The organism is Geodermatophilus sp. SYSU D00663 (genome assembly GCF_054050655.1).
The window spans coordinates 1-56,629 of record NZ_JBJGZT010000022.1; the positions used below are offsets into that span (position 1 = coordinate 1).

Genomic DNA, 56,629 nt, shown 5'->3' on the forward strand with positions numbered 1-56,629 from the left:
CTCCGCGAGGACCGACCCGTCGTGGTCGGGCAGCACGGAGAAGCCGTCGGCCGTGGGGCCCCGCCCCCCCCCGCCCGCGGCCCCCCCCCCCCCCCCCCCCCCGTGCGGGGCCGGCGGGGGCCGGCCCCGCCCCCGCGCCCCGGGCCGGCGCCGCGACCGACGGGTCCGGCGAGGGCGCGGCTAGGCCGCGCCGCCGTCGCCGCCGCGGCGGCCGGGGTCGCTCCGGCGCCTCCGCGGCCTCCGGCGCCGAGGGCCAGGACGGCGACGGCGGCGACTCCGAGTCCGCCGCGTAAGACGCCGCGTGGCGCTGCGTCCCCCGCCGCTGCGGGTGTGGGTCTGGACGGCGGCCGCGCTCGCGCTGGCCGTCGTCGCCACCCTGCTGTGGCGGGGGTCGAGCGTCGCCGCGACCGACAGCACCACCGCCGGCGAGCCGCCGGTCCCCTCGACCGCGCCGGCCGGTGAGCTCGCGCCCGCCTGGTCGGCCGACGTCGACGTCCCGCTGCCGGACGCCGTCGTCGAGGGCGGGCGGGTGGTCGTGCCCGTCGCCGACGGCGTCACGGCGCTGGACCCGGCCATGGGCGAGGAGGCCTGGCACTACCGGCGCACCGACGCCGCGCTGTGCGGGCTCTCCGCCGGCGACGGGCTGGTCGTCGCCGTCTTCCGCACCGCGGACCGCTGCGACGAGGCGCTGGCGCTCACCGCGGCCACCGGCGTGCGCGCCTGGACCCGCAACCTGAGCCTGCGCGGCGACGCCACCGTCACCGGCGCCGACCAGGTGGTCCTCGCCAGCAGCGACACCGGCGTCGTCGTCCTCGACCCGGTCGGGGACAACGTCCGCTGGCGGGCGGGCGCGGAGTCCGGCTGCACCCTGCTCGACACCGCCGCGGGCAGCGCCGGCGTCGCGGTGCTGCAGCGCTGCACCGGCTCGGCCGCCGTCCAGCTGCGGCTGTTCGACTCCTTCTCCGGCGAGGCCCGCTGGACCCGCGACCTGGCCGCCACGGGCGGCGCCGACGTGCGGCTGGCCGGCGTGGACCGGCTGGTCGCCGTCGTCACCGGCGACGCCCTGCTGGTCCACCGCCCCGACGACGGCACGCAGCTGCAGGAGCTCGCGCTCCCGGCCGCGACCGACGGCGGCGCGGAGGGCGATCCCGTGCTGCAGTCCGGGACCGGCGACGTCGCGCTGGTGTGGGCGCGCGGCACCGTCCGGGCGCTGGACGGCACGAGCGGCGCCACCCTGTGGTCGCTGCCCGCCCTCGGCCTGCCCACCGCCTCCGCCGCCGGCAAGGGCGAGGCCGGGCAGGCCGGCGTCTGGGTGCCCGAGCCCGACGGCCTCGTCCTGCGCGACCCGGCCACCGGCGCCGAGCTCTCCCGCGTGGCACTGCAGGACCCGCCGGCGCCCGGCGGGCGCGCCGCCGTCGCCGGGCCGGTGCTCGTCTACGCCCTCCCCGACCGGGTGCTCGGGTACGCATAGTCCCCGCGTAGCCGCCGCGCGGCCCCCGCGCGGCGGCGCGGCCGCCGACGGCGGGGTTCACTGGGGACCATGGTCCTGCCCGGCACCTCGCACAGCCCCGACCTCGCCATCGCCGCCGACGACCTGCGCCAGCTCGCCGACCACGACGCGACGGCGCGCACCCTCCCCGGGCGGGCCGGGCCCCTGGCCGCGCTGGACACCGGCGGCGACGGGCCCAGCGGCACGGTGCTGCTGGTCGCCGGGTACACCGGCAGCAAGGAGGACTTCGCCCCGCTGCTCGCGCCGCTGGCTGCCGACGGCTACCGGGTGGTGGCGATCGACCAGCGCGGGCAGTACGAGTCCCCCGGCCCCGACGACCCCGCCGCCTACTCGGTCGCCGAGCTCGCCGCCGACGTCGTCGTCGTGGCCTCCCTGCTGCGCGAGGAGACCGGCACCCCGCACCTGCTCGGGCACAGCTTCGGCGGGCTGGTCGGCCGCGGCGCCGTCCTCGCCGACCCCGCCGCCTTCCGCTCGCTGACCCTGCTCGGGTCGGGCCCCGCCCGGCTGGGCGGCCGGCGCGCCGAGCTGCTCGAGCACCTCGGCCCGCTGCTGGACTCCGGCGGCGTCCCCGCCGTGCACGCCACGCTCGAGCAGCTGGCGATGACCGACGAGCGCGCCCAGGCGGTGCCCGCCCCCACCCGCGCGTTCTACGCCCGCCGGTTCCTCCGCAACACCGCGGCGGGGCTGCGCGGCATGGCCGACGCGATGACCACCGAGCCCGACCGCGTGGCCGAGCTGGCCGCCACCGGCGTGCCGGTGCTGGTCGCCCACGGCGTGGCCGACGACGCCTGGCCGCCGGACGTCCAGGCGGACATGGCCCGCCGGCTGGGCGCCCGGCACGAGGTCATCGACGGCGCGATCCACTCCCCCGCCGTCGAGAACCCGCGCCGCACGCTCGAGGTGCTCGAGGCGTTCTGGTCCTCGGTGCCGGAGGGGACCCGGTGAGCGCCGCCCGGCCCTCGGCGCGCGACTGGACGGCGGAGGAGGACCTGCTCGGGTTCTTCGGGCCCGACAGCGTCACCTGGCGGGTGCACGCCGACCCGGTCTACAGCGTCGGCGGGCTGCGCGCGCTGCTGCTGCAGGCGCTGCACCCGGTCGCGATGGACGGCGTGGCCCGCAACTCGGTCTTCCGCGCGTCGCCGTGGCAGCGGCTGGTGCGCACCGCCGAGTACGTCGACACGCTGACCTTCGGCACCCGCCGTGAGGCGATCCGCGCGGTGCGGCGGGTCCGCGGCGTGCACCGGCGCCTGAGCGGCACCGAGGAGACCACCGGCCGCACCTACCGCGTCGACGACCCCGACCTGCTGCTGTGGGTGCACAACTGCGAGGTCGACTCGCTGCTCGACGTCGCCCGCCGCGTCGGCGTCGTCACCCCCGCGGAGGCCGACCGCTACGTGGCCGAGCAGGTGACCGCCGCCGAGCTCATCGGGATCGACCGCGCCGACGTCCCCGACTCGGTGGCCGCGCTCGCCGGCTACTTCGAGCGGCTCCGGCCCGAGCTCACGCTCACCGCGGCCGGGCGGGAGGCGTGGCGCTTCCTCGTCGTCCCGCCGATGCCGCGCTGGGTGCAGTTCCTGACCCCGGCCCGGCCGGCCTGGGGGTCGCTGGCGTCGCTGGCAGTGGCCACCCTGCCGCCGTGGGCCCGCCGGATGGCCTCGCTGCCCGGGCTGACGCTGACCGACACGGCGGCGACGGCGGCGCTGCGGGCGTTCCGCACCGGGATGCTCGCGCTGCCCGAGCGGGCCCGGCACTCCCCGATCCGGCGCGCCGCCTTCGAGCGGACGGCGGGCGCGGTCGAGGTCGGCGCCTAGACCTCCACTCCCCGACCTCCACTCCCCGACCTCCACTCCCCGACCTCCACTCCCCGACCTCCACTCCCCGACCTCCGGTCCCCGACCTCCGGTCCCGGACCCCCGGTCCTAGGCCCCCGCCGCGTCCCCGTCGGCGGGCAGGAAGCTCCAGGTCTCCCGCGGCGGCGTCGCCGCCTGCCCCACCGGGCAGCTGGGCCGGAAGTCGCACCAGCCGCACTGCCGGCCGGGGACGGCGGGGAACGCCTCGTCCGGCGGCACGCCGTCCTCCACCCGCCGGGTGGCGACGGCGATGTCCTCCGCGACGTCCTCGGCCCGGCGCACGTGGTTGGCCAGCGACCGCTCGGTGTGCTCGAAGGAGGCGACCGTCCCGCTGGGCAGGTGGTGCAGCTCGACCCGGCTGCACGGCCGGCGCAGCGTGCGCCGCACGCCGAGCACGTAGGCCGCCAGCGCGGCCGACCCGCGCGCCTCGTCGTCGGTGCTGGGCACCCGGCCGGTCTTGTAGTCGACGACGACCAGCTCGTCGCCGCGCTGGTCGATGCGGTCGACCCGCCCGGTCAGCGCCAGCCGCTCGGTGGTGCACGAGACCTGCCGCTCCAGCCCGACCGGCTCCTCGGCGGGGTCCAGCGCCTCGACGTAGCCGGTGACCCAGCCGGCCGCGGTGGCGCGCCAGCGGGCGGCCTGCTCGTCGTCGCGGAAGCCGTTGGCCGACCAGACGCCGTAGAGCAGCTGCCGGGCGGCGACGCCGGTGCGGCGGGCCCGCGGCAGGTCCCACCACGAGCGCAGCGCGGCGTGGACGGCGGAGCCGACCGTGTTGTGCGCCCACGGCGGGCCCTTGGGCGGCGTCGGCCGGTCGACGTAGGCGAAGCGGTAGCGGCGTGGGCAGTCGGCGAAGGTGGCCAGCTTGCTCGGCGTCGCGGGGAACAGCCGGCGCGGCATGCCGGGCATCTCGAGCTGTGCGCCGTCGGACTGCCTCACCCGGCCACGCTAACCGGCGACGGCGCCCCTGTCGGCCAGGGGCACGCTGCCGGTGGACGCGGCCACCAGCGCCTCGTACTGCTCCGGGTCGGTGGTGCACGCGCCGAGCGGCGTCGCCTTGTTCGCGCCGTGGTGGTCGCTGGACCCGGTCACCAGCAGCCCGAGGTCGGCGGCCAGGCCGCGCAGGTGCTCGCGCTGGGCCGGGTCGTGGTCGGGGTGGTCGACCTCCAGGCCGACCAGCCCGGCGTCGGCCATCGCGGCGATCGCGGCGTCGTCGACCACCCGGCCGCGCCGGGTCGCCAGGCCGTGGGCGAACACCGGCACGCCGCCGGCCGCCCGGACCAGCCGGATGCCCTCGAGCACGTCGGTGTCGGCCTTGGTCACGTGGTACGGGCCGCCCTGGTGCAGCAGCGTGGTGAAGGCCTGCTCGACCGACGCGACGACGCCCGCCTCGACCAGCGCCCGGGCCACGTGCGGGCGGCCCACCACCGCGCCGCCGCTGGAGTCCAGGACCCGCTGCCACTCCACCGGGTAGCCGGCCGCGGCGAGCGCGGCGACCATCCGCTGGCCGCGGGTCAGCCGCTCCTCGCGCAGCCGCCGCAGCTCGCCGGCCAGCTCCGGGTGGTCCGGGTCGAACAGGTAGGCCAGCAGGTGCACGCTGACCGGCCGCCCCTCGGCGGGGAACCAGCGCGCGGACAGCTCCAGGCCCGGGACGACGGTCAGCCCCTCCGGCCGGGCCGCGGCGGCCGCCGCCCACCCGTCGGTCGTGTCGTGGTCGGTGAGCGCGACGACGTCGAGGCCGGCGGCGCGGGCAGCGGCCAGGAGCCGGGCCGGGGTGTCGGTGCCGTCGGAGACCGACGAGTGGGTGTGCAGGTCGATGCGCATCGGCGTCCAGCCTCCCCCAGGCGGGCGCGCGCTGCTCAGGCCCCCGGCAGGCGCGGGATCGGCTGGGTGTCGTGCCGGGGCGGCGCCGCGGCGGGGCGCCCGTTGTCGTCCGGGTTGCCCTCGTCGTCGCCGGCCGCGGCGCCGCCCCCGTCACTGCCGAACAGCAGCTCGCTCACCTCGCGGTAGAGCAGGTCCGCGCGCGGCAGGTGGGTGATCTGCGACAGCGCCTGCTGCGAGCCGGCCGACTCGAACCGGAAGGTGCCGTAGCCGAGCAGCTGGCCGGGGACGGTCTCCTTCCAGGTCAGGTCGGTGATCCGGCGCAGGGGCAGCAGGCTGACCGTGCGGGCGACGATCCCCGAGGTCAGCAGCACGCGGCGGCGGGTGACGATGAAGTGCCGCATCCACCACTCGCCGGCCCGCAGCGCGAACCAGCCGAGGGCGCCGAGGACGACGAGCAGCCCGACGCTCGCGCTGACCCGGTTGCCGGGGTCGAGGGTGAGCACCCACAGCCCGGCGAGCAGGACGGCGACCGCCTTCGCGCCCGGCCAGAGCAGCACCGCCCAGTGCCGGCGGGTCGCCACGACCGCCTGCTCACCGGGGAGCAGGTACTTGGCGGCGTCCTTGGCCCACCGCGGCGGGCGGCCGCCGGCCGGGCCGCTCACGGCGGGGTCAGACGAGCGAGCCGACGAAGGCCGCGATCGACGACGCGGCGCTGCCGAGCGCCTCCCCGGCGCCGCGCACCACGTCGGCCGAGGCCTCGGGGCGCTGGATGACGTAGAACACGACGAAGGCCACCGCCAGCCAGACGAGCACCTTCTTCAGGTTCACCGCCACCCCCGGGGGATCCGCTCGGACCGGCGGACGACGTGCCCGCGCGGGTCGGCCCGGAGGCCGGCCCCATGGGTAACACAGGCCCCAGTGCCCTCCGCCGGGACACGCCGGGCGGCGGACGGACGGGTCAGTCCCCCGGCAGCAGGTGCTCGCTGGGCGGGCCGAGCGGGAGGTCCGGATAGAGCCGTTCGCGGAGGTCGAGCAGGCGCATCTCCTCCGCCAGCAGCCAGGCCGCCGACATCGGCCACATCACCAACCACAGCCACACGCCGAACGCCTCGCCGACGAAGGCGGCCCGGTCGTCGGAGGTGGGCACCGCCCACAGCGGCGCGTGCTGGCCGGCGGCCTCCACCGACGCCGACGAGGGGCCGGTGATGACGTCGCCGGGGTCCAGGCCCGGCAGGCCGGCGTAGCCGCAGCCCACGCCCATGCCCGGCTCCTCGGCGACCAGCACCAGCTCCGCCGACCCGCCCAGCGGCGCCGGGCCGGCGCAGCCGACGACGATCGCCCGCGCCCCGGGTTCCCCGCCCCAGGCCAGGCCGGTCACCGACCAGCCCGGCGGCACCGGGTCGGGCACCCACGCCGGCACCCGGGCGTCGGCGGTCACCGCCGCGATCGCGTCGTGGGCGATGAGCGTGGTGTGGTGCAGCGGGGTGACCGCGCCGTGCACGTGGCACCAGGCCACCGCCGAGTCCCCGGGGCGCACCACCAGTGGTTCGCCACAGCGGGGACAGACCGGGGAGGCGCTCATCGCAAGACACCGTCCTGTCACTCGGGGCTGACGTCAAGCGCTGGCGGACGGCGCCGTGCCGCCCGGCCGGGCCGTCCCGCCGCGGGCCCGGCCGTAGCCTGCCGTCGTGGCTCCCGACTCCCCCGGCGACCGGCTGCCGGTGCAGGCCTGCGTCGGCGCCGTGGTCCTCGACGGGGAGGGCCGGCTGCTGCTGGTCCGCCGGCGCAACGCCCCCGGTCGGGGGCTGTGGTCGGTGCCCGGCGGGCGGGTGGAGCCGGGTGAGACGCTGCCCGCGGCGGTCGCCCGCGAGGTGCGCGAGGAGACCGGGCTGGCGGTCCGGGTCGGCGCGGAGGTCGGCCGGGTGACCGTCCCCGGCGACGGCGTCGTCTACGACGTCGTGGACTTCGCCTGCACCCTCGAGGCCCCGGCCGCGACGCCGGTCCCGGGCGACGACGCCGACGCGGTCACCTGGGCCGGCGCCGCCGACCTCGGCCGGCTGGCCTGCACGCCGGGACTGGTCGCGACGCTGCGCGGCTGGGGTGCGCTGCCGTCCTGACCGGTCCGGCAGCGCACCCGCTCCTCAGGAGCGCGGCTTCGGCTCCGGGCGGCCGGGCTGCTCGCCGCCGCGGGCCTCGCCGTAGGAGCGCTTGGGCACCATGACCTTGCGCCGGAAGACGCAGACGACGGTGCCGTCCTGCTTGTAGCCGATCGTCTCGACGTACACGACGCCGCGGTCGTCCTTCGACTTCGACTCCGTCTTGTCCAGGACGGTGGTCTCGCCGTAGACGGTGTCGCCGTGGAAGGTCGGCGCCACGTGCCGCAGCGACTCGATCTCCAGGTTGGCGATGGCCTTGCCCGACACGTCGGGCACGCTCATGCCGAGCAGCAGCGAGTAGACGTAGTTGCCGACGACGACGTTCCTGCCGAAGTCCGTGGTCTCCGCCGCGTAGTGGGTGTCCAGGTGCAGCGGGTGGTGGTTCATCGTGATGAGGCAGAACAGGTGGTCGTCGTACTCGGTGACGGTCTTCCCGGGCCAGTGCTTGTAGACCGCCCCGACCTCGAACTCCTCGTAGTACCGACCGAACTGCATGTGCGCTCCTCCGACGTCGTCGTGCGGTGGACGGTGCCGACGTCGTGCGCGGGCGCAGGGGCCGTCCCGGGCCGGGCAGGCCAGTTGCCCACCACGCGGCGTCGGTGACCCATCTGGACGGGCGCCGATCCTACGATGCCCGGGTGGTCCAGCCGTCCCGCGCCGGCGACCCCGCGGAGGCGGACGTCGTCAGGCTCTCCACCGGCGGGCGCCGCGTCCGCCTCGCTGCCTCCCTGGCCGTCCTCGCGCTGCTGCTGGCCGGGACGGTCTGGGGCACCGACGCCTCGTTCCCGTTCGGCCCGTTCAAGATGTACTCGACCCGCGCCGAGGTGAACGCGCCGGTGGTCTCCACCCGCGTGGTCGGCCTGACCGGCGAGGGCGAGGAGGTGCGCCTGTCCGGCGGCGAGGTGGGGCTGCGCCGGGCCGAGTTCGAGGGGCAGCTCCCGCGGCTGGTCGACGACCCCGCGCTGCTGGTCACGCTGGCCGAGACCTACGCGCGCCGGCACCCGGACGCCCCCGACCTCGTCGAGGTGCAGGTGGTGCAGCGTCACTTCGAGCTCGCCGACGGGCAGCCGACCGGCGCGTGGACCGACCGCGTCCTCGTCGAGCAGGACCTGGGGGCCGGCGCGTGAGCTCCTCACCGGTCACCTCCCTCGTCTCCGCGGTCCGCGGCCTGCGCGGCTTCTGGACCCGCCCGGTCCCGCTGGCCCGCATCGCGGTGTTCCGCACCATCGCCTACCTGTTCGTGCCGGTCGACGTCTTCCTCACCACCGCCTGGGTGCGCGCGCACGCCGAGGTGCCGACCGTCTGGTACCAGCCCCTCGAGATCGCCCGCGTGCTGCACCTGCCCACGCCGACGTCGACCGTCGTCCACGTCGTGCAGTGGGCGCTGGTCCTCACCGCCCTCGCCGCGGCCACCGGCCGCGCCCCCCGTCTGCTCGGCACGGCCGTGTTCGTGCTGTACCTCGAGTGGATGGTCATCGCGATGAGCTACGGCAAGGTCGACCACGACCGCATCGCCTACCTCTTCGCGCTCGCCGTGCTGCCCACCATCGGCCGGGTCCGCTGGCGCGACCGCCGCCGGTCCGAGGCCGCCGGATGGGCGATGGCCGCCGTGATGGTGACGGTGATGCTCACCTACTTCCTCGCGGCCTGGGCGAAGATGCGCTTCGGCGGCTGGGACTGGGCGACCGGCTCGACCATCACCCGCGCGGTGATCCGCCGGGGCACCGCCCTGTCGGACTGGACGCTCGACGTCCCCGGCCTGCTGGTGACCGTGCAGTGGGTGATGCTCGTGTTCGAGTTCGCCGCGCCGCTGATGCTGCTCGTCCGGTCCGACCGGGCCCGCGTCGCCCTCGTCGTGTTCCTGCTGGGCTTCCACCTCATGGTGTTCGGCGGGCTGCGGATCATCTTCCTGCCGCACTGCGTGGCGATCCTGTCGATCCTGCCGTGGGAGCGGGCACCCGAGGCCGTCGCCGCGGTGCGCCGGCGCCTGCAGCCCGGGCGGGCCGCCACGCTGTCCGCCGCGGCACCACCCGGCTGACCCGGCGTCAGATCAGCGCACCGATGCGGGCGGCCACGTCCGCCTCGTGCTGCTGGTAGGACGCGGCGACCGCGGTGAGCAGCCCGCCCATGCCGGTGAGCGCGTCGCTCACCCCCTGGGCCGAGACCCGCCACTGCTCGTAGAGCGCGCTGAACTGCACCGCGGCCTGGCTGTCGGTCCAGCCGTCGAGCACCGAGCTCGTGACCGTGCTCGACAGCGTCGCGTGCCGCGCGGCGGTCTCGGCCGCCTCCGCCTGGCACCGCCCGGCCATCGACTGCAGCGTCCCGATGTCGACCCTCATGGCTCCTCCTGTCCGTCCCGGGTCCCTCCCGGGTGGCTGCGGACGCTAGGCCGCACCCGTCCCGGAGGCGCCGACGCCGTCCACAGCCCCGGCCCCGTCCACAACCCCGGCCGGCGGGCACCGCGGCCGGCCCGCGGCCGGGAGCGTCGCGCCCGTGTCCGCTCCCCTCCCCGCCGGCGCCGAGGCCCGCTGCTGGACGGTGGTCGGCCCCGACGGCGCCGTCGACGTCGAGGTCCGCGCCTCCGACGACGCCCGGCTCGACACCGTGCTGGTCCCGCTGGCCGCCGCCCTCGGCACCGCGGCGGCGGGGCTGTGGTCCGGCAGCACCCGGCTGCCCGGGGAGCTCCTCCTCAGCGACGACCGCCTGGTCCACGGCGCGGTCCTGGGCCTGGGCCGCCCGGTCCCCCCGTCCGGCGAGCCGGCCGCCAGCCCCCTGGAGCTGCACGTGGTCGGCGGGCCCGCCGCGGGCACCGCCGTCCCGCTGGCCACCGGCCGGCACGTGCTCGGCCGCGGCGCCGGCGCCACGCTGTCCCTCCCCGATCCCGGGGTCTCCCGCCGGCACGTCGCGCTGGACGTCGGCGCCGGCGGCATCACCGTGACCGACCTCGGCTCGACCAACGGCAGCCGGCTTGACGACGCCGACCTCGACGGCGCGGCGCACCCGTGGCGCCCCGGGGCGGTGCTGCGGCTGGGCGCGAGCTCGGTGACCGTCACCGGACCACGGGACGGGCGCGCGGCGCTGCGGCCCGGGCCGGGCGGCCGCCGGCTCGTCCGCCCGGGCGTCCCGCCGCCCGCGCACCGCCCGGAGGTGGAGGTGGCGTGGCCGGACCCGCCCGCTGCCGCACCACGGCGCCGGTTGGGCTGGGTGGCCGTCGTGCTGCCGGCGGTCGCCGGGGTCGCGCTCGCGCTGGTGCTGTCGGCACCGACCTTCCTGTTCTTCGCACTGCTCGGCCCGCTGGTGGCGGTGGGCAGCTGGGCGTCGGACCGGTGGAGCGGGTCGCGCACCGGCCGGCGGGCGGCCGCGGCGCACGCCGGGGAGGTGCAGGAGACCCGCGCCCGGCTGGCCGAGGCGGTCCGGGCCGACGTCCGGGCGGCGCGGGCGGCCGCTCCCGACCTGGCGGCGCTGACCGCCGCGGCGCGCCGGCGGACCACCCTGCTGTGGTCCCGCCGCCCCGGGGACGCGGCGGCGCTGACCGTGCGGGTGGGGACCGGCGCGGGCCCCACCCGGGTGGTCCGCGTCGAGGCGGGCCGGCGGCTGCCCGAGGCGGCGGCCGACCTGCCGGTGACCGTCGACCTGCGCCGGACCGGGGGCCTGGCCGTGACCGGCCCGCGGGAGCCCGCGCTGGGGGTGGTGCGGGGGCTGCTGGCGCAGCTGGTCGCCCTGTCCGCACCCGGCGACGTCGACGTCGCGGTCCTCGCCTCCGCCGGGCGTGCGGCCGACTGGTCCTGGGCGCGGTGGCTGCCGCACCTGCCGGCGGGCGCGGTCTCGGTCCACCTCCCGGGGCCCGGAGCCGACCCGGCGCTGCCCTCGTGGCTGACCGGCCTGGCCGACGGGTGCGGGGACGCCGAGGGGACGCCGGTCCTCGTCGTCGACCGGCCGGTCGACCCGGCGCTCGCGGAGCTCCTGCGCCGGTGCCGCGAGCGGGGCGCGGTGCTGCTGGCACTCGCCCGCCGCGGCGAGGACCTCGGCGGCTGCGTCCCGGCCGTCCTCGAGGTCGGGGGCGAGACCGGCGACACCGGGCGGCTCGGCCTCGGCGACGGTGCCCTTTCCGCCGAGGTCGTCGTCGACCGCCTGCCCCTCGCCGCCGCGGCACGGCTCGCCCGCGCCCTGGCTCCCCTGGCGCCCGCCCGGCAGGCCGCGGGGCTGCCGCGCACCGTGCGCCTGCTCGACCTGCTCGCGGACGGCCGGGACCTGCCCGCCGGGGAGGTGCCGGTCACGTGGTCGGCCACGCGGTCGTCGCTCACCGCCCGGCTGGGCGTGACCGCGGACGGCGCAGCCGAGGTCGACCTCGTGCGGGACGGGCCGCACGCCCTGGTGGCGGGGACGACCGGATCGGGGAAGTCCGAGCTGCTGCAGACGCTGGTCGCCGGGCTCGCGCTGGCGCACCCGCCCGACCGGTGCTCGTTCCTGCTGGTCGACTACAAGGGCGGCGCCGCCTTCGCCGAGGCCGTCGCGCTGCCGCACACCGTCGGCCTGGTGACCGACCTGGACGGCGCGGCCACCGCCCGGGCGCTGCGGTCGCTGACCGCGGAGCTCTCCCGCCGCGAGGCGCTGCTGGCCGCGGCGCGGGTCCCCGACCTCGCGGCGCTCCCGCCGGAGGTGGAGCTGGCGCGGCTGGTGATCGTCGTCGACGAGTTCGCGGGCCTGGCCGAGGAGCTGCCGGAGTTCGTCGCCGGCCTGGTCGGCATCGCCCAGCGGGGCCGCTCCCTCGGCGTGCACCTGGTGCTCGCGACCCAGCGCCCCGGCGGCGTGGTGTCCCCCGAGATCCGGGCCAACTGCTCGCTGCGGCTGTGCCTGCGCACCACCGACGAGGCCGACTCGCGCGACGTGCTCGGCAGCGGGATCGCCGCGACGGTGCCGGCCGACCGTCCCGGCCGCGGGTACCTGCGCACCGGCAGCGGCCGCCCGGTCCCGTTCCAGGCGGCACGGGTGTCGCTCGGCCCCGCGGCGGCTGCCGGCCCGACGGTGACCCGCTGGTCCTGGCCGGCACCCCCGGCGGGGACCGCGCCCGGGAGGCCCGCCGGCCCGACCGACCTCGCCCGGGTCACCGCGGCGACCACCGGCCACGCCGCGGCGTCGGGCGCGCGGCGGCCGCACCGGCCCTGGCAGCCGGCGCTCCCGGAGGAGCTGAGGACGACCGACCTCCCCGTCGCGGGCGGCCCTCCGACGCGGCTGGTGGTGGGGCTCGTCGACCGCCCCGACCGGCAGGCGCGGGAGCCGCTGCTGCTCGACCTCGACCGCGGCGGCGGCTGGCTGGCCGTGGGCGGTCCACGCAGCGGCCGCACCACCCTGCTCCGCACGGTGCTCGCCGAGGCCGTGGAGCGGCTGTCCCCCGGCCGCCTGCACGTGCACGTCCTCGACCACGCCGGTGGCGCGCTGGCCGCCGAGGCCGCCGGCCTGCGGCACAGCGGGACGGTGGTCGGCGGCGGCGACGCGCTGCGTACCGTCCGGCTGGTGTCCCGGCTGGCCGCGGAGGTCGCCGGGCGGCGGGCCGGAGGAGGTGCGGACTCCCCGGCGGTCCTGCTCCTGGTCGACGGGGTGGACGCACTGCTGGCGCAGCTGGACGAGGCGGTCCCGGGGCAGGGCGCGGCCGAGTTCCTCCGGCTGGTCCGCGACGGCGGCGCCGCCGCGCTGACCTGCGTCCTGACCGCCGACCGCGCCGTGCCCGGGGGCCGGCTGGCCGCGGCCGCGGGGACCCGTCTGGTCCTCCCCCTGCCCGACCGCGCCGACTACGCCGTGGCCGGCGTGCCGGTCCGCGCGGTCCCCGGCGCGCGCCCGCCGGGCCGGGCGCTGCTGGGCGAGGAGGCGCTCGAGTGCCAGCTCGCGCTGCCCCGGCCGCTGTGCCGCACTGCGCCGGCCGCCCCACCGGGCGCCGGGCCGCTGGTCGTCCCCGAGCTGCCGCCGGACCCGCCGCCGGTGCAGCCGCCTCCCGGGGAGGGCACCGACCTGCTCCGCCGCGTGCCGCTGGGTCCCGGCGGCGACGAGGGCGAGCTGCTCACCGTCGACCTGCTGCGCACCGGCGGGCTGCTCGTCGTCGGCCCGCCCGGCAGCGGCCGCACCAGCACCCTGGCGGCGCTGGGAACGACGCTGACGGCGGTCGGCGTCCCCGTCGTGCGGGTGGCCCGGGGCGGCCGGTCCGCGCCGGACGGGCTGCCGGTGCTCCCCGCCGACGACGTCGCCGGCTGGCGGGCGTGGTGCGCGGGCCTGGCCGGGCGCCCGGGCGCGGTGCTGCTGGACGACGCCGGGACGCTCGCCGACTCACCCGTGGGCACCGCCCTCACCGGCGGCGACCGCACCGACGGCGACCGCACCGACGGCGAGGTGCTCGTGCTCGCCGCCGGGACGGCCGGGGAGCTCTCCCCCGCCTTCCGCGGCCCGGTCGCCGAGCTGCGCCGCGGCCGCAGCGGCCTGCTGCTGTGCCCGGGCCCCGGCGACGCGGACCTGCTGGGCACCCGCCTGCCCCGGACGCCGGTGCCGGTCCGGCCGGGGTCGGGCTGGCTGGTCACCGCCGGGAGCCCGCAGCGGGTCCAGGTCGCCCGCGCGCGGCGGGCGGGCCCGTGACCGGCCGGTCAGAGCAGGTCGAGCGCCGGGCCGATCTCCTGCGTGGCGTACCAGGCCAGCTCGTGCCCCTCGGCCTGGTCGACGACGAACTGCGCCTCCTCGCTGCCGAGGTCGGCCTCGAGCACCACGGCGACCGCGGCGCGCACGTCCTCCTCGGCCTCCGCGCCGTCGACGTGCGCGCTGGCCACGTCGGCGAGCGCGACGTCTGCGGTGACCCGCACGGCGCCGGGGTCGGTGTCCGGGTCGTCGATCTCGGTGACCGCGCCGTCGGGGACGTCGGCGGCGAGCACCACGCGGCGGCGGGCGGCCGTGGGGTCGACGTCGACCAGCCGCAGGCTGGCCCGGGCGGCGGCGAGCAGCGCCGCGTACTCCAGCTCCTCGACGTCGGCCGCGGCGTCGCTGAGCGCGTAGTGGTCGCGCAGCCGCGGGGTGACCGCGAAGCCGGTGTGCGGCCCGCTCAGCCGGCCCTCGTCCACGAGCGTGCGGAGGACGCTTGTGGTCGCCGGCAGGTAGATCCGCACCCGGCCGCTCCTCTCCTGTCGGGGAAGGCGACCGTATCCCGCACCCCCCGGCGCGGGTCCGCCGCCGGGTCAGCGCACGGAGTCGGCGAGCGCCCCGACCTCCTGCTCGACGAGGTCGGCCAGCACGTCCACGTCCACGACGCCGTCCCGGTCGGCGTTGAGCCCGACGTAGACGTGCCCGTCGTAGCTGGTCATGCCGACCGCCAGGCCCTGCCCGCCGACGAGCGGGACCACGGGGAACACCTCGAGCATCCGGCTGCCGGCGGCGTACAGCGGCACCTGCGGGCCCGGGACGTTGGTGACGACGAGGTTGAACATCCGCCGCGACAGCCCCCGGGCCGCGCGCGCACCGAGCGCGTGCAGCGTCGGCGGGGCGAAACCGGTCAGCGCGACGAGCGTGTCGGCGCGGACCGAGCGGCCCGAGCCGGTCACCCCGCGCATCGCGTAGCTGAGGCGGGCCAGCCGCACCCACGGGTTGGGCTCCCCGACCGGCAGGTCGACCAGGTAGGCCGCCACGCTGCTGCCCGGCGCGTCCTGCTCCTCGCCCTGCACCGACACCGGCACCAGCGCGCGGACGGCGGTCGAGCCGAGCACCGGCTCGCCGCGGGACAGCAGCCAGTCGCGCAGGGCGCCGCTGAGCACGGTCAGCAGGACGTCGTTGATCGTGCCGCCGTGCGCCTTGCGGATCGCCTTGAGGTCCTCGAGGTCGGCGCGCGCGACGGCGACCCGCCGCTGGTTGCCCAGCGTGCGGGCCAGCGGGCCGTGCGGTGCCGGGACGACCGCCGAGCGGGCCGCCCGCACCAGCCCTCCGGCCACGCCCCGCACCCGCGCCGCGGTGGAGCGCAGGTCACCGACCGCCGACCGTGCGGTCTCGAGCACCGCCGTCGGGCGCTGCACGTAGTCCCCGAGCGCGTCGCGGACCAGCTCGACCGGGCCGGGCACCCGCCGCGGCGCCCAGTCGTCGGCCGACGGGACCGGCGCGTCCGGCGAGGGGTCGAGCAGGACCTGCGCGATGTCCACGGCGCCCAGGCCGTCGACCAGCGCGGGGTGGGTCTTGGTGACCACCGCGACCCGGCCGCCGGACAGGCCCTCGACCAGGTAGACCTCCCACAGCGGCCGGCCGCGGTCCAGCGGGCGCGAGGTCACCCGGGAGACCAGGTCGAGCAGCTGCGCCTCGGTGCCCGGGCGCGGCACCGCCGACCGCCGGACGTGGTAGGCGACGTCGAAGTCGGGGTCGTCGGCCCACACCGGGTTGGCCAGGTGGCCCGGCACCGGCACGATCCGCTGCCGGTAGCGCGGCACCAGCGGCAGCCGCGCCTCGACCAGCTCGGCGAGGGTGTCGAGACCGCCCTCGACCGGCTCCAGGACCAGGACTCCGGCGACGTGGATCGGCACCCCGTCGTCCTCCAGGTAGAGGAACGACGCGTCCAGGGTGCTCAGCCGCTCGGCCATCGTCCTCCTCCGGATCGGGAGCCCACCGTACGTCGCGGGCGGAGGCCGGCACACCTGCAGGACGGGGAGGCGCCGGGCCGGGACGGCGGCGTCACCCGGCCCTCCGGCGGAGGCGGCCGCGCCGGCCCGCGGAGGGCTCGGGCACCCGTGCGAGCCCGGCGGCGAGCGACCGCAGGGCGGCGCGCAGCGGGGAGCCGGGGGCCACCTCGGCGAGCGTCCGGCCGGAGGCGAGGGCGGCGTCGGTGGCGCGGCGGTCGGCCGGCAGGAACGCGCGGACCCCGCGGCCGGCGAAGCGCTCGAGGGCGCCCGCGATCTCCTCGCGCGGGTCCCCGGGGACCGGCCCGCGGCGCACCTGGTTGACCACGACCGCCGGCTCCACCTCCGGCAGCAGGTCGCGCAGCTGGCCGAGGGCGCGGACGGTGCGCTGCAGCGCCACCGGGTCGGCGCCGCTGACGCAGAGGACGTCGTCGGCGGACTCGAGCACGGTCACCGTGGCGCCGTTGCGCCGGGGCGCGGCGGTGTCGAAGGACAGCTCCTCGTCCTCCTCGAGGTTGAACGCGCAGTCCACGACGACGAGGTCGGCCGCCCGCCGCGCCTCCGTGAGCACCGCGGCGACCGCGGCGGGCCGCAGCTCGGGCCAGCGGTCGGCGCGCGCCAGCCCGGTCAGCACGGCCAGGTGCGGGCGGACCGACCAGGCCAGCCGGGTGAGCGCGGCGCCGTCGAGCGTGCCGGCCGCCGCCTGCCGCGCCGCCCCGGCCAGCCCCGGCGACTCGTCGAGCAGCCCGAGCACCTGGGCGACCACGCCGCCGTAGACGTCGGCGTCGACCAGCAGCGTGGGGACGCCGAGGCGGGCGGCCTCGTCGGCGACACCGACCGCGACGGTGGTCCGGCCGGGCGCGCCGGTCGGGCCCCACACCGCCACGACCCGGCCGCGCGGGGGCCGCTGCTCCTCCGGCTCCGGCCCGGACAGCGCCGCGGCGGGCAGCGCCGCGCGCGGGTCGGCGACGTCGTGCCCGGCCGCCGGCCCGCCCGCGACGGCGTCCCGCAGCGCGCGCACGACGTCCTCGGCCGGGGCGTCGGCCGGCAGCACCGTCCCCACGCCGAGGGCGCGCAGCCGGTCGCCGGCGCGCTCGTCCCCGGGATCGGCCAGCCCGACGACGGCCACCCCCGCGGCGGCCAGCCGGGCGACCGCGTCGCCGTCGAGCCGGTGCAGGTCGGCCGACAGCAGGGCGGCCTGGGCGGTGCCGGTGGCCGCGGTGGCCAGCAGGTCCGAGGCGTCGACGCAGCGCCGCACGACGGTGACGCCGTGGTCGGCGCGGTCGAGCGCACCGACCAGCGCCGCCTCCCACGGCGCGCCGGTGACCGCGGTGACGACCTGCAGCGCCATCAGGCGGCGGGCGCGGCGGGGGCACCGGCCGCGGGGTCGACGGCCACCGGCGGGGCCACGGGCGCCACCGGCGCGGGCGCGGGCTGCACCGGCGGGACGGGCACGGGAGCCGGACTCGGGCCCGGCGTCGGGGTCGCAGGCGGCGACGAGGAGGTCGGCACCGACGACGAGGTGGCAGCCGACGACGAGGTGGCGGCCGACGACGAGGTGGCGGCCGGGGACCGGGGGACCGCGGGCGCACGGGTGTCGTCGACGGACCCGTGCACCACGACCACCAGCGGCCGGCCGCCGATCGCGGCCAGCACGTCGGGCGCCTCGTCGGCGGCCACGCCGACCACCACCTGCACGGTCGTGGTCGTCGTCGAGAGGACGCCCTCCGCCCGGCCGCTGACCGCCTGCACCGGTGCCGAGCCGACCACGAGCACGACGCCCTCCCCCGTCGCGGTGCCCGCCGGGTCGGTGACGCCGTAGACGTCGACGACCGAGCCGCGGACCAGGCCCGGCGGCACGTAGCCGGCCTGCACCGGCAGCGCGACCTGCACGAGGTCCTCCGGCTCCTCCAGCACGGTCCGGGGCAGCAGCTCGCCGGTCCGGACCGCCCGGGCCAGGGTCCGGCCCGCGGGGTCGGTGTCGGTGGACAGGTAGGCCCCGGCGGCGTCGCCGAGCCGGACGTCGACGGCGGCCAGGTCCTCGGGGCCGAGCACGGTGCCGGCGGCGAGGTCGGCGGTCACCGACCACACGGGCACTGTGGCGTCGGCGGCGGTGAGCACGCGGGCTCCCAGCAGCACCGAGCCCAGGACGAGCAGCACGCCGAGCACCAGGCGCAGGTCCAGCCAGCGGGGCGGGCGCACGCGGCGCGGCACCGGCCCGGCCGGCGTCTCCGCGGCGGGGCCCGCCGGCACCGTGCGCGTCGCAGCGCTCACCGGGCGCTCCTCCCTCCGCTGGCCGGGCATCCCCCGGCGGCCCGCCGACCGGCGGGCGTCCGTCCCGACCGGCACGGCAAGGCTCGGTCGGACGCAGATGATGCGGTACGGATGCGGATGCGTGCACCGGTTGTCCACACGTTCGGGTGTGGACGGGAAGCGTGCGGGTGAGTGCGTTCCTGACAGACTGGCGGGGACCGGACGGAGAGCCCCATGCCCACACCGCGCTTCCTGACCCTCGACGACGTCGCCGAGACGCTCAACGTCTCGTGGTCGCAGGCCTACGCCCTCGTGCGGCGGCGGGAGCTGATCGCCATCCAGATCGGCGGCCGCGGCCAGTGGCGGGTCGAGGTCGACGAGCTGGAGCGCTTCATCCAGCAGAAGTACGCCGAGGCCCGCGCCGGCGCGGTGCCCCCCGCCGACGAGGTCGCGGCCGACGGCGCGGAGGCCACCGGGGACGAGGTCCCGGCCGGCGAGGCGCCCGCCCGGGGACGGCGCCGCACCCGCTGAGGTCAGGCGGCGCCGGGCGCGAGCGTCCGCACCACGGCGACCGCCGCGAGCACCACCGCCCGCACGCCGCGCACCGCGCCGGCCCGGCGGAAGTCGTCGGCCGCGTGCTCGGCGAGCTCCACGAAGTCGGCTCCCACCCGGTCCACCGTCCCGGTCAGCACCCCGCCGTCGTCGAGGACGACGGCCACGGTGCTGCGGTCGCGCGCCAGCCCGCGCAGCGCCCGGCGCAGGTCCATCGCGGCCCGGACGGCCGACGGCGGCGCGGCGGCGGCCGTGGTCCGCACCAGCCCGGACACCGCGACGACGGCCGGCAGCGCCACCAGCACCTCGCGCCCGCAACCGTCGTCGAGCAGCGCCCAGTCCGGCCCCAGCCCGGTGAGCAGGCCGGCCACCTCCCCGGCGCCGCGGCAGCGCAGCGACACGTGTCCGCCCACGGCCCCGCCGAGCCGGTCCGCCAGCCGCAGCGCCCCGACCTCCGCGCGGGACCGGGACGGGAGCTCGGCCCGCTCCTCGGCCACCGCGGCCGCCTCGAACTCCGCCTGCAGGTCGGCGAACAGCTGCTGCCAGCGCACGTCGCCGAGCCTAGATCCACAAGGACTCTTGCGTTTGATCGCATTTGCTTGCTTCAGTACGCCGACGTCAACGCAAGGAGGGCTCGTGTCGGCACGTCGACTCGTCATCACGACGGCGGTCATGGCCGCGCTGGCCGCCGGGCTGCGTGCGCTCACCCCGGACCTCGCCGCTCTCCTGCGCAGCGGCGGCGACCCGCAGGCCCTCGTCGACACCGCCGGCCCCGAGGCGTTGCTGCTCGACGCGGTCGCGGCCGCCGCCTGGGCCGTCTGGGCCTGGGGCGCGCTGGGGCTGGTGCTCACCGCGCTGTCGGCGCTGCCCGGCCTGGCCGGAGCCGCCGCCGGCGTCCTCCTGCGGCGGGTGGTCCCGGCGTCCGGCCGGCGGGCCGCCGCGCTCGTCCTCGGCGTCGGCCTGGTCACGGCGCCGGTGCTGACCGGGTGCGCGACCGCGGGGCCCGTCGTCGTCGCGACCACCGGCGCGCCGGCCCCGCTGGCCGTCCCCGACTGGCCGGCGCCCGTCCCCGCCCCCGCGGCGCCCGTCCCCGCTCCCGCGGTGCCCGACTGGCCGATGCCTGCCCCCGGCGAGCACGTCGTGCTGCGCGGCGAGTGCCTGTGGACCATCGCCGCCGCCGACCTGCGCGCCCGCACCGGCGTCGATCCCCCCGACTCCGCGACCGCCGCCGCCGTCGGCCGCTGGTGGACGGCGAACGCGGCCGTCATCGGCCCCGACCCCGACCTGCTGCTGCCCGGTCAGGTGCTGCGCCCGCCGCCGTGAGGGCCGCACCCCGCCGAACCCGTCCGGCCGCTCCCCCGGCCCCGTCGCCCCCACCCCGACCCGACCCCGGGAGCTCCCGTGACCGCGTCCACCCAGCCCGTCCCGCCGACCGCCGCGCCGCTGCGGACCCTGCGGCTGAGCCTCGTCCCGCCGCTGCACCCGCCGCTGACCGGACCGGCCGTCGCCCTGGTCGACCCCACCACGCCGCCGCCCCGTCCGCCGCACCGGCCCGGTCCGCGGCCGGCGCCGGAGGGACCCCGCCGCCGCAGGCCGGACCTCTTCGGCCCGGCCTGGTCGGTACGGGCCGACCTCCCCGACCCCCGCGCCACCGGGCGGCTGCTGTTCACGACCGTGCTCGAGGCGCTGGCCGGCCGCCGGCCGCTGGCCCAGGTGCAGCGGCTCGCCTCCCCCGGCGTGCACGCCGCGCTCGTCGCCGGACGGCGACCGGTCTGGTGCGCCGCCGGCACCGCGCCGCTGCTGCTCGGCCCGGTGCACGTGTGCGAGCCGGTCGACGGCGTGGCGGAGGTCAGCGCGGTGGCGCGGCGGGCCGGCCGCGCGCACGCGGTGGCCGCCCGGCTGGAGGGCATCGACGGCCGCTGGCGGTGCACCGCCCTGTCGATCGGCTGACGGTCAGGTCCGCACCCGCGTCGGGTGGGCCGCCGCGCCCGGACGGACCACGAGGACCCAGCGGAGACCGACGAACCGGGCGAGGCCCACCACGCCGCTGACCGCGATGACCGCGAGCGCCGACGCCAGCGGACCGGCGGAGACCGTCCAGGCGTCGAGCGCGGCCAGCGTGAGGCTGGAGGTCGCCAGCCCGGCCACGGCGATCCCCCCTCCGGCCCACTGCGCCGTCGCCCAGCCGACCCGGTCGCCGGCGCGGAAGGTCAGCCGGCGGTGCAGCTCGTTGGCCACGGCCGTCGAGGCGACCACCGCGACGAGGTTGGCCGGCTGGTCCCCGAGCCCGGACAACGCCAGGAACAGACAGGCGTAGACGACGTTCGCCGAGCCGCCGACCAGCACGAACCGGACGAACTGCGCCGGCACGCGGTCACTGCGGAGCCGGTCGAGCAGCGTCGGCGCCGGGGCCGCGGGGGCCCGCGTCCCCACCCGGTCGGGTGGAGGGGCGAGGACGGTCCCGGGCATGCGGCCAGGCTCCTCGCTCCCCGGCTCCGGCACATCAGGGAAGACCCTCATCCCGCACCTGATCCCGGGACGACGGCGCCCCGCCGACCACGGAGGTCGGCGGGGCGCCGGGGTGTGCGCGGGAGCGGTCAGCGACCGGCAGCCCCGTGGCAGACCTTGTACTTCTTGCCCGAGCCGCAGGGGCACGGCGCGTTGCGGGCCGGCTCCTTGGTCCCGGTGACCGTGGCGGTCTTGGCCGCCTTGGCCGGGCCGCTCTCCTTCGGCGAGGCGTCGAGCGAGGGCGCCGAGTAGCTCAGGTCCTCCTGCCGGCGCGGCTCGTCGAGGCCCTTGACCGCCAGCTGCGGCCCGGTGCCCGACGGCGCCGGGGCCTCCGCCTCGGGCGTCGCCGGGGCCGCGGGCCGGGTGCCGCTCTTGCGGGCGGTGGGCCGCCCGGCCGGGGCGCCGGTCGAGCGGCGGGCCGCCGGCCCGCCGGACGGCTTGGCCATCGACACGGGCGCGGCCCCGTCGTCGGCAGCGGAGGCAGCGGCCGGAGCGGGGGCAGGAGCAGGAGCAGGAGCAGGAGCAGCGGCGCCGTCGGCGGCCGGGGCGGGCGCGGCAGCCGCGCGGGCCGCGGCCTCCTGTGCCGCCCGCTGCCGGGCGAGCACGCGGGCGGTGCCCTCCTGCGCGGCGGCCAGCGCCTTGGCCTCGGCCTCGGCCTGCTGGGCCCGGGCCTCGGCCTCCTGCTGCTCCCTGGTCTTGACCTCCAGGTTGAACAGGAAGCCGACCGACTCCTCCTTGATGCCGTCGAGCATCGCGGTGAACATGTCGTAGCCCTCGCGCTGGTACTCCACGACCGGGTCGCGGTTGGCCATCGCGCGCAGGTGGATGCCGGCCCGCAGGTAGTCCATCTCGTAGAGGTGCTCGCGCCACTTGCGGTCGAGCACGGAGAGCAGCACCCGCCGCTCGAGCTCGCGCATGACCTCCGAGCCCAGCGCCGCCTCGCGCTCCGCGTAGGCCCGGTGCACGTCCTCGAGCAGCTCGGTGCGCAGCACGTCGGCGGTCAGGGCCGCCTGCTCGCCGTCGGCCACCCGGTCGATCAGCTCCTGGCGGTCCAGGCCCACCGGGTAGAGCGACTTGAGGCCGGTCCACAGCTGCTCGAGGTCCCAGTCCTCGGCGTAGCCGGTCTCGGTGGCGCCGTCGACGTAGGCGCGGACGACGTCGTCGAGCATGTGCTGCACCTGCTCGTGCAGGTCCTCCCCGTCGAGCACCTTGCGGCGCTCGTCGTAGATGACCGTGCGCTGCCGGTTGAGCACCTCGTCGTACTTGAGGACGTCCTTGCGGACCTCGAAGTTCTGCTGCTCGACCTGCGTCTGCGCCGAGCGGATGGCCCGGGAGACCATCTTCGACTCGATCGGCTGGTCCTCGGGGACCCGCAGCGTGGTCATCATCGACTCGAGCATCGGGCCGTTGAACCGGCGCATGAGGTCGTCGCCGAGGGAGAGGTAGAACCGCGACTCCCCCGGGTCGCCCTGCCGGCCCGACCGGCCGCGCAGCTGGTTGTCGATGCGGCGGCTCTCGTGCCGCTCGGTGCCCAGCACGTAGAGACCGCCGGCCTCGGCGACCTCCTCGTGCTCGGCCTTGACCTGGTCCTTGGCCGCGGAGAGCGCCTCGTCCCAGGCGGCCTCGTACTCCTCCGGGGTCTCCGACGGCGACAGGCCGCGGGCGCGCAGCTCCTCGTCGGCGATGAACTCGGGGTTGCCGCCGAGCTGGATGTCGGTGCCACGGCCGGCCATGTTGGTGGCCACGGTGACCGCGCCGAGCCGCCCGGCCTGGGCGACGATCGCCGCCTCCCGCGCGTGGTTCTTCGCGTTGAGGACCTCGTGCGGGATGCCGCGGCGCAGCAGCAGCTTGGACAGGACCTCGGACTTCTCGACGCTCGCGGTGCCGACGAGGACCGGCTGACCCTTCTCGTGCCGGTCGGCGATGTCGTCGATGACCGCCTCAAACTTGGCCTTCTCGGTCTTGTAGACGACGTCGGAGCGGTCCTCGCGGACCATCGGCCGGTTGGTCGGGATCGGGACGACGCCCAGCTTGTAGGTCTGGGAGAGCTCGGCCGCCTCGGTCTGGGCGGTGCCGGTCATCCCGGAGAGCTTGTCGTAGAGCCGGAAGTAGTTCTGCAGCGTGATCGTGGCGAGGGTCTGGTTCTCGTCCTTGATCTGCACCTTCTCCTTGGCCTCGATGGCCTGGTGCATGCCCTCGTTGTAGCGGCGGCCGGCCAGCACGCGGCCGGTGAACTCGTCGACGATGAGCACCTCGCCGTTGCTGACGATGTACTGCTGGTCGCGGTGGAAGAGCTCCTTGGCCTTCAGCGCGTTGTTGAGGTAGCCGATCAGCGGGGTGTTGACCGCCTCGTAGAGGTTGTCGATGCCGAGCTGGTCCTCGACGAACTCGACGCCCTCCTCGGTGACGGCGACCGTGCGCTTGGCCTCCTCCACCTCGTAGTGCTCGTCCCGCTTCATCAGCGGCACGATGCGCGCGAACTCCACGTACCACTTGCCGGCGGACTCGGCCGGGCCGCTGATGATCAGCGGCGTGCGGGCCTCGTCGATGAGGATCGAGTCGACCTCGTCGACGATCGCGTAGTGGTGGCCGCGCTGCACGAGGTCGGCCTTGGACCAGGCCATGTTGTCGCGCAGGTAGTCGAAGCCGAACTCGTTGTTCGTGCCGTAGGTGATGTCGCAGGCGTACTGCTCGCGGCGGTGCGCGGGCTTCTCGCCGGACAGGATCGTGCCCACCGACAGGCCGAGGAAGCGGTGCACCCGGCCCATCCACTCGGCGTCGCGCTTGGCCAGGTAGTCGTTGACCGTGACCACGTGCACGCCCTCGCCGGTCAGGGCGTTGAGGTAGGCCGGCAGCACGCCGGTCAGGGTCTTGCCCTCACCGGTGCGCATCTCGGCGATGTTGCCCAGGTGCAGCGCGGCGCCGCCCATCAGCTGGACGCGGAAGTGCCGCTGGCCCAGCGTGCGGGTGGCCGCCTCCCGGACGACGGCGAACGCCTCCGGGAGCAGCTGGTCGAGGGTCTCGCCGTCCTCGTACCGCTGCTTGAACTCGTCGGTCTTCGCCCGGAGCTCCGCGTCGGTGAGGTCGGCGACGTCGCCCTCCAGGGACTCGATCGCGTCGGCGATCCGGTCCAGTCGTCGGAGGATCTTGCCCTCACCGGCTCGCAGGATTCTCGAGAACACCACGACACCAGCGTAGGCGGCCCGGCCAGCACCCCGGGGACGCCGCACGTACCCTCCGCCGGGTGGCCACCGACCCCGCCGCCCTCGGGCCCGGCGCGCTCGCCTTCCTGACCGAGCGCCACCTGGCCACGCTGACCACGCTGCGCGCCGACGGGAGCCCGCACGTGGTCCCCGTCGGCGTCACCTACGACCCGGACACCCGCACCGCGCGCGTCATCACCTCCGGCGGCTCGGCCAAGGCCCGGCACGTCCGCGCCGGGCAGACGCGGGTCGCCGTCTGCCAGGTCGACGGGCGCCGGTGGCTGACCCTCGAGGGGACGGCGGTCGTGCGCGACGACGCGGCCGCGGTGGCCGACGCCGAGGCCCGCTACGCGCGGCGGTACCGGCAGCCGCGGGAGAACCCGGCGCGGGTCGTCGTCGAGATCTCGGTCGACCGGGTGCTCGGCAACGCCTGAGGAAGGACCCCGTCCTCCCCACCCCTCGCAGGCCCGGCAGGAGGACCCCCTGCCCCCACCGCTCGCACGCTCGCGGCGGACCCCTGCAGCGGGCCGGGGACGGGGCCGAGACAGACCACCGGACATGCACGACCCTGATCCCGTGGAGCTCACCGGCATCGACCTGACCACCGAGGTGGTCCGCACCGCCCGGCTGGTCCTCCGGCCGTTCACCCCCGACGACGCCGGCGCGGTGCACCGCGCCACCCAGGACCCGGAGACGCAGCGCTGGATCAGCGCCGCGCCGGTGCCCTACACGCTCGCCGACGCCCGCGCGTTCGTGGACACGGTGGTGCGCCAGCGCGCCGAGGGCACCGGACTGCCGGTGGTGATCGAGGCCGACGGCGAGTTCGTCGGCACGGCGGGTCTGGTGTTCGGCGGGCGGCACCTCGGCCCGGAGATCGGTTACTCGGTGGCGCCGTGGGCGCGGCGGCGCGGCTACGCCACCGAGGTCACCGACGGCCTGGCCGGCTGGGCCTTCGCCCACGGGGCGCCCCGGGTGCACCTGGTGGTCGACGTGGACAACCCCGCCTCGCAGGCGGTGGCGCTGCGGGCCCGGTTCACCCGCGAGGGCGTCGTCCGCTCGGCCCTGCCGCGGCGCGACGGCACCCGCGCCGACGCCGTGCTGTTCGGCCGGCTGGCCGCCGACTGAGGACCGGCCCTCCCCGACGGGCACCGCGGCCGCGGGGCGGACCGGCCGGGCGCGGCTCCCGGGGCCCGGACACGGCGGAGGGGCCGCGCCGGCACGGCACGGCCCCTCCGGGACGGTCAGCGCGGGACGGCGGCGGGCTCGGCCGGTGCCGCGACGTGGGAGGACCCGGTGCCCAGCGGCGGCTCCACCAGCCGGATCAGGCCGTAGTCGAACGCGTGCCGCCGGTAGACGACGGTCGGCTGGCCGGTGTCGGCGCACTGGAAGAGGAAGAAGTCGTGGCCCACGAGCTCCATCTCGTGCAGGGCCTGGTCGACGGTCATGGGCACGGCCGGGTGGTGCTTCTCCCGCACGATCCGGCCGGGCAGGTGCTCGTCGAGGTCGGTGACGAGGGGCTCCCCGGCGAACTGCTGCTCGACGTCGGGGATGCCGAGCGCCGGGGTCTCCAGCGGCGCGGCGGTGGGACCGGCGACCCGCACGCTGGGCGGGGTGCGCCGGCCGTGGTGCACGCGGCGGCGGTCGTTCGCCCGCCGCAGCCGGTTGTCGAGCTTGCCGCAGCACAGGTCGAGGGCGGCGTAGAAGTCCGGCGCCGCGGCCTCGGCGCGGACCACGGGTCCCTTGCCGCGCAGGGTGATCTCCACGCGCTGGCAGTTGGAGGACTGGCGGGGGTTCTTCTCGTGGAACAACTCGACGTCGATGCGCGAGAGCTTGCCGTCGAACCGTTCGAGCTGACCGACCTTGTCCTCCACGTGCTGCCGATAGTGCTCGGGCACCTCGACGTTGCGACCACGGACCACGATCTCCATCAGACCTCCCGGTCATCGGGTGTGATCGATGCAACGCTAGTCGCTGTCACGTGGGCCGGACAGTCGATCAGCGGCACTCCCGCGACGCCCTCGGGGAGCCGTCCGGGAAGCACCCAGGTGGCGCCGCGCGGACCGGCCGGGGGCCGGGACGGCGCGTCGCGGCGACGACGGCGGCCAGCACCGGCGTGTCACCGTCCGGGCGTGTCGCGGCCAGCGCGGCGGCCGCCTCGGTGAGCGTCGCGCCGCTGGTGACGACGTCGTCGACGACCACGAGCACCGCCCCGGCCGGGAGCCGGACCGGGCGGACGGCGAAGGTGCCGGCGAGGTTGGCCCGCCGCTGCGCCACCGACAGCCCCGCGGAGTCCCGCACCCGCCCGGTCCGGGTCAGCAGCCGGACGCACCCGGCGGGCACCCCCGCGGCGCGCAGGTCGCCGGCGGCGGCCGCGGCCAGCTCCCGGACGCAGTCGCGGCCGCGCGCCCGCAGCGCCGCCCGGGTCGGCGGGAGCGGGACCAGCAGCACCGGCCGGCCGGGCAGCAGCACCGCGTGCACGCCGACGGCCAGGGCCAGCGCCGCCCCGAGCGGGCCGGCGAGCTCCGCGCGGCCGTGCTCCTTGAACGCGGCGACCGCGGGGCGGACCGGCCCGGCGTAGGCGCCGGCGGCCACGGTGGGCGGCATGCCCGGCGGGAGCCGGCGCGGCGTCGCCTCGCGCGGTGCGCCGAGCAGGGCCGCGCACCGCCGGCACAGCGCCGGGCCGGGCACGCCGCAGCCCGCGCAGGTGCGCGGGAGCACGAGGTCGGCGAGCGCCGCGCCGAGACCTCCCACCACCCCAGCCTGCGGCTCCCGGCTCCCCGGCACCCGGGTCCGACCACATCTGTGGAGAGCGGCCCCTCTGCAGGCAGAAGGACCTCGTCCTCCTCCCCGCTCGCGAGCTCGCGGCGAGCCTCTGCACGAGGCCTGGCGCGAGCCTGCGAGTGGCGGGGGGCAGAGGGGTCCTCCCGCTACACCGGGTAGAAGGGCTCGGTGCCCGGTACCGGCTGCTGGCCCCGCAGCAGCGTCACCCAGGTGCCGCCGACCAGCAGCCACATCGTCCCGCCGGCGCTGACCAGCGGCAGCTGGCCCGGCGCCGTCGCCAGCGCCGTCGGCGCGCTCGGCAGGCCGGCGGTGGGCACCGTCGCCAGCCCCCACCCGTCGACGCCGACGACGTAGGGCACCACGCCCTCCTCGCCGTCGGCGAGCACCATCAGGCTGCCGGCGGTGCGCCAGCCGACGTCGACCACGGCGGTCAGCGACGGCGCCACCTCGCGCAGGTCGCGCAGCGCCACCTGGCCCTCGTCGGAGCGCACGACCGTGCCGACCAGCAGCACGGCGTCGTCCCCGCGGGTGACCACCGCGGCGGCGCGGACGCCGTCGGGCGAGAGCTGCAGCGCCGTCGCCCGGCCCTGCCCGGGCAGGGTCGGGGCGTTCACCGGCTGCGGCTGCCCGGAGGCCGGCACCCGGACGACGGTGCTCTCGTCGCGGACCACCCAGAACTCCGGCCGGGTGGCCGCGACCGTCGGCACCGACAGCCGGCCGGCGCCGGTGATCACCGGGGCCAGGGGCTGGCCGTAGGGGCCCGCCAGCAGCGACGCCGTGCCCCCGCTCACCGAGACGCCGGCCATCGCGGTCAGGGCGCTGGTGCGCGGGTCCGCGGACACCGCCGCGCCGGTCAGCCCGTAGGCGCCCTCGCCGGCCGGCCCGGGTGCGGGCTGCCCGTCGACGGTCATCAGCCGGCCGGCGTCGAGGTAGTGGCCGTCGGCGTCGGCGGGCACCGAGTCCGGGCTGTAGGAGGCCCAGTCGTCGGTGCGCTGGACGGTGGGGACGCCGTCGATGGCGACCGGCTCGCCGTTGCTGGTCACCTCCACCGAGTTCGTGCCCTCGAGCTGGTCCAGCGTCCACACGAGCTGGGCGGCGAGCTGGGCGAGCTGGTTGGGCGCGAGGTCGTCGAGGCCGGCGAGGTCGACGGTGACCGTCGCCCCGGAGACGGTCACCGCGCGGGTCAGGGTCACGCCGCCCAGCGCGTTGGTGACGCCGGCGGCCAGGGCCGGCGAGGGGCCCTCGACCAGCCGCTGCACCAGCGTCGTCGGCTGGGCGTCCCCGGAGACGAGGTACCGCGGGTCGGGCACCACGCGGGTGCCGGTCGGGTCGACGAAGTAGACGGCGAGGTCGTCGTAGAGGCGCTCGAAGTCGGGGACGAGCATGACCAGGCCGTCCGGCGGGTTGGTGATCCGCCACTCGCCGCCCACCTCGGCCAGCGTGAACTCGCGGGTGAAGACCGTGTCGTTCGGGGCCGAGAAGACGCCGCGCGGGTCGACGGTGCCGACCAGGTCGCCGGTCATGACCACGGCGCCCGAGCCGGTGGTCACCGTCGCGTAGTCCGGGCCCACGAGGGTGATGCCGGACTCGTCGGACCAGGTCGCGGCCGCCTCGGGGGTCAGGTGCTCGACGGCGACGGGGTGGCCGTTGACGGTGCTGGCGGCGGCGTCGATGAAGCCGCGGACGATCTCCTCCGGCGGCGCCCCGGCGCGCGGGCCGAGCGGCTCGATGCCGACGTCGCCGGTGGGCCGGGCCTGGGCCTCGGTGATCGCCTGCGGCGCGGATCCGGTGGGCACGGTCGAGCACGCGGCGAGCAGCCCCACCAGCAGGGCGGCCAGCGCGGCCGGCAGCCGCCTCACCGCCGCTCCCCCGGCCGGCGGACGATCGTCGGCCGCAGCGGCAGCGGCGAGCTGGTGAGGTCGGTGCCGGCCACCAGCGGGACGGTGAGCCGGAACTGTGCGCCCAGGCCCGGCTGGCCCCACACCTGCAGCCAGCCGCCGTGGAGCCGGGCGTCCTCGAGGCTGATCGACAGGCCCAGCCCGCTGCCGCCGACGGTGCGGACCCGCGAGGGGTCGGCCCGCCAGAACCGGTCGAAGACGTGCGCCGCCTCGGCCGAGGACAGCCCGACGCCGTGGTCGCGGACGGTGACCGCCGCCGCCGTCCGGTTGGCCGCGAGCGTCACCTCGATCGGCTGCCCGCTGCCGTGCTCGACGGCGTTGCCGACCAGGTTGCGCAGGATCCGCTCGACCCGCCGCGCGTCGACCTCGGCGATGACCGGGTCGGCCGGGCCGGTGACCCGCAGCTCGCAGCCGTGCCGCTCGGCCAGTGCGGTCATCCCGTCGGCCACCCGGCCCACCAGCGCGCCGAGGTCGGTGGGCGCCCAGTCGAGGACGGCGGCGCCGGCGTCGTAGCGGCTGATCTCCAGCAGGTCCGACAGCAGCCGCTCGAAGCGGTCGAGCTCCTCGTGCAGCAGCTCGGCCGACCGCGCCACGTGCGGCGGGAAGTCCCCGCGCGACTCGTGCAGCACGTCGGCGGCCATCTGCACCGTCGTCAGGGGGGTGCGCAGCTCGTGGCTGACGTCGGAGGTGAACCGCTGCTGCAGCTGGGACAGCGCCTCCAGCTGGGTGATCTGCTGCTGCAGGCTGTCGGCCATGGCGTTGAAGCTGGTGGCCAGCCGGGCCAGGTCGTCCTCGCCGCGGACGGTCATCCGCTCCTCGAGCTGGCCCTCGGCCAGCCGCTGCGCGGTGCCGGCGGCGCGGCGCACGGGGTCGACGACCAGCCGGGTCACCAGCACGCCGATCCCGGCCACGAACAGGGTGAGCGCGATGCCGCTGATCGCCACGGTGCTGCGGATCAGCGACAGCGTCTCCTGCTCCTGGTCGAGCGGGAACGCGTAGTACAGCTCGATCGCCTCGGAGGAGGAGACGTCGCCGGGGACGGGCACCCCCACCAGCAGCGTGGGCTGCGGCTCGCCGGTGTCGTCGGGGACGAGCGCGTACTGCGTGTACTGGCCGCCGCCCTGCACGCCCGCCCGGAGGTCGTCGGGCAGCGCGGGGTAGACGCCGGGCCGGCTGATCGCGGGCGGCCGCTCGGCGTTGCCGGTGCGGTAGACCATGACGACGTCGAAGTCACCGGCCGAGCCGCCGCGGGTGAGCAGCCCGTTCACGGTGCGGCCCAGGGTGGCGCGGACGCTGGCGGCGTCACCGGCGGCGATGCCCACCACCTCCGACCGGGCGTAGACGACGCCGGCCTGGGCCTGGTCGATCGCGGCCTGCTCCTTGACCGACAGCAGCTGGGTCCGGATCTGGCTGAACAGCACGAGGCTGACGATCACCACGACCGTGCCGGCCACGACCATCGTGATCGCGCCGATGCGCACGTGCAGCGACCGCCGCCAGGTGGTGACCGCCCGCCCGGCCAGCCGGCGGGCGCGGATCCGCGCCCGGACCGCCCGCCGGCGGAGACCGCGGCGCAGCGCGGGCAGGTCGGCCGGCCGCCGCCGGGACGCGCGGGCCGGGGCCGGGCGCGCCGGCGCCGGGGCGGTGTCGCGGTCGTCCGCCGGTGCCGCCGGCGCCCGCTCGGTGGTGCTCACGGGATCACGGGGGGCCGGCCTTGTAGCCGACGCCGCGGACGGTCAGGACGATCTCCGGCTTCTCCGGGTCGCGCTCGATCTTGGCCCGCAGCCGCTGCACGTGGACGTTGACCAGCCGGGTGTCGGCGGCGTGCCGGTAGCCCCACACCTGCTCGAGGAGCAGCTCGCGGGTGAACACCTGGCGCGGCTTGCGGGCCAGGGCGACCAGCAGGTCGAACTCCAGGGGCGTCAGCGGGATCGGCGAGCCGTCCCGGGTGACCTGGTGCGCCGGGACGTCGATGTGCACGTCGCCGATGGACAGCGTCTCGGCCTGGCCGGTCTCGCCGCGGCGCAACTGGGCGCGCACCCGGGCGACCAGCTCGACGGGCTTGAACGGCTTGGTGACGTAGTCGTCGGCGCCGGCCTCGAGCCCCTGGACGACGTCGATGGTGTCGCCCTTGGCGGTGAGCATGACGATCGGGACGGTCGACTGGCTGCGGATGTCCTGGGCGATCTGCAGGCCGTTGCGGCCGGGCAGCATGAGGTCGAGCAGGACGATGTCGGGCCGGGTCTGCTGGAAGACCGACAGCGCCCGGTTGCCGTCGGAGACGAAGGCGGGGTCGTAGCCCTCGCGCCGCAGGACGATGCCGAGCATCTCGGCGAGGGCGGCGTCGTCGTCGACGACCAGGACGCGGCCGCGACTGGGCCCGTTGTTCGCTGCGGTCGGAGGCACGTGACCATTCTGCGACGTCACGACCGGATAACGGTGGCGCCGGACCGAATCACCGGTCCGGCGCCACCGTCCGTCCCATCCTCCCCGCCCGCAGGGCGAGTCCTCCCCTGCCCGCAGGGCGGGGCGAGGGGCTGGAACGGCCCCTCTGCAGGGCCCCGCGCCGAGCCTGCGAGGGGGGGGCAGAGGGGTCCTCCGTCAGTAGCGGTAGTGCTCGCTCTTGTACGGGCCCTCGACCGGCACGCCGATGTAGTCGGCCTGCACCTTCGTGAGCTCGGTGAGCTTCACGCCGAGCGCGTCGAGGTGCAGCCGGGCCACGTGCTCGTCGAGCTTCTTGGGCAGCACGGTGACGGTGGGGGTCCTGCCCTCGTAGGCGGCGCGGTTGCCCCACAGCTCGATCTGGGCGAGCACCTGGTTGGAGAACGAGGCGCTCATGACGAAGCTGGGGTGCCCGGTGGCGTTGCCCAGGTTCAGCAGCCGGCCCTCGGAGAGCACGATGATCGTGTGGCCGTCGGCGAAGCGCCACTCGTCGACCTGCGGCTTGATCTGGGTCCGCTGGATGCCCGGGGTGCGGGCGAGGCCGGCCATGTCGATCTCGTTGTCGAAGTGGCCGATGTTGCCGATGATCGCCTGGTGCTTGGTCCGCCCGAGCTGCTCGGCGGTGATGATGTCGCGGTTGCCGGTGGCGGTGATGACGATGTCGGCCTTGCCGATGACCTCGTCGAGCGTGGTCACCTCGTAGCCGTGCATCGCCGCCTGGAGGGCGTTGATCGGGTCGATCTCGGTGACGATGACCCGGGCGCCCTGGCCGCGCAGCGACTCCGCGCAGCCCTTGCCGACGTCGCCGTAGCCGCAGACCACGGCCACCTTGCCGCCGATCATGACGTCGGTGGCGCGGTTGATGCCGTCGATGAGCGAGTGCCGGCAGCCGTAGAGGTTGTCGAACTTGCTCTTGGTGACCGAGTCGTTGACGTTGATCGCCGGGAACAGCAGCCGGCCGTCGCGGGCGAGCTCGTACAGCCGCATGACGCCGGTGGTGGTCTCCTCGGTGACGCCCTGGATGCCCTGGCCGATGCGGGTCCAGTAGCCGGCGTCGGTGCCCAGGCTCTCGCGCAGCGCGGTGAGGATGACGCCGTACTCCTCGGAGTCGGCCTCGGTGGTGTCCGGGACGGCGCCGTCGGCCTCGAAGCGGGTGCCCAGGTGCACGAGCAGCGTGGCGTCGCCGCCGTCGTCGAGCAGCATGTTCGGGCCGACGACGGTGCCGTCCTCGTCGCGGAACTCGAACAGCCGCTGGGTGCACCACCAGTAGTCCTCGAGGGTCTCGCCCTTCCAGGCGAAGACCGGGACGCCGGCGGGCTGCTCGGCCGTGCCCTCGGGGCCGACGACGATGGCGGCGGCGGCGTGGTCCTGGGTGGAGAAGATGTTGCAGGAGACCCAGCGGACGTCGGCGCCGAGCGCGACGAGGGTCTCGATGAGGACGGCGGTCTGCACGGTCATGTGCAGCGAGCCGGCGATGCGGGCGCCGGCCAGGGGCTGCTCGTCGCCGTACTCGGCGCGCAGCGCCATCAGTCCGGGCATCTCGTGCTCGGCGAGCTGGATCTCCTTGCGGCCGAACGGCGCCAGGGAGAGGTCGGCGACCTTGAAGTCGCCGTCGGTCAGGACGCGGGTGCCGGTAGAGGCGGTCATGTCGCTCCAGGGTCGAGGCCCCCACCGGCGGCGGGGACTCGGGGTCACTGAGGTGAGCGAGCATGCCGAGGCTTCGGCGGGGCTCGTGCCGTCGTCCAGCCTAACGCAGCGGGCCCGGCGGGCTCAGCCCTCGCAGCCGACGCCGTCGCCGTCGCCGTCCAGGGACGGGTTCCAGCCGGGGTCGCCCTCACGGAGGGGTGCGGCGCCCGCGGCGCGCACCGCGGCGCAGTCGGGATAGGGCGTCGCCGGCGCCGGCGGCGCGCTCCCCGGCGCCTCCTGGCCCGGGAGCGGGCCGCGCCCGGGCAGCGGCTCGTCCGGGCAGGCGTCCAGCACGCCGGCGACGGCGTCCCGCTCGGCGCGGGTCATCCACAGCCCGTAGGTCACCTTCACGGCGACCTGCCGGGCCACGTACGCGCACCGGTAGGACCGGGCCGGCGGCAGCCAGGTGGCGGCGTCGGAGTCGCCCTTGGCCTGGTTGAGCGGGCCGTCGACGGCGAGCAGGTTGAGCGGGTCGTTGGCGAACTCGGTGCGACGGTCGGCGTCCCACTGCTGGGCGCCCTTCTGCCAGGCGTCGGACAGCGCCACGACGTGGTCGATCTGCACCGCCTCGCTGGTCCCCTCGCCGCGGCGGAACGCGATGGTGCGGCCGGAGTACGGGTCCACGAGGGTGCCGCTGACGACGACGCAGTCGCGGGTGCCCGGCTCGAAGCGCTCCCCGGTGAGGTCGCGGGCCAGGACGTCGTTGCGGGTGTCGCAGCCGTTCTGGTCGGTGTCGACCCAGCCGTCGCCGAACTCGTCGCGGGAGTACCCGGTCTGCGGCGCGCGGCCGCGGACCTCGACGGAGTCCAGCGCCTCCAGCGCGCTGCCGGCGGACGGGACGGCGGGCGGGTCGCCGAGCAGGGCGGCGCACCCGGACCCCAGCGCGGCCACCAGGCCCAGCGCCAGCGCCGCCCGCAGCGGGGCGGGGCGGGGCCGGGCCGGTCGGAGGTGCACGACCGACGCTACGTCCGCGGCCGCGTCCCCGGCAGCCGCGACACGCGCCGCGTCAGCGCGGGTTCGTCAGCGCAGGTTCGTCAGCGCAGGTTCGTGGTCGCCCGGTAGAGGACCGCGGGGCCGCGGGCGGTGACCGGGGCGCCGGCCGGCACGAACGCCGACCGGCCCCTGGTCAGCCGGACCTCGCCGTCCGTGGACTCCAGGACCGCCTCCCCCTCGGTGCACAGGAGGACCTGCGGGCCGCGGGTGGTCAGGGACCCGGCCAGCTCGTCGAGCTGGCAGCGGGTGAGGTCGAAGTCGTCGACCGGCACCGGGTAGCGCAGCCCGCCGGGGCCGAGCACCGGGTGCAGCACCGGGATCTTGCCGTCGGAGAAGTCGAGCACCTCGATGAGCGCCGCGAGGTCGACGTGCTTGTTCGTCAGCCCCCCGCGCAGCACGTTGTCCGAGCTGGCCATGACCTCGACGCCGGCCCCGGACAGGTAGGCGTGCAGGTTGCCCGCCGGCAGGAAGACCGCCTCACCGGGGGCGAGCTTGAGGTGGTTGCACATCAGCGAGATCACCACGCCGGGGTCGCCCGGGTACTTCTCGGCCAGGGTCGTGGCCCAGCGGTAGGTGTTGATGAACTCCGGGTCGTGCGCGGCGACGAACGCGGCCGCCCTGAGCGCGACGACCTCCACCAGGTGCGTGCGCCGCTTGCCCGACAGCGCGAGCAGCTGCGGGATGGCCGCCTGCAGCCCGCCGCGGGCCAGCGCCGCGATGGTCGGCTTGAGCTCGGGCAGCTGCAGCTTGGCCAGGCAGTGCAGCGACTCCTCGACCGGCCGGAAGCCGCACAGCGCCTCGAAGGTGGTCAGCGCGAGCAGCAGCTCCGGCTTGTGCCACGGGTCCTTGAAGGTGCGGGTCGGGTCGTCCTTCGGGACCCCGGCCGCCTCCTCCGCGGCGAAGCCGGCCCGCGCCTGCGCCATCGTCGGGTGGGCCTGCAGCGACAGCGGGCTGTCGGCGGCCAGCACCTTCATGAGGAACGGCAGCCGCGGGCCGAAGCGCTCGTGCACCGCGGGCCCGAGCAGGGCGTCGGGCCGCTCCTCGATCGCCTTGTCCAGCGGCGTGCCGTCCGACAGCGTGCTGGGCAGGTCGGGGTGCCCACCCATCCAGAGCTCCGCGTAGGGCTGCTCGGCCGGGACGGTCTCGCCCAGCAGTTCGGGGATGACGGTGCGGCTACCCCAGGGGTAGTGCCGGACCGCGCTGGTCATCTGCCACATCACCGGGCAGGTTAGTGCCGGGTGGCCCGCGTGTCCGGTCCTCCGCCCCCTTGTCCTCCCCTGGAGTGGTGCCCGGGCTCAGTGGGCGGCGGCCCCGTGCGCGGCCCGCTCCTTCCTCCGGTGGAACAGCAGGGTCACGACGGCGACGACCACCGCGCCGACGACGAGCCCGACCAGAGCGCTGGCGAACGTGTTGACCAGCCACCCCACGACGCCGCCCAGGGCACCGGTGGCCTCGTGTGCCGCCTCCTCCAGGTGGTGCACCGCGCCGTAGACGGCGTGCAGCCCGAGCTCGTCGCTGCCCACCAGCAGGATGTGCCCGCCGACCCACAGCATCGCGGCGGTCCCCACGACGGTGAGCCCGGTGAGCAGCTTCGGCATGCCCTTGACCAGCCCGCGGCCGAACCCGGCCACGCCCTTCCTGTCCGACCGCGACAGCCGCAGGCCGGCGTCGTCCATCTTCACGATGAGCGCGACGACGCCGTAGACCAGGACGGTGATCGCCACGCCGACGACGGCGAGGATGGCCAGCCGCGACCAGAAGCCCTCGCTCGCCACCTCGTTCAGCGAGATGACCATGATCTCGGCCGACAGGATGAGGTCGGTGCGGACGGCGCCGCGCACGAGGGTGTTCTCGTCCGGCGGCTGTCCCTCGGCGTCACCGTGCGCGGCGGAGTGGCCGCGCAGCCGGTGCCAGACCTTCTCGGTGCCCTCGTAGCAGAGGAAGGCGCCGCCGAGCATGAGGATCGGCGTGAGCAGCCACGGCAGGAACTCGCTGAGCAGCAGGATCGCGGGCAGGATGATCAGCAGCTTGTTGCGCAGCGACCCCGTCGCGATGCGCCTGACGATCGGGATCTCGCGCTCGGCGGCGATGCCCTGCACGTACTGCGGCGTCACCGCGGTGTCGTCGACGACGACACCGGCGGCCTTGACGCCGGCCTTGGCGGCGGCGGCCCCGACGTCGTCGATGGAGGCGGCCGCGGCGCGGGCCAGGAGTGCCACGTCGTCGAACAGGGCTACGAGTCCACCGGCCACGGGAGGTCCTTCCAGTCGGTCAGCAGTCGGGTGCGCTCACGGTCGATCGCGGTCCGGTACCCCGGACCGGCCGCCCGGACACCGGCCGGTCCGGGCTCAGCGCCGCAGCGCCCGCTCCTGGTCCAGGGCCAGCGCGAGGTAGACGGCGGTGAAGTCGGCCACCGCCATCTGCCGCGCCAGGCGGGGCAGCCGGCCGTGGCGCTCGGGCTCGCCGTGCTCGGCCAGCCCGCTCACCGGCACGTTGTTGGCCGCGGCGGTGCGCAGCACCTCGCTCATCGCCTCGTGCGCCGAGCGGGGCTCCCGCTCGCCGGCGCCGTCGTGGTCGGCGGCGTCGGTGTCGCGGATGGTGAGCAGCCGCAGCCGGCGGCCGGTGTCCTCGGCGCGGTCGCGGAAGAAGTCGTCGACGTCGCGCGGCGCCAGCGGCCCGCCGAGCACCGCGCAGGCGGCGACGCGCTGGTCGGGCAGCCGGAACCCGCTGGTCGGGAGGCCGGCGAGGGTGGCCAGCTGGTCGGCGAAGCGGGCGGCCGCGGTGCCGGCCAGCGGCCCCTCGGCGGCGATGACCGGGAACGCGTCGAGCAGCTCGAGGGCGAGGGTCTTGGCCGGGTTGGTGAACGACTCGCGCGCGGGGCCGCACTCGGCGGCGACCTCGTCGAGGGCCGCGGCGATCGCCTCGGGGTCGGCCGCCTCGGCCCGCAGCAGCCCGAGGTCGGTGGCCAGCCGCAGCAGCGGGGTGAGCAGCGACCACAGGGTGGTGTGCCGCACCCGCGAGCGCGGCAGCGGCACGTAGGGCATCCGCGCGGTCGAGCAGGCCGCCCGCAGCGGGGCGTCGTCGGCGCCGATGCCCAGCAGGGTCACCCCGCGCCGGGCCGCCTCGTAGGCCGGGGTCACCGCGTAGCGGCCGGCGCCGGTCCGGGTGGCGACGACGGCGATGTCGGTCGGGCCGGTCCACACCGGCAGGTCCGGGCCGGGGACCACGTCGACGGTGACCGGGCTGGACGGGCCAAGCAGCGCCCGCAGCACCGACGCCGCCACCGCCCCCTCGCGCCGGGCGACGATCACCAGCCCGCGCGGGCGGCCGCCCTCGGTGACCCGGCCCAGCCCGGCCTCCTCGGTCAGCCGCGCGGTCTCGCGCACCTGCGCCCCGGCGCCGGCGACGGCCGGCAGCAGGCCGCGCGGGTCGCGGGCGCGCAGCACGTCGAGGTCGTCGAGGACCTCCTCGGCCAGCTCGGGCGAGGTCATCGGCCCGTCGTCCCCCCGCCGCCCCGCACCCGCGCCTCGTCGAGCAGCAGCACCGGGATGCCGTCCCGGACGGGGAAGGCCCGGTCGCACGTCGGGCACACCAGCTCGCTCGCCGCCTCGTCGACGGTCAGCGGGCTGTGGTGGGTGTCCGGGCAGGCGAGGACCTCCAGCAGCAGCGGGTCCAGGCCGAGCGGCCCCTGCGTCGTCCCCTGAGTCATGCGCGCACCATCCCCAGCACCCGGTCCCTGAGCTCTTCCATCCGCGCCCGGTCGGGCGCCTCGACGTTGAGCCGCAGCAGCGGCTCGGTGTTGCTGGCCCTCAGGTTGAACCACGAGCCGTCGGGCAGGTCGACGGTCAGCCCGTCGAGCTCGTCGACCGTCGCGCCGTCGGCCTCGAACGCCTCCCGGACCACCTTCGTCCGCTCCGCGGCGTCGGCCACGGTGGAGTTGATCTCCCCGGAGGCGGCGTAGCGGCTGTAGGCGGCCGTCAGCTCCGACAGCGGCCGGCTCTGCTCGCCGAGCGCGGCCAGCACGTGCATCGCGGCGAGCATCCCGGTGTCGGCGCGCCAGAAGTCGCGGAAGTAGTAGTGCGCGGAGTGCTCGCCACCGAACACCGCGTCGGTGCGGGCCATCTCGGCCTTGATGAACGAGTGCCCGACCCGCGTGCGCACCGGGGTGCCGCCGTGCTCGCGGACGATCTCGGGCACCGCCCGCGAGGTGATCAGGTTGTGGATCACCGTCGTCCCGCGGCCCTTGGCCAGCTCCCGGACGGCGACCAGCGCGGTGATCGCCGAGGGGCTCACCGGCTCGCCGCGCTCGTCGACGACGAACACCCGGTCGGCGTCGCCGTCGAAGGCCAGGCCGATGTCGGCGCCCTCGCGGCGGACCGCCTCCTGCAGGTCGACCAGGTTGGCCGGGTCCAGCGGGTTGGCCTCGTGGTTGGGGAAGGTGCCGTCGAGCTCGAAGTACAGCGGGACGACGTCGAGCGGCAGGCCCGCCAGGACGACGGGGACGGTGTGCCCGCCCATGCCGTTGCCGGCGTCGACGACCACCCTGAGCGGGCGGATCCGCGACAGGTCGACCAGTCCGCGCAGGTGGGCGGCGTAGTCGGGCAGCAGGTCCCGCCGGCCGATCTCGGCGACGCGGTCGGGCACGCGGTCGTAGGAGTCGCGCTCGGCCCACTCGCGGACCGTGACCAGCCCGGACTCCTGCCCCACCGGGGCGGCACCGGCGCGGCAGAGCTTGATGCCGTTGTACTGCGCCGGGTTGTGGCTGGCGGTGAACATCGCGCCGGGCACGTCCAGCGAGCCGGCGGCGAAGTAGAGCAGGTCGGTGGAGCCCAGGCCCGCCTCGAGGACGTCGACGCCGCGGGACAGGACGCCCTCGGCGAACGCGCGGGACAGCGGCACCGAGGACGGGCGCATGTCGTGCGCGGTGACGACGGCGGTGGCACCGCTCTCGGTGGTGACGAACTCGGCGAAGGCGGCGCCGATGCGCCGCGCGACGTCCTCGTCCCACTGGTCGGGGACCACGCCCCGGACGTCGTAGGCCTTGATGATCGCCGACAGGTCCGTCACTGCACACCCTCGCCTGGACTGGCCGGGCGCGTCCCCCGGTCCGGCCGACCCTATCCGCGGGCACCGGCCCGGGCTCCCGGAGGCCGGTGCGGATCCCTCGGAGGTGCGAGCGGCGGAGCCCCTCAGTCCAGGTCGGGGAGGACGCGCAGGTGGCCGCGGCGGGTGCCGCGGCCGTCGTCGGCCGGGGCGCGCGGCGGCTCGGGGCGGGCCGCCTCGCGGACGGCGTCGGCCAGCGCGAGCAGGTCGTCCCCGGTCGGGCCGGAGTCCTCGACGTCGATCTCGTGCCGGACGACCTCCCAGCCGCGCGGCACGGTCAGCCGCTCGGCGTGGAACTCGCAGAGGTCGTAGCTGTGCGGCTCGGAGAACGTGGCCAACGGGCCGACGACAGCGGTCGACTCGGCGTAGACGTAGGTCAGTGTCGCCGCCGCCGGTTGCGCGCAGCCGCTGCGACTGCAGCGACGTGACTGCCTCACCACCGGTTCCTCACGCTGGGCACAGTAGCCGCGTACCCGGGGAGTCGGCGACAGGCACACCGGACCGGCGCCCCTCCGTTCCCATCCAACCCGACGTCCCCGCGCGCCCCGTCACCGGGGGCACGGCAACGCCCCGCTGCCCCGTCCCGGTGGTGCGCCGTACGCTCGCCCCGCCATGAGCCGACCCGTCCGTCCCGACCGCTCCCGGCCCGCCCGGTCCCGCCGCGACCGGCACGGCCGGGGCCTGCGGGGCCGCCTCGTCCCCGACGAGGTCCCCCTCGCCCGCAGCCGCGCCGAGCAGTTCGACGACCTGGTGCTCGACGCGGTCGAGGACCTCGAGCGCCGCTGGGAGCGGGAGCTGGCCGGCGTCGAGTTCGCCGTCGAGGACGTGCCCTGGGTCGACCACACCAGCCCCGACGAGGTGGTGCTCGACCCGGACGTCCTCGACGACGGCACGGTGCCGCTGGCGCGGGTGCTGCCGGCGCACCGTGAGGACGGGCGGGAGGTGCCGGCGCGGATCGTCGTCTACCGGCGGCCGCTGGAGATCCGGGCGCACGACCGCGACGACCTCGCCGACCTCGTGCGCGACGTCGTCGTGGACCAGGTGGCGGTGCTGCTCGGCCGCGACCCGGAGGAGATCGACCCCACGGGGTAGGAGGAGGACCCCCTCGCCCCCCCGCTCGCAGGCTCGCCGCGGGCCCCTGCGAGCGGGCCGTTCCATCAGGTCGACAACGGGCTGCCCAGCTCGGCGGCCATCGCGCGGGCCTCGGTGAGGCGGGCGCGGGCGAAGGCGGTGTCCAGGCCGTCGCCGCGGTCGGCGCGGGTCAGCCGCGCCACCAGCTGCTCGAGGGCGACGGCGTGCCACAGCAGCCCCACGTCGGGCTCCTCCCAGCCGGCGGTGCGGGAGAGCACCACCTCCCCGATCTGCGCCCGGTCCTGCGCGTCGGGCGTGGTGGCCCACAGCGTCAGCAGGTCGCGGTGCCGGGGCGCGGGCCGGACGCCGGACCACTCGAGGACCACCAGCCGGCCCTCCCCGTCGGGCCCGCCGGAGTCGACGACGACGTTGGCGGCGCGCAGGTCGCCGTGCGCCACCTCGGACAGCGGCAGCTGCGCGGCGGCCGCGCGGACCGCCCGCAGCTCCCCCAGGCGCACGCCGCCGCGCACCAGCCGGGAGGCGTCCTCGACGGTGGCGCGGGCGCGGCGCAGCGACCCGCCGGCCGGCGGCTCCCACGGCTGCCCGGCCGGCGCCGGCAGCGGCGCGATCCGCACCGCCGCCTCGACCGCGGCGGCGGTCCACCGCGGCCCGCCGGAGGGGCCGGGGTGGACGCGGCGGGACAGCAGCCACCGGCCGTCGTCGGCCGCGGCGACCACCTCGGGGACGCCGACCTGCCGCTCCTCGGCCCACCGCCGGCCGCGCAGCTCGGCCTGCAGCCGGCCCCGGCCGCTCTCGGTGACGGCGAGGTCGAGCACCCGGTCGGCGAGCACGCCCTGCACGACGCCGACCCGCGCGGACAGGTCGGTGACGGCGAGGACCGGGTCGGACACCCCCAGCTCGGCGAGCAGCGAGACCACGCGGTCGCGGGCTGCGGACACCGTCCCCGACGCCGTCGCTCCCGGGTTCTCGGCCACGCCGGGATCGTGTCAGGCGGCCCGGTGTGCCGCACGGGATCCCCCCGGGCGGCCCCTGGGATGCTCGGGGGGATGGACTCCCCCGCGCCGGTCGCCCCCTGGGTCGTGCTCGGCGTGGCCCTGGTGGCGCTGGTGGCGGTCGTCGCGGGGCTGGCGCTGAGCCGGCGGAGGGCGCCGGCCCGGCCGCGGCAGGAGGAGCGGCCCCCGCCGCCGGAGCGGCCGCCCGGTCCCCACTGGGCCGTCGACGACCTGCCCGCGTTCCTCGAGGCGCCGCCGGGCACCCCGGTCCCGGAGACGCGACCGGCCGCGGCCCCCGCGCCGGCGGCACCGCCGGGACCCGACCCGTCCGCCCGCACAGTGGCCGCGCTGGCCGCCGCGGGCCTCGCGCTGGTCGCCGTCCTCGCGGGCGTCGCGCTGGGCAGCGACCGCGGGGAGCCGGTGGCCGCTGGCGCGCCGCGACCGGCCGTCCCCGGGCCGTCCACGCCGCCCGCCTCCCCCACTCCCGCGCGGCCCGAGCTGCCCCCCGTCCCCGCCGACCCGCTGCCCGGCGAGCGCGGAGCGGGGCTGCTCGCCGCGCGGTCGGTGCCCCTCGGTGACGCCGGCGTCGCCGCCCGGCTGGCCCTGGGCGGGCTGGTGCTCGAGCGGCGCGCGGTCGGCGTCACCGTGGGCTACCCGTCGGTGAGCGTGAGCGTCGGGACCGACGGGACGGCACTGGCGCACGTGCTGCTGCCCGCCTGGAACTGCCTGGGCACCACCGCGCCCGCGGACCCGGAGGCGGCCGGGTGCACGCCGGTCCCCACCGAGTACGCCGACCTGCCCACCCCGGCGCTGACCGTCACCCGCGACGGCGACGCGCTGCGGCTCGCCGGCCGCTTCCCCACCTACACCCGGCCCACCGCGACGCCGCCGGCGTACACCGGCCGGGTCTACGACCTGAGCGTCACCGTGGCCCCGGCCGGTGGGCTCGACGGCGGCGAGGCCCCGGCGGACGGGACGCTGTTCCTCGGCACCGAGCGGGCCGAGGCGCTGCCCGACCCGTCGCTCAGCCGGATCCGCGTCGCCGGCTGACCGGCAGCGCGGGGACCAGCCGGGCCGCGCGGTCCAGCACCGGCCGCAGCACCCGGCCCCGGCCGGACACCGCGACGCCGACCAGCGGCGCGCCCCGGACGGTGCCCAGCCCGCCGATCCCGGAGCGGCCCCACCACGGCAGCCGGTCCGCGCCGTCGACCAGCGTGAGCAGCCCGGCGCTCAGCCGCCCGCCGTCGGTGACCGTGGCGACCTCGACCCGGCCGAGGGCGGCGTGCAGCCGGGCGGCCGCGCGGACGAGGTCGCGGGCCCGCGCGTCGGGCGCGGTCGCGAGCAGGGCCGGCAGCGCGCGGTCGAGGTCGCGGGGGTCCCGGCTGCGGACGACCCGGCCGGGTGCGACGTCGTCCAGGCCGTCGACGAGCAGCGTGCTGCGGGAGGTGGCGACCCGGGCGTCGGGGCGCAGCCGGGCCAGTGCCCGCACGGTCGGGTCGCCCAGCGGCAGCCCGGCCAGCCGCAGCCGCCAGGGCCGGCGCAGCCCGGTGAGCAGGCCGAGCACGCCCGCTGCCAGGCGCTCGGCGGCGTCGTCGTCACGGGCCAGCAGCCGCGCCGGCGGCCGGCCGCCGGGGACCGGGAGGCCGTCGCCGAGCAGGGTCGCGGTGACCACCGGGCCGGCGGTGGCCAGGGCGAGCAGGGCCAGCGCGTCGGGCCGGCCCGACCAGCGCGGCTCGACGACGACCGCGGCGGGCACCAGCCGCGGTCGCGGGTGCGCCGACTGCACCGACAGCACGGTGGTCAGCCAGGGCGCCGCGGCGGTCAGCGGCGCGGCGAGGTCCCGGGCGAGCGGGACGGCGGCCCGGACCTCGCGGACCACGCGGGCCCGGCCCAGCGCCGTCCGGGTGTCCCTGTCCGCTCCGGTCACCGGGTCATCCGACCACACCGCCGTCCGGCCGCCGGGACGCCGCCGAGACGCCGCCGGGACGCCGCCGGGACGACGCAGCCCCCGGCGGCACTGCCGTCGGGGGCTGTGGTCGGGGGCTGTGGGAGGGGTCGGGGGACGTCGCACGCCGGTGTGCTGGGCGGTCCCGTCCGTCCCCGGACGCCGGGGGTCAGATGGCGCGGCGGCGCAGGCGGCGGCGCTCCCGCTCGGAGAGCCCGCCCCAGATGCCGAACCGCTCGTCGTTGGCGAGCGCGTACTCCAGGCACTCGGCCTTGACCTCGCAGCCGGTGCAGATCTTCTTCGCCTCGCGCGTGGAACCGCCCTTCTCGGGGAAGAACGCCTCCGGGTCGGTCTCGGCGCACAGCGCGCGCTCCTGCCAGGACGCGACGTCGTCGGCCAGGCCCATGCCGAGCAGCCCCATCAGGCCCTGGTCGGCCGGCCCGCTGTTGCGGGAGCCCCGCTCCGACCCGCCGACGTAGTCACTCAGCCACGAGACCTCTGCCATGACGATGCGTCCCCTCTCGCTCTCGTCCCGGACGCGGTTGCTCCGCGCCGCACACCGCGGGAATTACACGCGTGTCGTTGCCCGAGCGTCAACTTCGCCCGGTGTAAGCGGTTGACCACACGGGCCACACCCGTCACACGCCGTTCGTCACTTCTCGTCCACGCAGCCGACACGCCCGTCGAACAGTGGACAAGTGCCCATGGGGCACGATGACTTTCGTGGAGATCGTCGTGCTCGCCGGTGGCGTCGGCGGGGCCCGGTTCCTGACCGGTCTGCGGGAGGTGGCACCGCCCTCGTCGGTCACCGCGGTGGTCAACACCGGCGACGACGTGACGATGCACGGGCTGCGGATCTGCCCGGACCTCGACACCGTCGTCTACACCCTCGGCGGGGGCATCGACCCCGAGCGCGGCTGGGGCCGGGCCGGCGAGTCCTGGACGGTCAAGGAGGAGCTGGCCGCCTACGGCGCCGAGCCCACCTGGTTCGGCCTGGGCGACCGCGACCTGGCCACCCACCTCGTCCGCACCCGCATGCTCGACGCCGGCTACCCGCTCTCGGACGTCACCGCCGCGCTCGCCGACCGCTGGCAGCCGGGGGTCACCGTGCTGCCGATGAGCGACCAGCGGGTCGAGACGCACGTCGTCGTCGACGACCCCGGCAGCGGGCGGCGCAGCGCGATCCACTTCCAGGAGTGGTGGGTGCGCCACCGCGCCGGGCTCGAGCCGCACGCCTTCGTCCAGGTCGGCGCCGAGCAGGCCCGCCCGGCACCGGGCGTCGTCGAGGCGCTGGCCCGCGCCGACGCCGTCGTGCTGGCGCCGTCGAACCCGGTGGTGTCGATCGGCACGATCCTGGGCGTCCCCGGCCTGCGCGACGCGCTGCGCGCCACCCCGGGCCGGGTCGTCGGGATCTCCCCCGTCGTCGGCGGCGACGTCGTCCGCGGCATGGCCGACCGCTGCCTGCCGGTGCTCGGCGTCGAGGTCAGCGCCGAGGGCGTCGGGCGGCACTACGGCGCGCGGTCCGACGGCGGCCTGCTCGACGCCTGGCTGGTGCACACCGGCGACCGCGCCGAGGTGCCCGGCGTCGACGTGCGCGCGGTGCCGCTGCTCATGAGCTCCCCCGAGGCCACGGCCGCGATGGCCCGGGCCGCGCTGGACGCCGCGGGCGTCTCGGTCGATGGCTGAACCGGCCGGGGGTCTGCGGGTCCTGCCCGTCCGGGGGCTGCCGGAGTTCACCGCCGGGGACGACCTGGCGGGGGCGGTCGCCGGCGCCGCGCCGTGGCTGGCCGACGGCGACGTCCTCGTCGTGACCTCCAAGGTGGTGTCCAAGGTGGAGGGCCGGGTGGTCCCGGTGCCGCCGGGCGCCGACCGCGAGGCGGTGCGGCAGCGGGCGATCGACGAGGAGAGCGTCCGCGTCGTCGCCCGGCGCGGGCCGCTGAAGATCGTCGAGACGCGGCACGGCTGGGTGGTCGCCGCCGCCGGCGTCGACGCCTCGAACGTGCCCGGCGACTCGCTCGTCCTGCTCCCCGCCGACGCCGACGCCTCCGCCCGCGGGCTGCGCGACCGGCTGCGCGCGCTGCTCGGCGTCGAGGTGGCGGTGGTCGTCAGCGACACCTTCGGCCGCACCTGGCGGGAGGGGCTGACCGACGTCGCCGTCGGCTCGGCGGGGATCGCGGCGCTCACCGACCACCGCGGCGCGGTCGACGCGCACGGCAACCGGCTGGAGACGACGCAGACGGCCGTCGTCGACGAGGTCGCCGCGGCCGCGGACCTGGTCAAGGGCAAGCTCGACGGTGTGCCGGTCGCCGTCGTGCGGGGGCTCCGGTTCGAGGTGCCCGCCGAGGACACGGGCACCCGGCCGCTGGTGCGGCTGGGCCCCGGCGACCTGTTCCCCTACGGCAGCCGCGACCTGGTCGCCAGCCGGCAGCCGGTCCGCGACCTGGTGCCGCGGCCCGGGGACCGCGAGGCGGTCGCCGAGGCGTTCCGGGTGGCCAGCGCCGCGTTGCCGGAGTTCCCGGTGGTGCTGCGGCACGGCGGCGAGGGCGACGGCGTGGTCGACGTCCACCTCCCCGAGCGCGCCACGGTCACCGCCGCGCTGAACCTCGGCGCGCACATCGGGGCCGTGCTCGTCCAGCTGCACGCCGAGGGCTGGGCCACCCGGTGGGAGCCGGTCGGCACGCCGGGCGGGTCCTCACTCGTCGGGAGGTTGTGGCTGGGCTCCCCCCGGGCCTGACCGGCGCGCAGTCGCTAGCGTCGCCGCTCATGCGGGGGATCATCCTGGCCGGAGGCACGGGGAGCCGCCTGTTCCCCATCACCCAGGCGGTGAGCAAGCAGCTCATGCCGGTCTACGACAAGCCGATGGTGTACTACCCGCTCTCCACGCTGATGATGGCCGGCGTCCGCGAGGTGCTGGTGATCACCACCCCGGGCGACCAGGCCGCGTTCCGGGCGCTGCTCGGCGACGGCAGCCGGCTCGGGATGCGGATCGAGTACGCCGTGCAGGAGAAGCCCGAGGGCCTGGCGCAGGCCTTCCTCATCGGCGCCGGTTTCGTCGGTGACGAGGCCGTGGCGCTGGTCCTGGGCGACAACATCTTCTACGGCGCGGGTCTCGGGACGGCGCTGGGACGGCTGCCCGCCCCCGACGGCGGGCACGTGTTCGCCTACCACGTGGCCAACCCGCAGGACTACGGCGTCGTGGAGTTCGACGGCAGCGGCACGGTGCTCTCCATCGAGGAGAAGCCGGCGAGGCCCAAGAGCTCCTACGCCGTGCCCGGGCTGTACTTCTACGAGTCGTCGGTGGTCGAGGTGGCCCGCGGCATCCGGCCCAGCGCCCGCGGCGAGCTCGAGATCACCGCGGTCAACGAGCACTACCTGCGGCAGGGCCGGCTGACCGTCACCGTCCTCGACCGCGGCACCGCCTGGCTGGACACGGGGACGTTCGCCTCGCTGCGTCAGGCCACGGAGTTCGTCTCGGTGGTCGAGGAGCGGCAGGGCCTCAAGATCGGCTGCATCGAGGAGGTCGCCTGGCGGCAGGGCTGGCTCGACGACGACGGCCTGCGCCGCGCCGCCGGGCCCCTGGGCAAGAGCGGCTACGGCGACTACCTGCTGCGCCTCCTGGACGACCCGCGCCCCTGAGGACGGCGCCCGGCGCGACCGGGGCGGCGCCCGGGAGTGCACTTCGCGGGGCCTCCAGGGCCCGGTGTGTGCACACAGCGCGCCCGCGACGGCCGGGCAGCCGCGCCTCGTGCACACGGCGACCGGCCGGCCGCGGTCAGAAGCGGCGGTGGTCCGTCGGCGCCATCCGGGGGCCGCGGCGGGGCGGCATGCTCCCGCCGACGTGCAGCAGCCGCACCACCCGCTGCCGGTGCCCGCGCCAGGGCTCGAGCAGCTCCATCATCCCGTCGTCGTCGGTCCTCCGGCCGGCCAGCGACCAGCCCACCAGGTTCTTCAGGTGGTAGTCGCCGTAGCTGACGGTGTCGGGGCAGCCGTGCGTGCGCTGGACGACCTCGGCCGCCGTCCACACCCCGATGCCCGGCACCGTGCGCAGCTTGCGCTGGAGGGTCGGCGAGTCGCAGCCGTCGTCCGGCTCGAGCGCGTGGGCGACCGACGCCACGTGCAGCAGCGCCCGCCGGCGGGCGCCGTCGAGGCCGCAGCGGTGCCACTCCCAGTCGGTGACCTCCCGCAGCCGCCGCGGCGAGGGCAGCACCCGCATGCCCTCGGGGGCGGGGCCGGGCGCGGGGTCGCCGGCCAGCCGGAGCAGCGCCCGCCACACCCGGTGCGCCTCGACGACGGTGACCTTCTGCTCCAGCACCGCCGGGACCAGCGCGTCCCAGGTGCGGCCGGTGCGGCCCAGCCGCAGGTCGGGCGTGCGCCGGGCGATCTCGCGGACCAGCGGGTGGCAGTCCGGGTCGAAGTCCGCGCAGTCGTCGTGGGCACCGAGCCAGCCGGGCACCGCCGTGCCGGCCCACTCCGCGCCCGGGCCCCACGCCTGCACCCGCACCTCGCCGCCGCGGTGGGTGACGCGCACCGTGGCGGGCCCGCACGGGGTGGTCGTCGTCCGCCAGACGGCGTCCCCGTCCCACTGCATCGCGGGGTCCCCGGCGCTGCGCTGGTGGGGGCGCAGCACCGCCTCCAGGTCGAAGCGCCAGTCCGGCCGCCAGCAGTCGGTGAAGTCGGCGCCGGCGAGGACGGCGGGGGGTGCGGGTGCCGGCGGGGTCGGGGCCGGCGGTGCAGCGGTCACGCGGGTCTCCGGGGAGTCAGCGGGGGGCCATGCGCAGCGCGCCGTCCATCCGGATGACCTCGCCGTTGAGGTAGCCGTGCTCGACGATGGCGAGCGCCAGCTGGGCGAAGTCGTCGGGGCGGCCGAGGCGCTTGGGGAACGGGATGCCGTTGGCCAGCGCGGTGCGGGCCTCCTCGGGCAGGCCGCCGAGCAGCGGGGTGTCGACCAGGCCGGGGGCGATGGTGCACACCCGCACGCCGACGCTGGACAGGTCCCGCGCGGCCGGCAGCGTCATGCCGACGATGCCGCCCTTGGAGGCGCTGTAGGCCACCTGGCCGATCTGGCCGTCGTAGGCGGCGATCGAGGCGGTGTTGACGACGACGCCGCGCTCCCCGTCCTCCTCCGGCTCGGTGGCGGCCATGGCGGCGGCGGCCAGGCGCAGCACGTTGAAGGTGCCGACCAGGTTGACCATCACCGTGCGGAGGAACGGGTCGAGGTCGTGCGGGGTGTTGCCCTTGCCGACCGTGCGCTGCGCCCAGCCGATGCCCGCGCAGTTGACCGCGACGCGCAGCGGCCGGTCCTTGCCGGTGGCGTCCTCGATCGCGGCGGCCACCTGGGACTCGTCGGTGACGTCGGTGCGGACGAAGGTGGTGTGCCCGCCGAGCTCGTCGGCCAGCGCCTTCCCGCGCTCCTCGTTGAGGTCGACGATGGTGACCGCGGCACCGCGCGCGGCGAGCGCGCGGGAGGTGGCCTCCCCGAGGCCGGAGGCCCCACCGGACACGACAGCTGCGACGTCGAAGTTCTTCATGACCGGCATCACACCACGCACACGGTGACGTGCTGGACCGGCCCTCCTGCAGGGGTCCGCCGCGAGCCCGCGAGCGGTGGGGGGCAGGTGGGTCCTTCAGCTGAAGCGGGCACCGTGCCGCTCCTCCACGGCGGACAGCAGCTGCTTGACCCGCTCGGCGTCGGACACCGGGCAGACCATCGTGACGTCGGCGGTGGCCACGACGACGCTGTCGCGGACCCCGACCAGCGCCACGAGGTGCTCCGGATCGTCGCTGAAGACGATGTTGCCCGCGCTGTCGAGGGTCACCGCGAGCCCGCCCACGGCGTTGCCGTCGGCGGCGGCCAGCGTCTGCGCCAGCGCCGGCCACGAGCCGACGTCGAGCCACTCGACGTCGAGGTCGGCGACCAGCACCCGGCCGGGCTCGGTGGCCGCGGGCTCGAGGACGGCGTAGTCGACGCTGGTCTTCGGCAGCGTCGGGAACACCTCGGCGAGGACGGCGTCGCGCTCCGCGCCGGCCGGCGCGGCCACGATCCGCGCCAGCCCCTCCGCCGACGTCGGCAGGTGGTCGGCCAGCGCGTCGAGGACGGTGCGGGCCCGCCAGACGAACATGCCGGAGTTCCACAGGTACTCACCCGACGCCAGGTAGGCCTCGGCGGTGGCGCGGTCGGGCTTCTCCTTGAACGCGGCGGCCTCGGCGACCCCGGGCACCGCGGTGGCCGGGCCGCGGCGGACGTAGCCGAAGCCGGTCGCCGGGGCGGTCGGCGTGATGCCGAGGGTGACCAGCGCCCGCGGCCGCGCGGTCACGGCGTCGAAGGCGGTGGTCAGCGTGGCGGCGAACCGCTCGACCGGGCGGATCACGTGGTCGGCGCTCACGACGGCCAGCTCGGCGTCGGGGTCGGCCTCGGCGACCAGGGCGGCGGCCAGCCCGACGGCGTTGGCGGTGTCGCGGGCGACCGGCTCGAGCACCAGCCGGTCCGGTCGCAGCCGCGGCAGGGCCGCCCGCACCTGGGCGCCGTAGCGGGCCGCGGTGCAGACCCAGATCCGCTCGGCCGGGAGCACGGCCTCCAGCCGGGTGAAGGCCTCGGCCAGCAGGCTGTGCGGAGGGCCGTCGCCGTCCTGGAGCACGTCGAGCAGCTGCTTGGGCCGGGCGGCGCGCGACAGCGGCCACAACCGGGTCCCGGAGCCTCCCGCCATGACCACCGCGTGCCTCATGCCGCACCTCCTCGACGGGCCCGGCCGACGTCGTCGGCGCGGCGCTGGAAGCGGGCCCCGGCGGCGACCCGCCCGCTGACGTAGGACACGAGCATCCGGCCGCCGAGGCCGGCCCGGAGCGCGGCCCGCAGCGGGGCGTTGCGGGGGCCGGGGTACTGGCCGGACAGGTACCGCAGCGCGCTGGTGTGGTGCACCCGCTGCATGCGGTGCGGCTCCCGGCGGGTGGCGTGCCCGCCCTCGTGGACGACGACGGCGCTCGGCGCGTAGACGTGCAGCCAGCCCGCACGCCCCAGCCGCCGGCCGAGGTCGACGTCCTCGAAGTACATGAAGTAGCCGGGGTCGAAGCCGCCCACCGCCCGGAACGCCTCGAGGTCGACGAGGAAGCAGGAGCCCGACAGCCAGCCGGCGGTGCGCTCGCGCGGCGCCTCGCGCTCGCGGCGGTAGCGCGCCGTCCACGGGTTGCCCGGCCACGCCCAGCCCACCAGCGCGTGGCCGGCGCCGGTGGACAGCCGCGGCAGCTCGCGCGCCGACGGGTAGAGCTCGCCCTCGGGGGTGCGGATGGCCGGGCCGACGGTGGCCGCGCGCGGCCAGCGGGCGGCGACGGCGAGCAGCTCGTCGACCGACCCGGGCTCGAAGCGGACGTCGGGGTTGGCCACCAGCGCGTACCGGCCCGGGGCCCCGGCCAGGCCGGCGTTGACCGCCGCGCCGTAGCCGACGTTGCCGCCCGTGCGCAGCAGCCGCACGTGCGGGTGCGCGGCGGCGACCCGCTCCGGGACGCCGTCGGTGGACCCGTTGTCGGCCAGCACCACCTCGACGGGCCGGGTCGTCGCCTCGGCCAGCGAGGACACGAAGCCCTCGAGCGCCTCGCCGGGCGAGTAGGTGACCGCCACGACGCGCAGGGGTCCCGACGGCGGTGCGCTCACGCCTCCCAACCTAGATGCGCCTCCCCGCGGACCTCCGCGCGAGGGAGGCGACCGGGGTGGGTGAGGCGTCCGGGACGACTGTGACGGGACGTTCCCACCCCGCCGCCGAGGTCCCCGGGACTCAAGGACCGGCTCCCTACGGTCGATGGGTGTCTGTGCGCAAGTACCTCCTCACCCACCGTTGCGCCGCCGTCCCGCTCGCGCTGACCTGTGGCCTGCTCGTGCTCGGCGGCTGCAGCACCGGCGGGACCCAGGCGGACACGACCACCACCGCCGACGGGACGACCTCCGCCGGCGCCACCGGCTCCCCGGCCGACCCCACCGCCGGCACGCCCGCGGCGGACGGCTCGCCGGCGGTGGACACCGACGCCGTGCAGACCGACGCCCCCGTGGACTCCGCCTCGCTGGTGCTGGCCCGCGCCGAGTGGTCGCCCGGCCTGCCCGGCATCGAGGCCGCCGCGTTCGTCCAGGGCCTGGTCGAGACCGGCGGCGAGTGCACCGCCGTCGCCGAGCCCGCGGACGGCGGCGACGCGGTGTCCAGCGAGGCCACCGAGGCCGAGCCGGGCCCGGCGACCACCGAGTGCGGCGCGCTCGCCGTCGTCCTGCCCGAGGGCAGCACCGGCGCGTGGGCGGTCACCGTGACCTACACGTCCGGCTCGACGGAGCTGGGGTCCGAGACGGTGACGGTGGACGTCCCGTGAGCGGCCGCTCCGTCCCCCGGCGGGCGCGGCTGCTGCTGGCGCTCGCCTGCGTGCTGGCGTCCCTGGCCGGCCTCGGCGTCGTGCAGGTGACCACCGCTGCGCCCGCGCAGGCGGCCAGCGCCGCGGACTTCCGCGCCGGCAACATCATCAGCGACGCCGTCTTCTGGGACGCCTCCACGATGGCGCCCTGGGACGTGCAGGCCTTCCTCAACGGCAAGGTCTCGTCCTGCCAGGCCGGCTACACCTGCCTGAAGGACTACCGGGAGAACACCTGGACCCGGCCGGCCGACGCCCAGTGCGCCCAGTACAACGGCGTCGCGGGGCAGACGGCCGCCGACATCATCTGGAACGTCGCCCAGGCCTGCCAGGTCAACCCGCGGGTGCTGCTGGTCCTCCTGCAGAAGGAGACCAGCCTGGTCACCAAGACCAACCCGACGTGGGACAACGCCTACAAGAAGGCCACCGGCTACGGCTGCCCGGACACCGCCCCGTGCGACGCGCAGTACTACGGCTTCTACAACCAGGTCTACAAGGCCGCCTGGCAGTACCGGCGGTACGCGGTGAACTGGAGGAACTACTCGTACCAGGCCGGCCGCTGGAACACGATCCAGTGGCACCCGAACGCCGCCTGCGGGACGACGTCGGTCTACATCGAGAACCAGGCCACGGCCGGGCTGTACATCTACACGCCCTACCCGCCCAACCAGGCGGCGATGAACAACCTCTACGGCACCGGCGACGGCTGCTCGTCCTACGGCAACCGCAACTTCTGGCGGATGTTCACCGACTGGTTCGGCAGCACGCAGTACTCGGTGGTCGGCGAGATCGACGCCCTCTGGCAGCGGATGGGCGGGGTCGGCGGCGCCCTCGGCGCGCCGGTGGGCGCGCGGTACCCGACGTGGGGCAACGGCTGGACGCAGGGCTTCCAGAACGGCCGCATCCACTACTCGCCGGCGACCGGCGCGCAGGCGGTGCTGGCGCCGATCTCGTGGGCCTACGACCCGCTGATGGGCGAGTCCGGCCCGCTCGGCTACCCCGTCGGCCCGCGCTACGCGACGTGGGGCAACGGCTGGACGCAGGGCTTCCAGAACGGCCGCATCCACTACTCCCCCACGACCGGCGCGCACGCGGTCCTGGCGCCGATCTCCGCCGCCTACGACGCGCTGCTCGGCGAGTCCGGCCCGCTCGGCTACCCGGTCGGCGACCGCTACCAGACGGCGGGCAACGGCTGGGTGCAGGGCTTCCAGAACGGCCGCATCCACTGGTCCCCCACGACCGGCGCGCACGCGGTCCTGGCGCCGATCTCCCCGGCCTACGACGAGCTCCTGGGCGAGTCCGGTCCGCTCGGCTACCCGGTCGGCGGCCGCTACCAGACGGTGAACAGCGGCTGGGTGCAGGGCTTCGAGAAAGGCCGGATCCACTACTCGCCGGCCACCGGGGCGCACGCCGTCATCGGCGGCATCTCCACGGCCTACGACGCGCTGCTTGGCGAGTCGGGCCCGCTGGGCTACCCGACGGGCGACCGCTACCCGACGCCGGGCAACGGGTTCACCCAGACCTTCCAGAACGGGCGGATCCACTGGTCGCCGGCCACCGGCGGGCACGCGGTCGTGGCGCCGATCGCGGCGACCTACGACACGCTGACCGGCGAGTCCGGCCCGCTGGGCTACCCGGTCGGGTCGCGCTACGCGACGCCCGGCGGCGGGTGGACCCAGGCGTTCCAGAACGGCCGCATCCACTCCTCCCCGGCCAGCGGCACGTTCGCGGTGCTCAGCCCGATCTCGACGGCCTACGACCCGCTGCTCGGCGAGTCCGGCCCGCTCGGGTACCCGGTCGGCGCGCGCTACCGGACGTGGAACGACGGCTGGACCCAGGCCTTCCAGAACGGCCGCATCCACTACTCCCCCACCACCGGCGCGCACGCCGTCCTGGCGCCGATCTCGGCGACCTACGACGCGCTGCTCGGCGAGTCCGGGCCCCTCGGCTACCCGGTCGGCGACCGGTACCAGACGGCCGGCGGCGGGTGGACCCAGGCGTTCCAGAACGGGCGCATCCACTGGTCCCCCACCACCGGCGCGCACGCCGTCCTGGCGCCCCTCTCCCCGGCCTACGACGCGCTGCTCGGCGAGTCCGGTCCCCTCGGCTACCCGACGGCGGACCGGGCACGGGCGGCCGGGAGCGGCTGGGTGCAGGTGTTCGAGAACGGCCGGATCTACTGGTCCTCCACCACCGGTGCGCACGCCGTCCGGGGGCCGGTGGCGCAGGCCTACGCCGCCGCCGGGGCCGAGTCCGGCGAGCTGGGCTACCCGACCGGGGACCTGGTGACCGAGCCCGACGGGGCGCAGCGCCAGGACTTCCAGCACGGCTCGATCCGCTGGACCAGCGCCGACGGGGCGACGGTGACGCTCACGACCGACTGACCGGCGCGCGGTACGACGCGGACGGCCCCGGGACACCACGGTGTCCCGGGGCCGTCCGTCGTCCGGGGCCCGCCGGTCGGGCGGTGGGGCCGGGTGGCGCGTGCCGGGCGGTGCCGGTCAGGCGGTGCGGCGGCGCCGGACGACGACCTCGACGGCCACCGCCAGCGCGAGCAGGAGCACCCCGGCGCCGGCGGCGGGCACCAGCAGCCGGTCGGCCAGCGGGTCGAAGTACAGGTCCACCCGGGCGTCGTCGAGGTCCCCGGGGAGCTCGATCGTCAGCAGCGTGTCCTCCACCGAGCCGACCTCGACCGCGGTGCCGTCCACCTCGGCCCGGAAGCCCGGCCAGGCGGGGATCCGCAGCACCAGCCGGCCGCCGTCAGCGGGCGTGGAGACCCGCAGGGACTCCCCCGGCTCGCCGCTGCGGAAGGCCGCGGCCGTGTCCCCCGCGGCATCGTCCCCGGCGGCCTCGACGGAGACGCTGTCGGAGGCCCAGGTGACCCGGCCGGGCAGGCCGTCGTCGCGGACGAAGCGGCCGTAGACGCCGGCCAGGCCCGCCTCGGTCCACGCGCCTCCGTCGCGGAAGTGCTCCTCGACGGCGTCCGGGGCGTACGGCGAGAGCAGCACCTGGTCCGAGGAGAGGGCGTCGATCCACCGCAGGTCGGTGCCGGGCACGCGCTCGAGCAGCCCGTCGGTGCACTCCTCGGTGGACTGCACCTGACCGAACAGGTCCTGGCACAGCCGCTCGGTCCACGCGTCGTGGCCGACCGCCACGTAGCCGAAACCCGGGCGCAGGCCGGCGACGAGGTTCGCGTTGCCGGGGAGCACGCCCCAGTCCCAGCCCTGGTCCTGGACCTCGCGGCCGACGTCGTCGAACCCGCCGAAGACGTACACGGTGAGCGCGGTGTCCGTCGCCACCGAGCGGTCGCGGAAGGCGGCGACGTCGTCCCCCCAGGCCGGGCGCAGCGCCATGTTGCGGAACGGCAGCCCGGTGGCCGGCAGCTCCGCCTGCTCGTCGGCCCGCGCCTGCGCCAGCGTGGTCGAGCCGACCGGGGCGAGGTCGGCCGCGACCGCCAGCGCCACCAGCACCGGACCGGCCACCCGCGGCGGCCAGGCGCGCAGCGCTCCCCCGGCCGCGGCGGTGCGCCGGCGCAGCAGGAGCGCCAGCGCCGCCACCGCCGCCGCGGCCAGCACCGCGGCGAGCAGGTGCCACGCCCACAGGGCCGGCGAGCGCACCAGGGCGAGCCCCAGCTGGGCACCGACCAGGCCGAGGGCGGCGAGGACGCGGCGGCGGGTGGGCCGGGCGGCAGCGGTCAGCGCGACGGCGGCGAGCACGGCCAGGGCCGGGCCGGACACGGCGAGGTAGCGGAACGGGTAGCGCAGCTGGCCGACGTCGGTCGGCATCTGGGTGAGCACCAGCGCCGCCCCGAGCAGGACCATCCCGGTGAGCACCCCGCGCCCGCGCAGCGCCCGCCGCCAGTCGACCAGCGCGAGGGCGGGCAGGGCGAGGACGGCGGTGGCGGCCAGCGGCGGCGTCCAGAGGTACCCGCCGGCGGCGCCGGAGACGCTGGGGGTCAGCGTGCTCCCGCCGAGCACCGCGTCGAGCAGGTTCGGGATGAGCGAGCCGACGTTGGCCAGCACCGTCTCCGGCGGCTCGCTGCGGGTGGAGGCCTCGGCCATCTCCTGCGACGCGAGCAGCCCCGGCGCCCCGGCGACCAGGCCGGCGGCCCCGGCGGCCAGCCGGGACAGCACCGGCGCGGTGCTCCGGCCCTCCCGCCGGCGGCGGCGCTGCTCGAGCAGGTGCCCGGCGACCAGCGCCCCGGCGGGGACCAGCACGTACGGGTAGCCGGAGGCGGTGAGCTGCCAGGCGGCCAGCGCGGTCACGACCGCGCCGGGCCAGCGGCGCAACACCAGGCCGAGCCACAGCCAGGGCAGCCACGCGGTGCCCCACATCAGCGGCCACCAGGACCCGCCGACCCACAGGAACAGGCCGGTGCTGGCCGCCCCCACCGCCGCGGCCGCCGCCAGCGCGGGGCGCACCCGCAGCGCGACCAGCAGCAGCACCAGGCCCAGCCCGAGGACCAGGGTGGCGCCGGCGCCCAGCAGCCAGCCGGCGTCCCGGAGCGTGTCGAGGCGGGCGACCGCCGCGCTGATCAGCCAGTGCGTGGGGTCGAGGACGCCGTACTGGGGGTCGGCGACGAAGTTGCCGCCCGAGCCGAGCTCGGGGTCCAGCAGCGGCGGGCGGACGCCCGGGGACCGGCCGAGGTGGCCGAAGCCCGGCACGTACTGCGCCTGCTGGTCGTCGAGCCAGAAGAACCGCGGGACGAGCGCGCGGAGGGCCGCGAGGAAGGCGACCTGGGCCACCAGGTACCCGCCGACGGCAAGCGCCGCGTCACGGGCACGGCGACGGCCCGCGGGGCCGCGGGGAGCCGCGATCGGGGCCGTCTCGGA

The 56,629-nt window shown here is 77.0% G+C and carries 54 protein-coding genes; 19 read left to right on the top strand and 35 right to left on the bottom strand.

Annotation, left to right across the window (positions count from 1 at the left end):
* The first annotated feature begins 301 nt into the window (after positions 1-301).
* From ACI79Z_RS16615 to ACI79Z_RS16625, 3 genes are all read left to right on the top strand, one after another.
* Positions 302-1,471 carry an outer membrane protein assembly factor BamB family protein gene (locus tag ACI79Z_RS16615; RefSeq protein ID WP_456903275.1) on the top strand — a complete coding sequence of 390 codons (1,170 nt, stop codon included), beginning with the start codon at positions 302-304 and terminating at the stop codon, positions 1,469-1,471.
* A 69-nt stretch (positions 1,472-1,540) separates the two neighbouring features.
* Positions 1,541-2,455 carry an alpha/beta fold hydrolase gene (locus tag ACI79Z_RS16620; protein ID WP_456903276.1) on the top strand — a complete coding sequence of 305 codons (915 nt, stop codon included), beginning with the start codon at positions 1,541-1,543 and terminating at the stop codon, positions 2,453-2,455.
* Complete coding sequence (locus tag ACI79Z_RS16625) at positions 2,452-3,321, top strand: oxygenase MpaB family protein (protein WP_456903277.1); 870 nt, start codon at positions 2,452-2,454, stop codon at positions 3,319-3,321. Before ACI79Z_RS16620 ends, ACI79Z_RS16625 begins: the two co-directional genes overlap by 4 nt.
* Positions 3,322-3,429: 108 nt before the next feature.
* On the opposite strand, the gene ACI79Z_RS16630 is transcribed toward ACI79Z_RS16625, so the two are convergent.
* The 5 genes from ACI79Z_RS16630 to ACI79Z_RS16650 all read right to left on the bottom strand — a co-directional run bounded on the left by ACI79Z_RS16630 (position 3,430) and on the right by ACI79Z_RS16650 (position 6,763).
* Positions 3,430-4,296 carry a RecB family exonuclease gene (locus tag ACI79Z_RS16630; protein WP_456903278.1) on the bottom strand — a complete coding sequence of 289 codons (867 nt, stop codon included), beginning with the start codon at positions 4,294-4,296 and terminating at the stop codon, positions 3,430-3,432.
* A gap of 9 nt (positions 4,297-4,305) precedes the next feature.
* The gene (locus tag ACI79Z_RS16635; RefSeq protein WP_387991586.1) at positions 4,306-5,181 is read right to left on the bottom strand and encodes a PHP domain-containing protein; all 876 of its coding nucleotides are present in this window, start codon (positions 5,179-5,181) and stop codon (positions 4,306-4,308) included.
* 35 nt (positions 5,182-5,216) lie between these two features.
* Entirely contained in the window at positions 5,217-5,843 is a 627-nt protein-coding gene (locus tag ACI79Z_RS16640; protein ID WP_387991583.1) for a PH domain-containing protein, read from the bottom strand.
* Between the two features lie 7 nt (positions 5,844-5,850).
* Positions 5,851-6,015, bottom strand: a complete 165-nt coding sequence (locus ACI79Z_RS16645) for a hypothetical protein (RefSeq protein ID WP_387991580.1) — start codon at positions 6,013-6,015, stop codon at positions 5,851-5,853.
* Positions 6,016-6,139: 124 nt separating this feature from the next.
* Positions 6,140-6,763, bottom strand: a complete 624-nt coding sequence (locus ACI79Z_RS16650) for a DUF6758 family protein (RefSeq protein ID WP_387991578.1) — start codon at positions 6,761-6,763, stop codon at positions 6,140-6,142.
* A 106-nt stretch (positions 6,764-6,869) separates the two neighbouring features.
* Here ACI79Z_RS16650 and ACI79Z_RS16655 point away from each other — a divergent pair, with 106 nt between their 5' ends.
* Entirely contained in the window at positions 6,870-7,298 is a 429-nt protein-coding gene (locus ACI79Z_RS16655) for an NUDIX hydrolase (RefSeq protein ID WP_387991575.1), read from the top strand.
* A gap of 24 nt (positions 7,299-7,322) precedes the next feature.
* On the opposite strand, the gene ACI79Z_RS16660 is transcribed toward ACI79Z_RS16655, so the two are convergent.
* Positions 7,323-7,832: a MaoC family dehydratase gene (locus ACI79Z_RS16660; protein WP_387991572.1), complete on the bottom strand. Its 510-nt coding sequence runs from the start codon at positions 7,830-7,832 to the stop codon at positions 7,323-7,325.
* 143 nt (positions 7,833-7,975) lie between these two features.
* Between ACI79Z_RS16660 and ACI79Z_RS16665 the strand changes: the two genes are divergently transcribed.
* Together ACI79Z_RS16665 and ACI79Z_RS16670 are read left to right on the top strand one after the other, a co-directional pair.
* Positions 7,976-8,464: a hypothetical protein gene (locus ACI79Z_RS16665; RefSeq protein WP_387991569.1), complete on the top strand. Its 489-nt coding sequence runs from the start codon at positions 7,976-7,978 to the stop codon at positions 8,462-8,464.
* On the top strand, positions 8,461-9,375 hold the full coding sequence (locus tag ACI79Z_RS16670) for an HTTM domain-containing protein (RefSeq protein WP_456903279.1): 915 nt from the start codon (positions 8,461-8,463) through the stop codon (positions 9,373-9,375). The genes ACI79Z_RS16665 and ACI79Z_RS16670 overlap by 4 nt, the downstream gene beginning before the upstream one ends.
* Positions 9,376-9,382: 7 nt before the next feature.
* Here the strand turns inward: ACI79Z_RS16670 and ACI79Z_RS16675 are convergent, their stop codons facing one another.
* The gene (locus ACI79Z_RS16675) at positions 9,383-9,676 is read right to left on the bottom strand and encodes a WXG100 family type VII secretion target (RefSeq protein WP_387991564.1); all 294 of its coding nucleotides are present in this window, start codon (positions 9,674-9,676) and stop codon (positions 9,383-9,385) included.
* Positions 9,677-9,830: 154 nt separating this feature from the next.
* Between ACI79Z_RS16675 and ACI79Z_RS16680 the strand changes: the two genes are divergently transcribed.
* Positions 9,831-13,958 (top strand): FtsK/SpoIIIE domain-containing protein, encoded by a 4,128-nt coding sequence (locus ACI79Z_RS16680; protein ID WP_456903280.1) that lies wholly within the window; start codon positions 9,831-9,833, stop codon positions 13,956-13,958.
* Positions 13,959-13,966: 8 nt separating this feature from the next.
* Here the strand turns inward: ACI79Z_RS16680 and ACI79Z_RS16685 are convergent, their stop codons facing one another.
* The 4 genes from ACI79Z_RS16685 to ACI79Z_RS16700 form a co-directional block, all read right to left on the bottom strand.
* A complete protein-coding gene (locus tag ACI79Z_RS16685) occupies positions 13,967-14,479 on the bottom strand; it encodes a DUF6912 family protein (protein WP_387991558.1) in 513 nt (170 codons plus the stop codon).
* A 69-nt stretch (positions 14,480-14,548) separates the two neighbouring features.
* Positions 14,549-15,931 carry a WS/DGAT/MGAT family O-acyltransferase gene (locus ACI79Z_RS16690; RefSeq protein ID WP_456903281.1) on the bottom strand — a complete coding sequence of 461 codons (1,383 nt, stop codon included), beginning with the start codon at positions 15,929-15,931 and terminating at the stop codon, positions 14,549-14,551.
* Between the two features lie 91 nt (positions 15,932-16,022).
* Positions 16,023-17,318, bottom strand: a complete 1,296-nt coding sequence (locus ACI79Z_RS16695) for an AAA family ATPase (protein ID WP_456903282.1) — start codon at positions 17,316-17,318, stop codon at positions 16,023-16,025.
* On the bottom strand, positions 17,318-18,241 hold the full coding sequence (locus ACI79Z_RS16700) for an SAF domain-containing protein (protein WP_456903283.1): 924 nt from the start codon (positions 18,239-18,241) through the stop codon (positions 17,318-17,320). The genes ACI79Z_RS16695 and ACI79Z_RS16700 overlap by 1 nt, the downstream gene beginning before the upstream one ends.
* 213 nt (positions 18,242-18,454) lie before the next feature.
* Between ACI79Z_RS16700 and ACI79Z_RS16705 the strand changes: the two genes are divergently transcribed.
* Complete coding sequence (locus tag ACI79Z_RS16705; RefSeq protein ID WP_387991546.1) at positions 18,455-18,751, top strand: helix-turn-helix domain-containing protein; 297 nt, start codon at positions 18,455-18,457, stop codon at positions 18,749-18,751.
* 2 nt (positions 18,752-18,753) lie between these two features.
* Here ACI79Z_RS16705 and ACI79Z_RS16710 read toward each other — a convergent pair whose 3' ends face one another.
* Positions 18,754-19,323: a hypothetical protein gene (locus ACI79Z_RS16710; RefSeq protein ID WP_387991543.1), complete on the bottom strand. Its 570-nt coding sequence runs from the start codon at positions 19,321-19,323 to the stop codon at positions 18,754-18,756.
* Between the two features lie 85 nt (positions 19,324-19,408).
* Between ACI79Z_RS16710 and ACI79Z_RS16715 the strand changes: the two genes are divergently transcribed.
* Together ACI79Z_RS16715 and ACI79Z_RS16720 are read left to right on the top strand one after the other, a co-directional pair.
* Positions 19,409-20,095 carry a hypothetical protein gene (locus tag ACI79Z_RS16715; RefSeq protein ID WP_456903284.1) on the top strand — a complete coding sequence of 229 codons (687 nt, stop codon included), beginning with the start codon at positions 19,409-19,411 and terminating at the stop codon, positions 20,093-20,095.
* Positions 20,096-20,173: 78 nt separating this feature from the next.
* Positions 20,174-20,722: an Rv3235 family protein gene (locus tag ACI79Z_RS16720; protein WP_456903285.1), complete on the top strand. Its 549-nt coding sequence runs from the start codon at positions 20,174-20,176 to the stop codon at positions 20,720-20,722.
* Between the two features lie 3 nt (positions 20,723-20,725).
* Here ACI79Z_RS16720 and ACI79Z_RS16725 read toward each other — a convergent pair whose 3' ends face one another.
* Together ACI79Z_RS16725 and secA are read right to left on the bottom strand one after the other, a co-directional pair.
* The gene (locus ACI79Z_RS16725) at positions 20,726-21,241 is read right to left on the bottom strand and encodes a GtrA family protein (protein WP_456903286.1); all 516 of its coding nucleotides are present in this window, start codon (positions 21,239-21,241) and stop codon (positions 20,726-20,728) included.
* A gap of 128 nt (positions 21,242-21,369) precedes the next feature.
* Entirely contained in the window at positions 21,370-24,465 is a 3,096-nt protein-coding gene (gene secA / locus ACI79Z_RS16730; protein ID WP_456903287.1) for a preprotein translocase subunit SecA, read from the bottom strand.
* Between the two features lie 59 nt (positions 24,466-24,524).
* On the opposite strand from secA, the gene ACI79Z_RS16735 reads away from it, so the two are divergent.
* On the top strand, positions 24,525-24,917 hold the full coding sequence (locus tag ACI79Z_RS16735) for a TIGR03618 family F420-dependent PPOX class oxidoreductase (protein WP_387991528.1): 393 nt from the start codon (positions 24,525-24,527) through the stop codon (positions 24,915-24,917).
* A 142-nt stretch (positions 24,918-25,059) separates the two neighbouring features.
* Positions 25,060-25,608 (top strand): GNAT family N-acetyltransferase, encoded by a 549-nt coding sequence (locus ACI79Z_RS16740; RefSeq protein ID WP_456903288.1) that lies wholly within the window; start codon positions 25,060-25,062, stop codon positions 25,606-25,608.
* Positions 25,609-25,724: 116 nt separating this feature from the next.
* Here the strand turns inward: ACI79Z_RS16740 and hpf are convergent, their stop codons facing one another.
* The 13 genes from hpf to ACI79Z_RS16805 all read right to left on the bottom strand — a co-directional run bounded on the left by hpf (position 25,725) and on the right by ACI79Z_RS16805 (position 39,883).
* A complete protein-coding gene (hpf, locus tag ACI79Z_RS16745) occupies positions 25,725-26,411 on the bottom strand; it encodes a ribosome hibernation-promoting factor, HPF/YfiA family (RefSeq protein ID WP_387991522.1) in 687 nt (228 codons plus the stop codon).
* 67 nt (positions 26,412-26,478) lie between these two features.
* Entirely contained in the window at positions 26,479-27,234 is a 756-nt protein-coding gene (locus tag ACI79Z_RS16750; RefSeq protein WP_456903289.1) for a ComF family protein, read from the bottom strand.
* Between the two features lie 176 nt (positions 27,235-27,410).
* Positions 27,411-29,123, bottom strand: coding sequence for an LpqB family beta-propeller domain-containing protein (locus tag ACI79Z_RS16755; RefSeq protein WP_387991516.1), 1,713 nt, complete (start codon positions 29,121-29,123; stop codon positions 27,411-27,413).
* Positions 29,120-30,856: an MtrAB system histidine kinase MtrB gene (mtrB, locus tag ACI79Z_RS16760; protein ID WP_456903290.1), complete on the bottom strand. Its 1,737-nt coding sequence runs from the start codon at positions 30,854-30,856 to the stop codon at positions 29,120-29,122. Before mtrB ends, ACI79Z_RS16755 begins: the two co-directional genes overlap by 4 nt.
* Positions 30,857-30,860: 4 nt before the next feature.
* Positions 30,861-31,568, bottom strand: a complete 708-nt coding sequence (gene mtrA / locus ACI79Z_RS16765; protein WP_387991509.1) for an MtrAB system response regulator MtrA — start codon at positions 31,566-31,568, stop codon at positions 30,861-30,863.
* Positions 31,569-31,763: 195 nt separating this feature from the next.
* Positions 31,764-33,251 (bottom strand): adenosylhomocysteinase, encoded by a 1,488-nt coding sequence (gene ahcY, locus ACI79Z_RS16770; RefSeq protein WP_387991506.1) that lies wholly within the window; start codon positions 33,249-33,251, stop codon positions 31,764-31,766.
* A 123-nt stretch (positions 33,252-33,374) separates the two neighbouring features.
* Positions 33,375-34,244: a GmrSD restriction endonuclease domain-containing protein gene (locus ACI79Z_RS16775; RefSeq protein WP_387991503.1), complete on the bottom strand. Its 870-nt coding sequence runs from the start codon at positions 34,242-34,244 to the stop codon at positions 33,375-33,377.
* A gap of 80 nt (positions 34,245-34,324) precedes the next feature.
* Positions 34,325-35,491, bottom strand: coding sequence for a mannose-6-phosphate isomerase, class I (gene manA, locus ACI79Z_RS16780; RefSeq protein ID WP_456903291.1), 1,167 nt, complete (start codon positions 35,489-35,491; stop codon positions 34,325-34,327).
* A gap of 87 nt (positions 35,492-35,578) precedes the next feature.
* Positions 35,579-36,535 carry a DUF808 domain-containing protein gene (locus ACI79Z_RS16785; RefSeq protein WP_456903292.1) on the bottom strand — a complete coding sequence of 319 codons (957 nt, stop codon included), beginning with the start codon at positions 36,533-36,535 and terminating at the stop codon, positions 35,579-35,581.
* 96 nt (positions 36,536-36,631) lie between these two features.
* On the bottom strand, positions 36,632-37,774 hold the full coding sequence (locus ACI79Z_RS16790; protein ID WP_387991494.1) for an SIS domain-containing protein: 1,143 nt from the start codon (positions 37,772-37,774) through the stop codon (positions 36,632-36,634).
* Positions 37,771-37,992, bottom strand: coding sequence for a Trm112 family protein (locus ACI79Z_RS16795; RefSeq protein ID WP_387991491.1), 222 nt, complete (start codon positions 37,990-37,992; stop codon positions 37,771-37,773). The genes ACI79Z_RS16790 and ACI79Z_RS16795 overlap by 4 nt, the downstream gene beginning before the upstream one ends.
* Complete coding sequence (locus ACI79Z_RS16800; RefSeq protein ID WP_387991489.1) at positions 37,989-39,350, bottom strand: phosphomannomutase/phosphoglucomutase; 1,362 nt, start codon at positions 39,348-39,350, stop codon at positions 37,989-37,991. The genes ACI79Z_RS16795 and ACI79Z_RS16800 overlap by 4 nt, the downstream gene beginning before the upstream one ends.
* A 122-nt stretch (positions 39,351-39,472) precedes the next feature.
* Positions 39,473-39,883: a DUF3499 domain-containing protein gene (locus ACI79Z_RS16805; protein ID WP_456903293.1), complete on the bottom strand. Its 411-nt coding sequence runs from the start codon at positions 39,881-39,883 to the stop codon at positions 39,473-39,475.
* A gap of 115 nt (positions 39,884-39,998) precedes the next feature.
* On the opposite strand from ACI79Z_RS16805, the gene ACI79Z_RS16810 reads away from it, so the two are divergent.
* Complete coding sequence (locus ACI79Z_RS16810; protein ID WP_387991485.1) at positions 39,999-40,478, top strand: metallopeptidase family protein; 480 nt, start codon at positions 39,999-40,001, stop codon at positions 40,476-40,478.
* A 65-nt stretch (positions 40,479-40,543) separates the two neighbouring features.
* Here ACI79Z_RS16810 and ACI79Z_RS16815 read toward each other — a convergent pair whose 3' ends face one another.
* Positions 40,544-41,452: an aminoglycoside phosphotransferase family protein gene (locus tag ACI79Z_RS16815; RefSeq protein WP_456903294.1), complete on the bottom strand. Its 909-nt coding sequence runs from the start codon at positions 41,450-41,452 to the stop codon at positions 40,544-40,546.
* A gap of 72 nt (positions 41,453-41,524) precedes the next feature.
* On the opposite strand from ACI79Z_RS16815, the gene ACI79Z_RS16820 reads away from it, so the two are divergent.
* Positions 41,525-42,520 (top strand): hypothetical protein, encoded by a 996-nt coding sequence (locus tag ACI79Z_RS16820; RefSeq protein ID WP_456903295.1) that lies wholly within the window; start codon positions 41,525-41,527, stop codon positions 42,518-42,520.
* Here ACI79Z_RS16820 and ACI79Z_RS16825 read toward each other — a convergent pair.
* Together ACI79Z_RS16825 and ACI79Z_RS16830 are read right to left on the bottom strand one after the other, a co-directional pair.
* A complete protein-coding gene (locus tag ACI79Z_RS16825; RefSeq protein WP_456903296.1) occupies positions 42,495-43,397 on the bottom strand; it encodes a hypothetical protein in 903 nt (300 codons plus the stop codon). The genes ACI79Z_RS16820 and ACI79Z_RS16825 overlap by 26 nt on opposite strands.
* A gap of 187 nt (positions 43,398-43,584) precedes the next feature.
* Positions 43,585-43,836, bottom strand: a complete 252-nt coding sequence (locus ACI79Z_RS16830) for a WhiB family transcriptional regulator (RefSeq protein ID WP_387991615.1) — start codon at positions 43,834-43,836, stop codon at positions 43,585-43,587.
* Positions 43,837-44,138: 302 nt separating this feature from the next.
* On the opposite strand from ACI79Z_RS16830, the gene cofD reads away from it, so the two are divergent.
* Genes cofD through rfbA form a run of 3 tightly spaced genes read left to right on the top strand, consistent with a single transcriptional unit; the run spans position 44,139 to position 47,051 of the window.
* Entirely contained in the window at positions 44,139-45,101 is a 963-nt protein-coding gene (gene cofD, locus ACI79Z_RS16835) for a 2-phospho-L-lactate transferase (protein WP_387991474.1), read from the top strand.
* A complete protein-coding gene (locus ACI79Z_RS16840; protein ID WP_456903297.1) occupies positions 45,094-46,149 on the top strand; it encodes a coenzyme F420-0:L-glutamate ligase in 1,056 nt (351 codons plus the stop codon). The genes cofD and ACI79Z_RS16840 overlap by 8 nt, the downstream gene beginning before the upstream one ends.
* Before the next feature lie 29 nt (positions 46,150-46,178).
* Complete coding sequence (gene rfbA, locus ACI79Z_RS16845; RefSeq protein ID WP_387991469.1) at positions 46,179-47,051, top strand: glucose-1-phosphate thymidylyltransferase RfbA; 873 nt, start codon at positions 46,179-46,181, stop codon at positions 47,049-47,051.
* Between the two features lie 136 nt (positions 47,052-47,187).
* Here the strand turns inward: rfbA and ACI79Z_RS16850 are convergent, their stop codons facing one another.
* The 4 genes from ACI79Z_RS16850 to ACI79Z_RS16865 form a co-directional block, all read right to left on the bottom strand.
* The gene (locus ACI79Z_RS16850) at positions 47,188-48,156 is read right to left on the bottom strand and encodes a DNA-3-methyladenine glycosylase family protein (protein ID WP_387991466.1); all 969 of its coding nucleotides are present in this window, start codon (positions 48,154-48,156) and stop codon (positions 47,188-47,190) included.
* A gap of 16 nt (positions 48,157-48,172) precedes the next feature.
* Positions 48,173-48,943 carry an SDR family NAD(P)-dependent oxidoreductase gene (locus ACI79Z_RS16855; protein WP_387991463.1) on the bottom strand — a complete coding sequence of 257 codons (771 nt, stop codon included), beginning with the start codon at positions 48,941-48,943 and terminating at the stop codon, positions 48,173-48,175.
* Positions 48,944-49,039: 96 nt separating this feature from the next.
* Positions 49,040-50,137: a mannose-1-phosphate guanylyltransferase gene (locus ACI79Z_RS16860; protein WP_456903298.1), complete on the bottom strand. Its 1,098-nt coding sequence runs from the start codon at positions 50,135-50,137 to the stop codon at positions 49,040-49,042.
* Positions 50,134-51,060 (bottom strand): glycosyltransferase family 2 protein, encoded by a 927-nt coding sequence (locus ACI79Z_RS16865; protein ID WP_456903299.1) that lies wholly within the window; start codon positions 51,058-51,060, stop codon positions 50,134-50,136. Before ACI79Z_RS16865 ends, ACI79Z_RS16860 begins: the two co-directional genes overlap by 4 nt.
* A 149-nt stretch (positions 51,061-51,209) precedes the next feature.
* Between ACI79Z_RS16865 and ACI79Z_RS16870 the strand changes: the two genes are divergently transcribed.
* Positions 51,210-51,761 carry a hypothetical protein gene (locus tag ACI79Z_RS16870; RefSeq protein WP_456903300.1) on the top strand — a complete coding sequence of 184 codons (552 nt, stop codon included), beginning with the start codon at positions 51,210-51,212 and terminating at the stop codon, positions 51,759-51,761.
* Positions 51,758-54,181, top strand: a complete 2,424-nt coding sequence (locus ACI79Z_RS16875) for a hypothetical protein (RefSeq protein WP_456903301.1) — start codon at positions 51,758-51,760, stop codon at positions 54,179-54,181. Before ACI79Z_RS16870 ends, ACI79Z_RS16875 begins: the two co-directional genes overlap by 4 nt.
* A gap of 117 nt (positions 54,182-54,298) precedes the next feature.
* On the opposite strand, the gene ACI79Z_RS16880 is transcribed toward ACI79Z_RS16875, so the two are convergent.
* Entirely contained in the window at positions 54,299-56,542 is a 2,244-nt protein-coding gene (locus tag ACI79Z_RS16880) for a hypothetical protein (protein WP_456903302.1), read from the bottom strand.
* Positions 56,543-56,629: the final 87 nt, after the last annotated feature.

Bases quoted from the DNA above. Each gene is read 5' to 3' on its own strand.
- ACI79Z_RS16620 (WP_456903276.1), top strand. From the start codon at position 1,541: ATGGTCCTGCCCGGCACCTCGCACAGCCCCGACCTCGCCATCGCCGCC.
- ACI79Z_RS16705 (WP_387991546.1), top strand. From the start codon at position 18,455: ATGCCCACACCGCGCTTCCTGACCCTCGACGACGTCGCCGAGACGCTC.
- ACI79Z_RS16690 (WP_456903281.1), bottom strand. From the start codon at position 15,931: ATGGCCGAGCGGCTGAGCACCCTGGACGCGTCGTTCCTCTACCTGGAG.
- ACI79Z_RS16695 (WP_456903282.1), bottom strand. From the start codon at position 17,318: ATGGCGCTGCAGGTCGTCACCGCGGTCACCGGCGCGCCGTGGGAGGCG.
- ACI79Z_RS16660 (WP_387991572.1), bottom strand. From the start codon at position 7,832: ATGCAGTTCGGTCGGTACTACGAGGAGTTCGAGGTCGGGGCGGTCTAC.
- ACI79Z_RS16810 (WP_387991485.1), top strand. From the start codon at position 39,999: ATGAGCCGACCCGTCCGTCCCGACCGCTCCCGGCCCGCCCGGTCCCGC.
- manA (WP_456903291.1), bottom strand. From the start codon at position 35,491: ATGACCAGCGCGGTCCGGCACTACCCCTGGGGTAGCCGCACCGTCATC.
- ACI79Z_RS16675 (WP_387991564.1), bottom strand. From the start codon at position 9,676: ATGAGGGTCGACATCGGGACGCTGCAGTCGATGGCCGGGCGGTGCCAG.
- ACI79Z_RS16830 (WP_387991615.1), bottom strand. From the start codon at position 43,836: ATGGGGCTGCTCGGCATGGGCCTGGCCGACGACGTCGCGTCCTGGCAG.
- ACI79Z_RS16820 (WP_456903295.1), top strand. From the start codon at position 41,525: ATGGACTCCCCCGCGCCGGTCGCCCCCTGGGTCGTGCTCGGCGTGGCC.
- rfbA (WP_387991469.1), top strand. From the start codon at position 46,179: ATGCGGGGGATCATCCTGGCCGGAGGCACGGGGAGCCGCCTGTTCCCC.
- ACI79Z_RS16860 (WP_456903298.1), bottom strand. From the start codon at position 50,137: ATGAGGCACGCGGTGGTCATGGCGGGAGGCTCCGGGACCCGGTTGTGG.
- hpf (WP_387991522.1), bottom strand. From the start codon at position 26,411: ATGGAGATCGTGGTCCGTGGTCGCAACGTCGAGGTGCCCGAGCACTAT.
- ahcY (WP_387991506.1), bottom strand. From the start codon at position 33,251: ATGACCGCCTCTACCGGCACCCGCGTCCTGACCGACGGCGACTTCAAG.
- ACI79Z_RS16635 (WP_387991586.1), bottom strand. From the start codon at position 5,181: ATGCGCATCGACCTGCACACCCACTCGTCGGTCTCCGACGGCACCGAC.
- ACI79Z_RS16650 (WP_387991578.1), bottom strand. From the start codon at position 6,763: ATGAGCGCCTCCCCGGTCTGTCCCCGCTGTGGCGAACCACTGGTGGTG.
- ACI79Z_RS16855 (WP_387991463.1), bottom strand. From the start codon at position 48,943: ATGAAGAACTTCGACGTCGCAGCTGTCGTGTCCGGTGGGGCCTCCGGC.
- ACI79Z_RS16790 (WP_387991494.1), bottom strand. From the start codon at position 37,774: ATGACCTCGCCCGAGCTGGCCGAGGAGGTCCTCGACGACCTCGACGTG.
- ACI79Z_RS16725 (WP_456903286.1), bottom strand. From the start codon at position 21,241: ATGCCCGGGACCGTCCTCGCCCCTCCACCCGACCGGGTGGGGACGCGG.
- ACI79Z_RS16840 (WP_456903297.1), top strand. From the start codon at position 45,094: ATGGCTGAACCGGCCGGGGGTCTGCGGGTCCTGCCCGTCCGGGGGCTG.
- ACI79Z_RS16795 (WP_387991491.1), bottom strand. From the start codon at position 37,992: ATGACTCAGGGGACGACGCAGGGGCCGCTCGGCCTGGACCCGCTGCTG.